At 65.7% G+C, this 57671-nt stretch carries 39 protein-coding genes and 1 tRNA gene (2 of these 40 running past the window's edge); 28 read left to right on the forward strand and 12 right to left on the reverse strand.

What is annotated here, in order from left to right; translation table 11 throughout:
- Both J2805_RS19815 and J2805_RS19820 read right to left on the reverse strand, forming a co-directional pair.
- Nucleotides 1-832 carry the 5' portion of an AMP-dependent synthetase/ligase gene (locus J2805_RS19815; protein ID WP_309979305.1) on the reverse strand. It extends 998 nt beyond the left edge of the window, so the window shows 832 of its 1830 coding nt (coding positions 1-832); its start codon is at nucleotides 830-832; its stop codon lies beyond the left edge, outside the window.
- A 93-nt stretch (nucleotides 833-925) separates the two neighbouring features.
- Nucleotides 926-2632 carry a dolichyl-phosphate-mannose--protein mannosyltransferase gene (locus J2805_RS19820; RefSeq protein ID WP_309979307.1) on the reverse strand — a complete coding sequence of 569 codons (1707 nt, stop codon included), beginning with the start codon at nucleotides 2630-2632 and terminating at the stop codon, nucleotides 926-928.
- A 222-nt stretch (nucleotides 2633-2854) separates the two neighbouring features.
- Here J2805_RS19820 and rsmI point away from each other — a divergent pair, with 222 nt between their 5' ends.
- Nucleotides 2855-3676, forward strand: a complete 822-nt coding sequence (gene rsmI, locus J2805_RS19825; protein ID WP_309979400.1) for a 16S rRNA (cytidine(1402)-2'-O)-methyltransferase — start codon at nucleotides 2855-2857, stop codon at nucleotides 3674-3676.
- A 155-nt stretch (nucleotides 3677-3831) separates the two neighbouring features.
- On the forward strand, nucleotides 3832-5331 hold the full coding sequence (locus J2805_RS19830; protein WP_309979309.1) for an NAD-dependent succinate-semialdehyde dehydrogenase: 1500 nt from the start codon (nucleotides 3832-3834) through the stop codon (nucleotides 5329-5331).
- Between the two features lie 15 nt (nucleotides 5332-5346).
- Here the strand turns inward: J2805_RS19830 and J2805_RS19835 are convergent, their stop codons facing one another.
- Genes J2805_RS19835 through J2805_RS19845 form a run of 3 tightly spaced genes read right to left on the reverse strand, consistent with a single transcriptional unit; the run spans nucleotide 5347 to nucleotide 10390 of the window.
- Nucleotides 5347-7875 (reverse strand): transglutaminase TgpA family protein, encoded by a 2529-nt coding sequence (locus J2805_RS19835; RefSeq protein ID WP_309979311.1) that lies wholly within the window; start codon nucleotides 7873-7875, stop codon nucleotides 5347-5349.
- Nucleotides 7872-9263: a DUF58 domain-containing protein gene (locus J2805_RS19840; RefSeq protein WP_309979313.1), complete on the reverse strand. Its 1392-nt coding sequence runs from the start codon at nucleotides 9261-9263 to the stop codon at nucleotides 7872-7874. The genes J2805_RS19835 and J2805_RS19840 overlap by 4 nt, the downstream gene beginning before the upstream one ends.
- Nucleotides 9264-9277: 14 nt before the next feature.
- On the reverse strand, nucleotides 9278-10390 hold the full coding sequence (locus J2805_RS19845) for an AAA family ATPase (RefSeq protein ID WP_309979315.1): 1113 nt from the start codon (nucleotides 10388-10390) through the stop codon (nucleotides 9278-9280).
- 177 nt (nucleotides 10391-10567) lie between these two features.
- Here J2805_RS19845 and J2805_RS19850 point away from each other — a divergent pair, with 177 nt between their 5' ends.
- From J2805_RS19850 to J2805_RS19870, 5 genes are all read left to right on the forward strand, one after another.
- Nucleotides 10568-11455 carry a TatD family hydrolase gene (locus tag J2805_RS19850; RefSeq protein WP_309979318.1) on the forward strand — a complete coding sequence of 296 codons (888 nt, stop codon included), beginning with the start codon at nucleotides 10568-10570 and terminating at the stop codon, nucleotides 11453-11455.
- Between the two features lie 271 nt (nucleotides 11456-11726).
- Nucleotides 11727-12905: a ubiquitin-like domain-containing protein gene (locus J2805_RS19855; protein WP_309979320.1), complete on the forward strand. Its 1179-nt coding sequence runs from the start codon at nucleotides 11727-11729 to the stop codon at nucleotides 12903-12905.
- A 183-nt stretch (nucleotides 12906-13088) separates the two neighbouring features.
- Complete coding sequence (rsmA, locus tag J2805_RS19860) at nucleotides 13089-13976, forward strand: 16S rRNA (adenine(1518)-N(6)/adenine(1519)-N(6))-dimethyltransferase RsmA (RefSeq protein ID WP_309979322.1); 888 nt, start codon at nucleotides 13089-13091, stop codon at nucleotides 13974-13976.
- Nucleotides 13977-14058: 82 nt separating this feature from the next.
- On the forward strand, nucleotides 14059-15021 hold the full coding sequence (locus J2805_RS19865) for a 4-(cytidine 5'-diphospho)-2-C-methyl-D-erythritol kinase (protein WP_309979324.1): 963 nt from the start codon (nucleotides 14059-14061) through the stop codon (nucleotides 15019-15021).
- A 40-nt stretch (nucleotides 15022-15061) separates the two neighbouring features.
- The gene (locus J2805_RS19870; protein WP_309979326.1) at nucleotides 15062-16888 is read left to right on the forward strand and encodes an ABC-F family ATP-binding cassette domain-containing protein; all 1827 of its coding nucleotides are present in this window, start codon (nucleotides 15062-15064) and stop codon (nucleotides 16886-16888) included.
- A gap of 433 nt (nucleotides 16889-17321) precedes the next feature.
- Here the strand turns inward: J2805_RS19870 and J2805_RS19875 are convergent, their stop codons facing one another.
- Complete coding sequence (locus tag J2805_RS19875; RefSeq protein ID WP_309979402.1) at nucleotides 17322-17921, reverse strand: TetR/AcrR family transcriptional regulator; 600 nt, start codon at nucleotides 17919-17921, stop codon at nucleotides 17322-17324.
- 201 nt (nucleotides 17922-18122) lie between these two features.
- Between J2805_RS19875 and J2805_RS19880 the strand changes: the two genes are divergently transcribed.
- The 13 genes from J2805_RS19880 (at nucleotide 18123) to J2805_RS19940 (ending at nucleotide 39771) form a co-directional block, all read left to right on the forward strand.
- Nucleotides 18123-18194, forward strand: a tRNA-Gln gene (locus J2805_RS19880).
- A gap of 92 nt (nucleotides 18195-18286) precedes the next feature.
- Nucleotides 18287-19816, forward strand: a complete 1530-nt coding sequence (gene glmU, locus J2805_RS19885; protein ID WP_309979327.1) for a bifunctional UDP-N-acetylglucosamine diphosphorylase/glucosamine-1-phosphate N-acetyltransferase GlmU — start codon at nucleotides 18287-18289, stop codon at nucleotides 19814-19816.
- Nucleotides 19813-20793, forward strand: coding sequence for a ribose-phosphate diphosphokinase (locus J2805_RS19890; RefSeq protein ID WP_309979329.1), 981 nt, complete (start codon nucleotides 19813-19815; stop codon nucleotides 20791-20793). The genes glmU and J2805_RS19890 overlap by 4 nt, the downstream gene beginning before the upstream one ends.
- Nucleotides 20794-21031: 238 nt before the next feature.
- Nucleotides 21032-21622, forward strand: a complete 591-nt coding sequence (locus J2805_RS19895) for a 50S ribosomal protein L25/general stress protein Ctc (RefSeq protein ID WP_309979331.1) — start codon at nucleotides 21032-21034, stop codon at nucleotides 21620-21622.
- A gap of 91 nt (nucleotides 21623-21713) precedes the next feature.
- Complete coding sequence (gene pth, locus J2805_RS19900; RefSeq protein ID WP_309979334.1) at nucleotides 21714-22298, forward strand: aminoacyl-tRNA hydrolase; 585 nt, start codon at nucleotides 21714-21716, stop codon at nucleotides 22296-22298.
- A 235-nt stretch (nucleotides 22299-22533) separates the two neighbouring features.
- Nucleotides 22534-25266 carry a helix-turn-helix transcriptional regulator gene (locus tag J2805_RS19905; RefSeq protein ID WP_309979336.1) on the forward strand — a complete coding sequence of 911 codons (2733 nt, stop codon included), beginning with the start codon at nucleotides 22534-22536 and terminating at the stop codon, nucleotides 25264-25266.
- A 76-nt stretch (nucleotides 25267-25342) separates the two neighbouring features.
- A complete protein-coding gene (locus J2805_RS19910) occupies nucleotides 25343-28024 on the forward strand; it encodes a helix-turn-helix transcriptional regulator (protein ID WP_309979338.1) in 2682 nt (893 codons plus the stop codon).
- 276 nt (nucleotides 28025-28300) lie between these two features.
- The gene (locus J2805_RS19915; protein WP_309979340.1) at nucleotides 28301-31024 is read left to right on the forward strand and encodes a helix-turn-helix transcriptional regulator; all 2724 of its coding nucleotides are present in this window, start codon (nucleotides 28301-28303) and stop codon (nucleotides 31022-31024) included.
- 2 nt (nucleotides 31025-31026) lie between these two features.
- Entirely contained in the window at nucleotides 31027-33726 is a 2700-nt protein-coding gene (locus J2805_RS19920; protein WP_309979342.1) for a helix-turn-helix transcriptional regulator, read from the forward strand.
- Nucleotides 33727-34290: 564 nt separating this feature from the next.
- On the forward strand, nucleotides 34291-35721 hold the full coding sequence (locus J2805_RS19925) for a nucleotide sugar dehydrogenase (RefSeq protein ID WP_309979344.1): 1431 nt from the start codon (nucleotides 34291-34293) through the stop codon (nucleotides 35719-35721).
- Between the two features lie 40 nt (nucleotides 35722-35761).
- Nucleotides 35762-36769, forward strand: coding sequence for a dTDP-glucose 4,6-dehydratase (locus tag J2805_RS19930; protein ID WP_309979346.1), 1008 nt, complete (start codon nucleotides 35762-35764; stop codon nucleotides 36767-36769).
- Nucleotides 36770-36849: 80 nt separating this feature from the next.
- Nucleotides 36850-38820: an S-layer homology domain-containing protein gene (locus J2805_RS19935; protein WP_309979348.1), complete on the forward strand. Its 1971-nt coding sequence runs from the start codon at nucleotides 36850-36852 to the stop codon at nucleotides 38818-38820.
- A gap of 234 nt (nucleotides 38821-39054) precedes the next feature.
- Complete coding sequence (locus J2805_RS19940; RefSeq protein ID WP_309979350.1) at nucleotides 39055-39771, forward strand: hypothetical protein; 717 nt, start codon at nucleotides 39055-39057, stop codon at nucleotides 39769-39771.
- 10 nt (nucleotides 39772-39781) lie between these two features.
- Here J2805_RS19940 and J2805_RS19945 read toward each other — a convergent pair whose 3' ends face one another.
- Nucleotides 39782-40960 (reverse strand): chitinase, encoded by a 1179-nt coding sequence (locus tag J2805_RS19945; protein WP_309979352.1) that lies wholly within the window; start codon nucleotides 40958-40960, stop codon nucleotides 39782-39784.
- A gap of 795 nt (nucleotides 40961-41755) precedes the next feature.
- On the opposite strand from J2805_RS19945, the gene J2805_RS19950 reads away from it, so the two are divergent.
- The 3 genes from J2805_RS19950 (at nucleotide 41756) to J2805_RS19960 (ending at nucleotide 46404) form a co-directional block, all read left to right on the forward strand.
- Nucleotides 41756-43000: a polysaccharide deacetylase family protein gene (locus J2805_RS19950; RefSeq protein ID WP_309979354.1), complete on the forward strand. Its 1245-nt coding sequence runs from the start codon at nucleotides 41756-41758 to the stop codon at nucleotides 42998-43000.
- A gap of 63 nt (nucleotides 43001-43063) precedes the next feature.
- Nucleotides 43064-44962 (forward strand): polysaccharide deacetylase family protein, encoded by a 1899-nt coding sequence (locus tag J2805_RS19955; RefSeq protein ID WP_309979356.1) that lies wholly within the window; start codon nucleotides 43064-43066, stop codon nucleotides 44960-44962.
- Nucleotides 44959-46404: a glycosyltransferase family 2 protein gene (locus J2805_RS19960; protein WP_309979357.1), complete on the forward strand. Its 1446-nt coding sequence runs from the start codon at nucleotides 44959-44961 to the stop codon at nucleotides 46402-46404. The genes J2805_RS19955 and J2805_RS19960 overlap by 4 nt, the downstream gene beginning before the upstream one ends.
- A gap of 121 nt (nucleotides 46405-46525) precedes the next feature.
- Here J2805_RS19960 and J2805_RS19965 read toward each other — a convergent pair whose 3' ends face one another.
- Nucleotides 46526-47575 carry a hypothetical protein gene (locus J2805_RS19965; protein WP_309979359.1) on the reverse strand — a complete coding sequence of 350 codons (1050 nt, stop codon included), beginning with the start codon at nucleotides 47573-47575 and terminating at the stop codon, nucleotides 46526-46528.
- Nucleotides 47576-47980: 405 nt separating this feature from the next.
- Here J2805_RS19965 and J2805_RS19970 point away from each other — a divergent pair, with 405 nt between their 5' ends.
- The 3 genes from J2805_RS19970 (at nucleotide 47981) to sufU (ending at nucleotide 52559) form a co-directional block, all read left to right on the forward strand.
- Nucleotides 47981-50620, forward strand: a complete 2640-nt coding sequence (locus J2805_RS19970; RefSeq protein WP_309979360.1) for a helix-turn-helix transcriptional regulator — start codon at nucleotides 47981-47983, stop codon at nucleotides 50618-50620.
- A gap of 125 nt (nucleotides 50621-50745) precedes the next feature.
- Nucleotides 50746-52077, forward strand: coding sequence for a SufS family cysteine desulfurase (locus J2805_RS19975; RefSeq protein WP_309979362.1), 1332 nt, complete (start codon nucleotides 50746-50748; stop codon nucleotides 52075-52077).
- A gap of 14 nt (nucleotides 52078-52091) precedes the next feature.
- The gene (sufU, locus tag J2805_RS19980; protein WP_309979404.1) at nucleotides 52092-52559 is read left to right on the forward strand and encodes a Fe-S cluster assembly sulfur transfer protein SufU; all 468 of its coding nucleotides are present in this window, start codon (nucleotides 52092-52094) and stop codon (nucleotides 52557-52559) included.
- Between the two features lie 13 nt (nucleotides 52560-52572).
- Here the strand turns inward: sufU and J2805_RS19985 are convergent, their stop codons facing one another.
- Nucleotides 52573-52797 carry a helix-turn-helix domain-containing protein gene (locus J2805_RS19985; protein WP_309979365.1) on the reverse strand — a complete coding sequence of 75 codons (225 nt, stop codon included), beginning with the start codon at nucleotides 52795-52797 and terminating at the stop codon, nucleotides 52573-52575.
- A gap of 197 nt (nucleotides 52798-52994) precedes the next feature.
- On the opposite strand from J2805_RS19985, the gene J2805_RS19990 reads away from it, so the two are divergent.
- On the forward strand, nucleotides 52995-53132 hold the full coding sequence (locus tag J2805_RS19990) for a hypothetical protein (RefSeq protein ID WP_309979366.1): 138 nt from the start codon (nucleotides 52995-52997) through the stop codon (nucleotides 53130-53132).
- A gap of 380 nt (nucleotides 53133-53512) precedes the next feature.
- Here the strand turns inward: J2805_RS19990 and J2805_RS19995 are convergent, their stop codons facing one another.
- From J2805_RS19995 to J2805_RS20005, 3 genes are read right to left on the reverse strand one after another with little or no spacing between them, the layout of a single operon-like run.
- A complete protein-coding gene (locus J2805_RS19995; RefSeq protein ID WP_309979369.1) occupies nucleotides 53513-53734 on the reverse strand; it encodes an SCO4848 family membrane protein in 222 nt (73 codons plus the stop codon).
- A 4-nt stretch (nucleotides 53735-53738) separates the two neighbouring features.
- On the reverse strand, nucleotides 53739-54236 hold the full coding sequence (locus J2805_RS20000) for a DUF2505 domain-containing protein (RefSeq protein ID WP_309979370.1): 498 nt from the start codon (nucleotides 54234-54236) through the stop codon (nucleotides 53739-53741).
- Nucleotides 54237-54288: 52 nt separating this feature from the next.
- On the reverse strand, nucleotides 54289-55785 hold the full coding sequence (locus J2805_RS20005) for an SDR family oxidoreductase (RefSeq protein ID WP_309979372.1): 1497 nt from the start codon (nucleotides 55783-55785) through the stop codon (nucleotides 54289-54291).
- A 157-nt stretch (nucleotides 55786-55942) separates the two neighbouring features.
- Here J2805_RS20005 and J2805_RS20010 point away from each other — a divergent pair.
- The coding region annotated (locus J2805_RS20010) for a peroxidase family protein (RefSeq protein WP_309979374.1) crosses the window boundary (this coding region is incomplete at its 3' end): on the forward strand, nucleotides 55943-57671 show 1729 of its 4520 nt. Its footprint extends 2791 nt past the window's final position.

Consider the following 57671-nt stretch of genomic DNA (forward strand, 5'->3'; position numbering starts at 1 on the left):
AGGTGGGTTTGAAGGTGGCCAGGTCCTCCAGCAGCTGGGCGGCACTGGAGGTGTGCCCCAGCGTTACCCCGGCGCTGAGGCACACCACCTGGACGGCGCGGGCCAGGACATGGGCGAGGGGGAGGAACATCAGCGTTCGGGCCCCCTCCTGGCGCAAAAGCTCCGGCAGGAATTCCACGATGTTGGCGGCCACCAACGCAAAGTTGCCGTGTGTTATCTCGCAGCCCTTGGGCTTGCCCGTGGTTCCGGAGGTGTACACCAGCGAGGCGACGTCGGCCAGGCCCGCTGTGCCGCGGTGCCGCTCCAGCTCTGCGTCGGTGACCCCGGCGCCGGCTGCGGCGAGGCTCGCCAGGTTGGGTGCGCCGCCGTCGTCGTCCATCCGCACGACTGTCAGCACAGCGTTGCCCAGCAGTTCGGAGTGGGCCAGGACCCCGCCAACCAGTTCCTCCTTGGCCCGGTCCTCGACGAACACCCGCCGGGCGCCGGAGTCATGCAGGATCCACTCGACCTGGCTTGCCGAGGAGGTCTCATAAACCGGAACGGTCACGCCGCCGGCAAACCAGATGGCGACGTCCACCAGGGTCCATTCGTACCGGGTACCGGACATTACGGCCACGGTGTCGCCCGGGGCCAGGCCGCCGGCGATCAGTCCCTTGGCGAGCGCCCTGACCTTTTCCAGGAACTGCCGGGCGGGGACGTCAACCCAGCCGTTGGGGCCCTTGCGGGAGTACACGGCATGGAAAGGGTCCTTGGCGTGCTGCGCCAGCAGGAGGTCAGTGACGTTGCTGTCCTGATCCAGCTCCACGAGCAGTTCAGTGCTTGCTTCTCTCACAGCCAGTCTCCGTTCCGGATCCGTCATTCGATTTCCCGGTACCCGTTCCATCGCCGGCGGTTCCATCGCCCGCGGCACCCTTGCAATCCTGCCCTAGATCCATGACGGCATCCACATCCGGAACCGCCAGTCCTGGTAGGGAATGATCTCCGCGGTCCAGATGGGATAGAAAAACGCGGACAGCAGCACGGCGCCGGCAACAAACAGCGCCACCAGGTAGAGTCCGGAACGACGGCGCCACAGCGGGTCCTGCCGGCGTCCTAGCGCCAGGCCCAGGCAGTATGTCAGGGCAAGTATCAGGAACGGTTCAAAGGACACGGCGTAGAAAGTGAACATGGTGCGTTCCGGGTACAGGAACCACGGGAGGTAGCCCGCACCGACCCCGGCCAGGATGGCACCGGCACGCCAGTCGCGGCGGCCCGCCCACCAGAAGAGCAGGATCACCAGCGAAACCGTGGCGCCCCACCAGATCAGGGGGTTGCCCACCGAGAGGATGGCCGAGGTGCAGCTGGCGACGTCGCAGCCCGGGCTTCCCTGCTTGGGGGACTCATAAAAGAAGGATGTGGGGCGGCCCATCACCAGCCAGCTCCAGGCACTGGCCTCGTAGGGGTGGTCGGAGCTGAGTCCCTGATGGAACTTGTAGGCTTCCAGGTGGTAGTGGGCCAGGGACCGCAGCGGCCCCGGGATCCAGCCCCACTGGGCGGAGGGGTTGGCGTCGGCCCAATGGCGGAAGTACGCATCCTTCGACTGGAACCAGCCGGCCCACGTGGATACGTAAACCAGTGCGGCAACTGGGACGATGCTCAGGAAAGCAGGGATACCGTCCTTGATGATGCCGCCGCTGATCCAGCCCCGGATCCCGGCGATCCGGCGCGCGCTCAGGTCCCAGAAGACGGTCATCAGCCCGAAGCCGGCCATGAAGAACAGCGCGGACCATTTGGTGCCGACAGCAAGGCCCAGGCAGACCCCGGCCGCGAGGCGCCACCAGCGGACGCCCAGCCACGGTCCGGAAACCAGCTGAAGCACCAGGGGCCTGCCGTCCGGGGAAGCGGCGGACTGGCGGCCCAGCCGCGCGGCGAGCCGGCGCCTGCCGTCGTCCCGGTCCATCAGGAGCGCACCGAAAGCGGCGAGGATCCAGAACATCAGGAAGATGTCCAGCAGCGAGGTCCTGGACATCACGAGGTGGTGGCCGTCCACTGCCAGCAGGAGGCCGGCCACGGCACCCAGCGTCAGCGAATGGAAAAGTTTTTGCGCAATCAGGGTGATGAGGAGGATGGACAGCGTGCCGGTCAGCGCTGCGCCGAACCGCCAGCCCAGGGGGTTCTCCGGGCCGAATAGCCACATGCCCGCTGCGATCATCCATTTGCCCACGGGCGGGTGCACCACGTACTCGGGGGAGGAGAGGAGCACTTCGGGATTTCCTGCCACGAAGGATTCGTTGGCCTTGTCCGGCCAGCTGCGCTCGTAGCCGCTGACCAGGAACGAATAGCCGTCCTTGACGTAATAGGTCTCGTCAAACACCAGGCTCCGGGGAGCTTCCAGGCGGACAAAACGAAGGAAGCCGCCGATGGCCGCCGTGATGGCGGGAATGAGCCAGAACCACAGCCTCAGTGACGGCGGATAATCCCGCCAACTGCGGATGCTGCCGAGCAGCCGTTCCTGCAGGGCGCCTTCCGTGAACGCCTCCTGCGGCCGGCGGATCCACCGGTGCCGCTCAAGGTTTCGTCCCAAGGTCCCGGACGCCGGCTGCGCCGGGCTGGCTGAGTCGGCCTTGACAGGAGGTACGGAGGTCTGCGTCACGTGCCCATGCTACCTTTTGGCGCTGGGAGGGCCTGCCAGCAGTAGGCTGGTCGTGTGGACCAACAACTAAGCACTCCCCGCCCCGGCAGCTCCGATGACGTCAGCATTTCCGGAGAGGAAACAGGGCCGACGCCGGAACTCGCGGCGGGAGCCGGGGAGGACGAGGCTTGGGCGCCGGCCGGGGAACAGGCGGCCCGCTCCGCTGAGGGCCAGCCCGGCAGGATCGTGCTCGCGGCGACGCCCATCGGCAACGTCGGCGATGCGTCCCCGCGGCTGGTTGAGCTGCTCACCACTGCCGACATTGTGGCCGCCGAGGACACCCGTCGCCTGCACCGCCTGGTGCAGAACCTGGGGGTCACCGTGGGCGGGCGGGTCATCAGCTACCACGAGCACAACGAAGCGGTGAAGACCGCCGAGCTCCTGGACCAGGTGCGGGCCGGCAAGACCATCGTGATGGTGACCGACGCCGGAATGCCTGCTGTGTCGGATCCTGGTTTCCGGCTCGTTGAAGGCGCTGTGGCGGCCGGGCTGACGGTTACGGCGGTGCCGGGCCCGTCCGCGGTCCTGACGGCGCTCGCCCTTTCCGGCCTCCCCACGGACCGGTTCTGTTTTGAAGGGTTCCTTCCCCGCAAGGCGGGTGAACGCGCTGCCCGCCTGTCGGACCTCGACGCCGAACGCCGGACCATGGTCTTCTTCGAGGCACCCCACCGGCTTGAACCGATGCTTCGTGCACTGCGCGAGCGTTTCGGTCCGGACCGCCCGGCCGCTGTATGCCGTGAGCTGACCAAGACGTATGAAGAGGTGATCCGCGGCTCGCTGCGCGAACTTCTCCTGTGGGCGGAAGGCAACGAGGTGCGCGGTGAGATAGCCGTGGTGGTGGGCGGTGCCCCGGAGCGGGAGCCCGGCAAGCCGGAGGACCATGTGGCCGCCGTCAACGGCCTGATTGCACAGGGAATCAGGCTGAAGGAGGCCGTGGCTGCCGTGGCCGAGGACGCCAAGGTCAGCAAGCGGGAGCTCTACTCCGCAGTCCTCGCCGCGCGCTAAAAACCGGGGCGGAGCCTTGTGCAGCTGCACAGCAGGACCCGAACTGCGTAGTGCGCGCATGCATAGACGCTCCGGAGCGCACGGCAGTACCGTGGCATTAAAGCAGCCCAGAGCTGAACCCATCCCAAACCCCAACTGCTGACGAGGGAGTCATCGTGACTGTAACTGCACAGCCCACCGTTACTGCGGAGCGCGAGAGCGAGCTGCTGGCCTCCGTTCCCACCGGACTGCTGATCAATGGCGAATGGCGTCCGGCCGCGTCCGGTAAGACGTTCGACGTCGAGGATCCGGCCACCGGCAAGGTCCTGCTGAGCATCGCTGACGCGGGTCCCGAGGACGGCAGGGCGGCGCTGGACGCGGCCGCTGCCGCGCAGGATTCCTGGGCGCAGGTCCCGGCCCGTGAACGCGGCGAGATCCTGCGCCGTGCCTTCGAGATGGTCACCGAGCGGGCCGAGGACTTCGCGCTGCTGATGACCCTGGAAATGGGCAAGCCGCTGGCCGAGGCCCGCGGCGAGGTGACCTACGGTGCCGAGTTCCTGCGCTGGTTCTCCGAGGAAGCCGTCCGCGCCTTCGGCCGCTATTCGGTCTCCCCGGACGGGAAGTCCCGCCTTCTGGTCACAAAGAAGCCGGTAGGTCCCTGCCTGCTGATCACCCCGTGGAACTTCCCGCTGGCGATGGCCACCCGGAAGATCGCCCCAGCCGTGGCCGCCGGCTGCACCATGGTGCTCAAGTCCGCCAACCTGACCCCGCTGACCTCCCAGCTGTTCGCGGCCGTGATGCAGGAAGCAGGCCTGCCCGCCGGTGTCCTGAACGTCATCCCGACCTCCACCGCCGGTGCCACCACGGGCCCGCTGATCAAGGACTCCCGGCTGCGGAAGCTCTCCTTCACCGGCTCCACCGAGGTGGGCCGCCGGCTGCTCTCGGATGCGTCCGAAACCGTGCTGCGGACCTCCATGGAACTCGGCGGGAACGCCCCGTTCGTGGTGTTCGAGGACGCCGACATTGACGCCGCGGTGGCCGGGGCGATGCTGGCCAAGCTGCGGAACATGGGTGAGGCCTGCACCGCGGCGAACCGGTTCATCGTGCACGAGTCCGTCGCGGACGAGTTCGCGGAGAAATTTGCCGCGAAGATGGCGGACATGACCACCGCCCGCGGCACCGAAGCGCACTCCAAGGTGGGTCCGCTGATCGACGCGAAGAGCCGGGACAAGGTCCACGAGCTCGTCACCGACGCCGTGGCCTCCGGGGCCGTGGCCGTGGCCGGCGGCGGACCGGTGGACGGACCGGGCTACTTCTACCAGCCCACCATCCTTAAGGGCGTCACCGAAGGCACCCGGATCCTGTCCGAGGAAATCTTCGGCCCTGTCGCCCCGATCATCACCTTCGACACCGAAGACGAGGCCATCCGGCTCGCGAACAACACCGAATACGGCCTGGTCGCCTACGTCTTCACCCGCGACCTGAACCGCGGCATCCGGATGGGCGAACGCCTGGAGACTGGCATGCTCGGCCTCAACGCCGGCGTCGTCTCCAACGCAGCCGCCCCGTTCGGCGGCGTCAAGCAGTCCGGCCTGGGCCGCGAAGGCGGCCTGGAGGGCATCGAGGAATACCTCTACACGCAGTACATCGGCATCGCCGACCCCTACGCAGGGTAGCGGGATCCACGCAGGCTAGCCCTGCCGCAGACGCCGCAGGCCGTCGCGCACCGTCCGCCAGGACCGCGCGGCGGCCTGCCCCAGCTTGGCGGCGGTACGTGCGACTGCCCGGAAGGGCGCGGAGGCCATGTGTCCCCAGCGATTCATCACCGACGGCGGTAGCCACTCCGCCCGGAGCCGTTGGACCAGCCGTGAGTGCCGGCGCAGGGATGCCTGGACCCGGGCAATCCTGTCGGCGGCCGAAGCCACGAAAGCCCCGGCGGCGACAGGGTGCTCGGCCGTCGCGGCGCTTTCAGGACTACCGGCAGGCCGGCCGTACTGCTGGCGTTCAAAATCAGCGGTGAGCGACGCAGCCGCCCGCGCACCGGCTTCGTCCGCTCCATCCGGACCGCCCAGTGCACCCGATTCGCGAAGCCTGCCGGAGAAGTGCCGCGGAGTTTCGCTGACGCCGGGAGCAAAGCCGTAGTCGGTGGCCAGGTCCCGCAATTCGGCCCAGGCAGCAGTGGCGGTGTCTCCACCGGCGGACGGTGATCCCCTGAGCCGTCGGGACCGCAGCCCGGTCCGCACCATTCGGGGCGAGGCGGCGAGCAGGGCAAGGAGCAGGATGCCGGCGAATCCGTACAGCGGCAGTCTCTGCGCCCGCCCGGCTTCACCGGAAGAATCCAGGCCGGGCAACGGAGCGGGCGTGGCCCCGGGCGTTGCTCCCGGGGTGGCGGCATTGGAGGGGATGAGGTCGTCGTTGTTTTCGTTGGTGCTGGCACCGCCGGCGGTGGAGGCCTGCGACGCGTAGTCCGGCACCACGCCACGGGACGGTGTGGGTTCGAACGCCACCCAGCCGAGGCCCTGGAAGTAGAGCTCGGGCCATGCGTGGGCATCCCGGGAATCGACTTCGTATTCAGACAGGGCACCCTGCCCGGGAACCGAAACGGTGGCACCGGTGGACCGCCCGGGCGCATAGCCCACGGCGATTCGGCTCGGAATTCCTTCCAGCCTGGCCATGACAGCCATGGCCGAGGCGAAATGGATACAGTAGCCGCTCTTTTCCGTCAGGAAGTCCGCGAGGACGGAGAGACCGTTGCCGTCGTAGCCGCCCTGGACGGGGGACTGCAGGGAATAGGTGAACTCGACCGAGCGCAGGTAGTTCTGGATGGCCATGGCCTTGGCGTACGCCGTCCGGCTTCCCTCGGTCACAGTGTCCGCCGTGGTGCGTACGATGTCCGGCACGTTGTTGGGCGGCCGGATGAATTCCTCCGAGATCCCGCGCACCGGCTCCGAGGACTGGGCCAGCAGCTCGGGGGTGAGCCTCGGGACAGTCGACTGCACCACGTACTGCTGATTGCGCGAGTTGGTGTCCACGCCCTTGATGCTCAGTGTGGCCGGATCCCAGCTCCACCGTCCGTCCAGGCCGTTGACCGCGTCGGGAGCGTATGGCACCGGCAGGTACGGGCTGGTGAAGCGGCCCGTGTTGATGGCCGTGACCTGCCGGACCTGCTCGTCAGCGAGGATTTCGTAGCCGGCGTCCATCCGGCCGACTCCCACCCGACGGGAGGCGTCACGGTCATCCGGTGACCAGGAATCTCCGTCGAACCGGTCCACGGTGACCGAGCGCAGGTACTGCGGGCGGCTGGCGCTGGAGGCGTAGGTGATGCGCCCGTCACCGGAGGGACTCCGCAGGCTGTTGCCCAGGCTGATCATGGGGTTGAGTCCGGTGGCGGAACCCCACGGATTCAGCCGGGAACCCTGCGGGAAGGTGCCCTGGTCGAAGCCGGGAACGGCGAGCGGGAGGAGGAGCGTGATCACCAGTGCCATCCCGCCGGTGAGGGCGGCCCGGCGGAACTGTCCCGGATTGCGTGCGGTGTCTGCCGTGGTCCGGTTGTCCGGGGCGAACCATTGGCTGCACGCCAGGATCATCAGGTATCCGGCGGCGGCAGCGACAAACCCCAACAGCCCGACGCTCTGGGGCTTGACCATGGCCGGCACCACCAGGATCGCCAGAAGGCCCAGCCCGCTGGTCGCGGGCAGCCCCAGCGGCACGGCGAGGGCGTCAACGAGGATGACCACCAGTCCCAGGACTGCGCAGGTGACGAGCACGATGCCCGCGTTGGGCGCCACTGGGGAGCTTTCGGCCAGCACAGTCTCACTTGCCCGCCGCAGGTACCGGCCCAGCTGCCCCATGGTGTCCCCGGACGGAATGAAGCCGGCAATGCTGTCCCTGCGGAAGAACGTGAAGGTCAGGATGAAGACGAGGGACGCAAAGCCGCCCAGCGCCACCAGGAAAGGTTGGGCGCGCAGCGACCGCAGGACGGCCATGGCCAGGGCCACCACGCAGACGGTGGTCAGCACCGGCATATACCAGGCCCAGCCGCGGAGCACCCCGTTGAGGCCCAGGGCTGCGCCGGCGACTGACACAGCGACGGCTGCGGCCATCACCCACGGTTGTGCGCCGACCCGGCGTGGCTGTGCCGCCGGGGCCGGTGACGGCGCCAGGACTTCAGGACTGCGGCCCGCCTCGGGGCCGGAGTGCCGCTGGGGAGTGAGGGTCATCGGCTGACCCCCGTGGCGCGGCGGACGTCCGCGGCGGCCGTGGCGGCTGCCGCGTCGCGCTGATCAAAATAGGACCAGGCCGCCGGTACCGACGTGCCCGGGGAAACGGCCACGGCCCGCCAGCCGCCGGACCTCAGCGTCTCGAGGGCGGCCTGGCAATCGCTGGGGTGGTCGGTGACGACAATGGCAAACGCGTTGGCGCCGAACCCCGCGGCTGCGGAAAGGGAGCGTGCCTCTGCGGCCTGCAGGTGCCCGAGGATGGCCATAATGGGACCTCGCTGCCGGTGCGCGGAGAGCTTGTCCAGAAGCCGGTCGTCGAAGGGATGGAGCCCCGACTCGGGCGCCGGACCATGGTGGGCGCCGGACAGCTGGATCGCGGCCAGGCTCTCCGCAATGGACTGCAGGCCGCCGGACCCGGTGTACTCCTCAGCCTCGGGTTCGGGTGCCGAAGGCGAGTGCAGGAACGCCGGTTCCCCCGAGGGATCGAGGAACCGCAGGGCATAGTTGCGTTCCGCCAGATGGGCGCTGACGGAAATGGCCGCCGTTACGGCCCATTCAAACGTCTCGCTGGTCACCAGGTCATGGCCGTCCTCACCGGAGGTGGCGGAAAAAGCTGCCCCCGGTCCGCGGGCAAACGCCGCCCACCGCTGGTCCAGGATGACGGTGGCTTCCGGAGTGGTGACCGACTCCTCCTGGCGCACCATCAGGGCACCGTGCCTGGCGGTCGCAGCCCAGTGCACGCGGCGCATGGGATCTCCGTGGCGGTATTCGCGGGTCATGACGTCGTCGTCGCTTGGATTCGCCCGGATCCGCGTCGCCGTGACGCCGTCGTTGCCGCGTGCCCCGGCGAGCCCGGTCGCGGGAAGCTCGACGGCGGCAGGCGTCACGGTCAGCGTGTCGCCGTCGTCGATTGCGTGCCGGTGCAGCGAGAGCCCGAAAGGGTCCGTAAACTCGGCCGTCACCGGGCCGATAACGAACTGTCCCCGTTTGCCGGAACGCAGGTGATATTCATAGCGGCTGGTTCCGCCGACGGCTGAGCGCGCAGGGAACCGGAAAGCAGGCGAGTCGCCGAACCGCGGCGGAAGGTGTTCCTCCATGACCACCTGTCCGGTGGCTATCCCGGTCCGGGCAACGGCGAGCCGGACGGTGGTGGAGGAGGACGTTTCCACGCTCGCGGGGTTGAACTCCCGGTACACCTTGAACCTGGGTTTGAGCACTCGGATCCCGGCGAGTGAGACCAGCGGCAGGACGATCAGGAGGATGCCTAGCGTCAGCAGGTCCCGGCGGCCCATCACCTGGGCTGCGAGGAGCGACACCACGCCGGCGGCCAGCAGACCCCACCCGCGCGTGCTGAAGAGGTGTCCGGGAAGCCTGTCCGTCAGGGCCATCGGGGTGCCTTCGTTCAGCGGGTGTGCCGCAGGTCCGGGCTGCGCTGGCCGCCGGCCCGGTACGGCGCGGACAGTTCCTGCGGCACCGGCAGCTTGGCCAGGATGCTGCGGATGACGCTGTGCGGGCTTTCCCCCGTGCTTGCGGCTTTTCGGTCCAGGATGATCCTGTGGGCCAGCACGGATTCGGCGACGCCCACGACGTCGTCGGGGAGGACGAAGTCCCGGCCCTCCAGCGCGGCGGTGGCCTTCGCCGCCCGCAGCAGCTGGAGCATGGACCGCGGGCTGGCGCCGAGGCGGAGCATGGCGCTTTCGCGCGTGGCACGGCCAATGGACACCGTGTATTCCTTGACGGCCTGCGACACGTAGACCCGCTGGACGGTGGCGATCATGGCCGCCACGTCGGCCGAGGTAACGACGGCGGTCACCTTGGTCAGCGGGGACGTCGCCTGGTGCGTCTCCAGCATTTCGATCTCGGAGTCCTTGTCCGGATAGCCCATGGAGATCCGGGCCATGAACCGGTCACGCTGCGCTTCAGGCAGCGGGTACGTCCCTTCCATCTCGATGGGGTTCTGGGTGGCCACCACCATAAAGGGCTCATCGAGCTTGTACGAGTCCCCGTCCACGGTGACCTGGTGTTCCTCCATGCATTCCAACAGCGCCGACTGGGTTTTTGCCGAGGCACGGTTGATCTCGTCCCCGATGACGATGTTGGCGAACACAGCGCCGGGCCTGAATTCGAACAGCCGCGACGCCTGGTTATAGATGGAGACGCCGGTGACATCGGAGGGCAGGAGGTCCGGAGTGAACTGGATCCTGCTGACTGAACAGTCGATGGTGCGGGCGAGGGTTTTTGCCAGCAGCGTTTTCCCCACGCCGGGAACATCCTCGAGCAGCAGGTGCCCTTGGGCGAGGAGGACCGTGAGGGCAAGCTTCGCGGCTTCCGCCTTGCCGTCGATCACGGTGTTGATAGCGGACAGGATGCGCTCGCTGGCGTTATGGAAGGCCTCGGCCTCCATGGCCGGCGGCTTGAGTCCGTTGAGTTGGTTTCCAACAGTTGCCGCCCCGCCAGGGAAGCTCTGCCCTTCCGGGAGTGCTTCGTCTACTGTGGTGCGTCTGTGGGAGTCCATCGGCAGCCTTTCAGCCCTGGGGGAAGCCTGGAACGGGTCGGCAAGGAACTGCCGGCGCCCGCCGTCGGGCGTTCGCCCGTATGCCTACCAGACTACTAACACAACTGCCGGACCTGACAGAGAGTTCCGGTATTTCCCGGCGGGGGCCGCGGGTACCCGGGAGGCTAGGGTAGAAGGATGAGCACCCCGTTGACGCCAGCCCCTTTTCGTGCGCCCGGAAGCGACGGCTCCGGCCGGCACGGCTATCCGCCCGCACCGGAGCCGCTGCCCGTCCCGGTCATGGACAACCACACCCACCTGGACTTTCCCAGTGCCGATGTGACGGTGGACATCGCCGCGGCCCTGGACGTGGCCGCCTCGGTGGGCGTCCAGGGCGCGGTGCAGGTGGGCTGCGACCTCGAGTCATCCCGGTTCACCGTGCAGGCGGTTGACCTGGATCCGCGGCTGCTTGGCGCCGTGGCGATCCACCCCAACGACGCTCCGGATTATGCGCAGCGCGGCGAACTGGAGGATGCGCTCGCCGAGATCGAAGCCCTGGCGTCGCATCCCAGGATCCGCGCCATCGGTGAAACCGGCCTCGATTTCTTCCGCACGGAGGGGGAGGGACTCAAGCACCAGCGGTACTCGTTCCGCCGCCATATCGACATCGCAAAACGGCTCGGCCTGACTTTGCAGATCCACGACCGCGACGCCCACGACGACGTTGTCCAGGTCCTGCGCGAGGAAGGTGCCCCGGACCGCGTAGTGTTCCACTGCTTCTCCGGCGACGAGGCACTGGCCAGGACCTGCAACAACGAAGGCTGGTACATGTCCTTCGCCGGCACCGTGACGTTCAAGAACGCTGCCAACCTGCGCGGTGCTCTCGCCATTGCAGATCCCGCCCGTGTCCTGGTTGAGACGGATGCGCCTTTCCTGACCCCGCATCCCTTCCGTGGCCGCCCCAATGCCAGTTACCTGATCCCGCACACCGTCCGGACCATGGCTGAATTGACAAGCACCGAACTGTCCGGCCTGTGTGCGCAAATCGCCGAAAATTCCCTGCGGGCATACGGATCCTGGGACTGAACCCGGTCCCGTTCAGGTAACCGTCAGGAATACCAGGTATGCATCTAATCTTGGTTGCTTTATAACGCTTCGGTTACAGTGGATAACTATTAGCCGGGGTCGGGGAAGGCCTTCGGATAATTTCACTCAGTTCCGGGCGCGCCCAAGCGGCGGGTCCATGCAGTCCTGAGTATGGCGGCGCACACGTCTGCTGCAAACAGCCGGACCATGTCCGGAGTTGCCCTGAGGGTGTTTGCGTCGGTGGGTGATGTGCGTTTTTCCCCGTGCCCGGATGGTCCTAGAGTTACGGGCAATCGTGGTCAAGTTCTTCACTTCGGACGGCAAATTCAGTTTCGTTAAGGTCGGCGCCCAGCTGGTTGTGCTCTCCGCACTCGTGCTGGGCCTCGTGGCCTTCGTAGGTAACAACAAGACAGTCACCCTGAACGTGGACGGGAAAGTCAGTTCCGTCCAGACCTTCGGCGGGACCGTAGGCGACGTAGTCAAGAGTGCCAAAGTGGAGCTGCAGGCCGCAGACCGGGTATCCCCGTCGGCGGACGCACGCGTGGAGGACGGCTCGGTCATCAACGTCAACCTGGCCAAGGCCGTGAAGATCAGCCTCGACGGCGCAGAGAAGACGATCAGCACCACCTCGGCCAACGTCGAAGGACTCGTCACCGAACTGGGTGTCGCCAGCGCCTCGGAAGTATCCGTGCCCAAGGACGCCCAGCTGGCCGTCTCCGGATCCTTCGTGGCCATCTCCACGCCCAAGACCGTCAGCATTCTCGCGGACGGCAAGGCTTCCAAGACCACCACCACCGCAGCCACCGTGGCCGACGTCCTCGCGGACGCGGGAATAACCGTCGGCGCCGGCGACCGGCTCTCCCAGCCCCGCAACGCCCACGTCGTGAACGACATGGCCATCAAGGTATCCCGGGTTGATTCCTCGAAGACTGCCGCCACCACCGAAGAGGTTCCCTTCGAGACGCTGAGTTCCGAAAGCGCCGAACTCTTCGTAGGTGAAAAGAAGGTCACCCAGGCCGGTGTTCCCGGCAAGGTGGACAAGAACTTCAAGCTGGTGCTCGTGGACGGCCGCGAAGCTTCCCGGACCTTGGTCTCCGAGACCGTTTCCGTCCAGCCGGTGACTGAAAAGGTCACGGTCGGTACCAAGGAAAAGCCGAAGGCCGAAGCTGCCGGCGCGAACACCGGAGCAGCAGCTCCCGCCATGATGAACGAAGCCATGTGGGACAAGATCGCGCAGTGCGAATCCACCGGCAACTGGTCCATCAACTCCGGCAACGGCTACTACGGCGGGCTGCAGTTCGACATCCAGACCTGGATCGGTGCCGGCGGCGGCGCGTACGCACCCAACGCCAGCCTCGCCACCAAGGCGCAGCAGATCGACATCGCCAACCGCGTCTACGCACAGCGCGGCCTCCAGCCCTGGGGCTGCGGCTGGGCAGCGACCAGCTGACGGAATTGCCGGCACCAGGCCGGTAACCGCCACCCTGCACGACGGAACAATCCGCCGCGGCAGCTGACCACCGCCACGGGGGAACCGAAGGCCGGGTCCGGAAAAACGGACCCGGCCTTCGCCGTCCCCTGAGACGTGCTTCACCCGCGCCGTCGCCGCAGGCCAACGGGATAGGATACCTAGGTGACTGAACCGACCCCCGCCGCCTCCGGCACCGCGCCCGCACCTCTGCTGGGCGCCTCCGATGTCCGCCGGCTCGCCGAGGAGATCGGAGTCCGTCCCACGAAGACCCTGGGCCAGAACTTCGTTATTGACGGCAACACCATCCGCCGGATCGTGGCCGCAGCGGATATCCACTCCGATGAGACCGTCCTTGAGGTCGGTCCGGGACTGGGGTCGCTCACCCTCGGACTGCTGGACGCTGCCAAGGCTGTTGTCGCCGTCGAGATTGACCCCGTCCTCGCGAAGAAGCTGCCGGGCACGGTGCAGCAGTGGCGGCCGGACGCCGCCAAGGACTTCCACCTGGTGCTGGCGGACGCCATGAAGGTGACCGAACTGCCCGTTGAGCCGACAGCGCTGGTGGCGAACCTCCCGTACAACGTGGCGGTGCCGGTGGTGCTGCACCTCCTTCAGTACTTCCCGAGCCTCCGGCACGGCCTGGTCATGGTCCAGGACGAGGTGGCCGACCGGCTGGCTGCCGGCCCCGGCTCCAAAACTTACGGCGTGCCGTCAGTGAAAGCCGCCTGGTACAGCAGCATGCGCAAGGCCGGCGTGATCGGCATGAACGTATTCTGGCCGGCGCCCAAGATCCACTCGGGGCTTGTAGCGTTCACGCGCCGCGAGCAGCCCGTGACCACAGCCACCCGGGAGCAGGTCTTCGCCGTGATCGACGCCGCTTTTGCCCAGCGGCGCAAAACCCTGCGGGCCGCCCTCGCCGGATGGGCCGGCAGCGCGGCGGAGGCGGAACGCTGCCTGCTGGCTGCCGGCGTGGATCCCACCGCCCGGGGCGAAGTGATCGATATCGCAGCGTTCGCAAGGATCGCCGAAGCCCGCCAGGCCCAGCAAGGTTGAGGCCGGACGCCGCCTTGGCAATGCGCAACCGCGTCAGCGTGCATGCTTGGAGCCTGACGCCGCCATGCCATAGCTTGGACTCATGAACGCAGTGAGAGGGCGCTTTGCCGCGAGGACGGTCCGGGTCAAGGCTCCCGGCAAAATCAACGTCTCGCTGGATGTGGGCCCGCTGCGTCAGGACGGCTACCATTCCGTTGCCAGCGTCTACCTGGCCGTATCCCTCTACGAGGAAGTTGCCGCCACCAGTACAGCCGCGGAGGGAATCACCGTCAGCATCAGCCCGGCCAGCACGCTGGACCTGGAAGACGTGGACATTCCGCTCGACGAACGGAACCTCGCCTACAAGGCCGCCGCCATCATGGCCGACGTGTCCGAGCACTCCACCGGCGTCCACCTGGAGATCACCAAACGTGTCCCGGTGGCCGGCGGCATGGGCGGCGGCTCAGCCGACGCGGCCGCCACCCTGCTCGCCTGCGACGCCCTGTGGAACAGCGGGCTGTCCCGGGATGAGCTTGCCCACCTCGCCGCAGAACTCGGAGCGGACGTCCCGTTTTCCCTCCTCGGCGGCACCGCCGTCGGCCTGGGGGTGGGCGACGAATTGTCGCCCGCGCTGGCCAAAGCGCAAATGGACTGGGTGCTGGTCACCGCTGACTACGGGCTTTCGACGCCGGACGTCTTCCGGACCCTGGACAGGCTTCGCCTCGCCGAAGGGGTGGCCGCAGAGGAGCCCACCGCCGTCGACCCGAAAATCCTGCAGGCGCTGCGCAGCGGCGACCCGGATGCCCTGAGCCGTGTCCTGGTCAACGACCTCCAGCGCGCATCCATTGAGCTGGCGCCCGGACTCCGCGATACCCTTGGGCTTGGTGAATCGTGCGGAGCCATCGCCGGACTCATTTCCGGCTCCGGCCCCACGGTTGCCCTGCTCACGCACAGTCCGGCGGCAGCGGCCGGCCTCGCTGAAGACCTCAGCCATCACGGCCTGAACGCCCTGGCCGTCCACGGACCGGTGCACGGGGCGCGCATCATCTCCGATACGCTCCTTTAGTATCTTTTGAACGAATTTCCACCGAAGAAAGCAGTTCCCAGTGGCTCACCTGCTCGGCGGCGAGAACCTCACGGTCTCGTATGCAACCCGCACCGTCCTCGACGGCGTTACCCTCGGCCTTGAAGAGGGTGACCGGATCGGCATGGTGGGCCGCAACGGCGACGGCAAGTCCACGCTCATGCGGCTGCTGGCGATGCGATCCACCCCGGATTCGGGTCGTGTGACCAAGCGCAGCGAAGTCAACATCGGATACCTGGACCAGAGCGACGTGCTTGACGGCGACCTGACGGTCGGCGCCGCCATCGTCGGCGACCAGGCTGACTACGAGTGGGCCCGCAACCCGCAGATCCGCGAGGTCATGGGCGGGCTGGTGTCCGACGTCGACTGGCACGCCAATGTGCACGCGCTCTCCGGCGGCCAGAAACGGCGCGTCGCCCTGGCGAAGCTGCTGATCGAAGACCACGACGTGATCATGCTCGATGAACCCACCAACCACCTCGACGTCGAAGGCGTCGCCTGGCTGTCCCGCCACCTGAAGACCCGCTGGCGGGCCAACCAGGGCGCGTTCCTGGTGGTCACCCACGACCGCTGGTTCCTCGATGAAGTCTGCAACAAGACCTGGGAAATCCACGACGGAATCATGGACCCGTTCGAAGGCGGCTACGCGGCCTACGTCCTGGCCCGCGCCGAACGTGACCGCGCGGCTGCAGTGACGGAAGGCAAGCGCCAGCAGCTCGTCAAGAAGGAACTCGCCTGGCTGCGCCGCGGCGCCCCCGCCCGCACCGCAAAGCCCAAGTTCCGCATCGAGGCAGCCAACGCCCTGATCGCCGACGTTCCTGAGCCGCGCGACTCGATGGCGCTGAGCAAGATGGCCACGGCCCGCCTCGGCAAGGATGTGCTGGACCTTGAGCACGTGTCCCTGGACTTCCTCGGCGGCGATGCCGGACAGAAGCTCTTCGACAACATCACCCTGCGCCTCGACCCGGGGGAGCGGCTGGGGCTTGTCGGCGTCAACGGCGCGGGCAAAACCACTCTGCTGAAGCTCCTCAACGGCGAAATCCAGCCCTCCGCCGGCAAGGTCAAGCGCGGCAAGACGGTTGTCACCGCCGTGCTGACCCAGGAAGTCAAGGAGCTCGACGACGTCAAGGACCTGCGCGTCATCGAAGTGATCGAGCGCGAAAAGCGATCCTTCAACGTTGGCGGCAAGGAATTCAGTGCCGGCCAGATGGTGGAACAGCTTGGCTTCACCAACGAGAAGCAGTGGACTCCGGTCAAGGACCTCTCCGGTGGCGAACGCCGCCGCCTGCAGCTTCTGCGCCTGCTCGTGGGCGAACCGAACGTGCTGATGCTCGACGAACCCACTAACGACCTGGACACCGACACACTGGCCGCCGTCGAAGACGTCCTGGACGGCTGGCCGGGCACTCTCGTTGTGGTCAGCCACGACCGTTACCTGCTGGAGCGCGTCACCGACCACCAGATGGCACTGTTGGGCGACGGCAAAATCCGCGCCCTGCCGCGCGGTGTGGACCAGTATCTTGAACTGCGTGAAGGAGCCCTGGCCGGCTCCACCATCACCGGCGGCGGCAACCCCGTCACCGGCCCGAGCGGGAGTTCCGCACCGGCCGTCGCGGGACCCTCCGAAGCGGAGAAGCGCGACGCCCGCAAGGCGAAAAACCGGATCGACCGCCAGCTGGGCAAACTGACGCAGCAGGAAGACAAGATCCACGCCCAAATGGTCAAGAGCACCGCCGACAACGACTTCGACACCATGGCCGACCTCAACAAGAAGCTGAAGACCCTGGCCGAGGAACGCGAAGCCCTGGAACTCGAATGGTTGGAAGCCCTCGAAGTCCTCGGCGAGTGACGTGCGTGCGTTGGCGGTCAGCGGCGTTTCGCCGTCGCTTAGCGCGTAGGTCCCTTCCCAACACTCGCAAGCTCGCGTCGGGTCCCTCGGGACGACGCTTACGCCGCGTAGAGGCCATTCCGGTCGCTGGGCGACCTCCACGCCCTGACGCGTCGCGATGCGCTCCTTCGCGAAACACCGCCGACCGCCGGCGTCGCCGACCTCACCGATGGATTGCCGCAGGGAAGGAAGGATGAGGTCCAAGCTCACTCTGAGCTAGAACACTCCTCCTACCTCAACCGCGAGACCGGCACAACCTACGCGCCATCTGTAACGGTGACCTGCCAAAACGTCGTCGGCCCGCAATGGAAGCCGGCTGACGACGAACCAGGCTTATGCGACCGGAACACTGGCAATAGCGGGGCGAAGGGCTCCTGCGCCGCGAAGGGGACCACTAAGCGTCGGACTTCAGCTCAGGCTCTTTTTGCAGGCCGGTGAGGCCGTTCCAGGCGAGGTTCACCAGGTGGGCGGCTACGGCGCGCTTGTCCGGGGTCCGGCTGTCCTGCCACCACTGGCCGGTCATCGCCACCATGCCCACCAGCATCTGGGCGTACATGGCGCCGTCGGCCGCACCGAAGCCGCGGCGAGCGAATTCGTCCGAAAGGATGTGTTCCACCCGCGCAGTGACGTGGGAGAGCAGCGTGGAGAAGGCTCCTTCGGGCTGGGACGGCGGGGCATCGCGCATGAGGATCCGGAAGCCGTCGGTGCGGTCCTCGATGTACGTCAGCAGTGCCAGTGCGGCGCGCTCCACCTGCACCCGTGGCTTCGCCTCATCCGTGAGGGCGCCATTGATGGCCGCCAGGAGGATCCTGAACTCGAATTCCACCACCTGGGTGTAGAGGCCCTCCTTGGACCCGAAGTGCTCGTAAATCACGGGCTTGGACACGCCGGCGGCGGCTGCAATCTCTTCGATCGTGGTGCCGTCAAGGCCCCTGGTGGCGAAGAGGCCGCGTCCGATGTCGATCAGCTGTGAGCGGCGCTGCGCCGCGGTCATTCGGGCCCGGGGCACGTATCCGGGAGCCCTGACGGGCCTGCCTGGATGGTTCGCGGCACCCTCGGGTGCACCGTTGATCTTGCTCACCGTCCAATCATGCCTTAATGGGAATGTCCTGGGAGGAGAGCACCGAGTCGCAAGAGCGCCGACCTTCGTGGCAGAATTGGTTCTCGTGCCGCCGGGCTTCAGGTCCGGGCACGGTCCGCTCTGGTGTAATGGCAGCACCCCGGCCTTTGGAGCCGTGGAGTATAGGTTCGAATCCTATGGGCGGAACTGCCGCTGTGAACGGGTCCTTTGCCCGGGACGGGCCGGCAAGGTGTGAAAGTGCGCGCAACTGAGATCCACCAAGCAAGGAGAGCCTGTACGTGAGCCCCGAGACAACAACCGGCCCCGCTGCCGTCATCGTCCTAGCTGCAGGTGCGGGTACCCGGATGAAGTCGCGGACCCCCAAGATCCTTCACGAAATCGGCGGACTGTCGCTGGTGGGACATGCCCTGCGTGCCGCCCGCACCATCGATCCCCGCCAGCTTGCCCTGGTGGTCAGGCACGAGCGCGACCTCGTGGCCGCGCACGTCTCCGGGCTCGACCCCGCAGCGCTGATCGTTGACCAGGACGAGGTCCCCGGCACCGGCCGCGCCGTGCAGGCAGCCCTTGAAGCCCTCGACGCCGGCGGTCCCCTCGAGGGCACGGTAGTGGTGACCTATGGCGACGTCCCGTTGCTTTCGGCTGAGCTGCTCGCCGAGCTGGTGCTGATCCACGAACATGAACGCAACGCCGTCACCGTCCTGACCGCGGTCCTGGACGACGCCGCCGGTTACGGCCGCATCCTGCGTGCGGCAGACGGCACCGTCACGGGGATCCGGGAGCACAAGGATGCCTCCGACGAGGAACGTGAGATCCGCGAGATCAATTCGGGGATCTACGCGTTTGACGCCGCAGTGCTCCGCGACGCGCTGGGTCATGTCACCACGGACAACGCGCAGGGGGAGATGTACCTCACCGACGTCCTTGGGCTGGCCCGATCGGCCGGCGGACGGGTTGCCGCGGTTGTCACCAACGACCGCTGGCAGGTTGAGGGCGCGAACGACCGCGTCCAGCTTTCCGCGCTGGGCGCCGAGCACAACCGCCGCACCGTCGAGGCCTGGATGCGGGCCGGCGTCACGGTGGTGGACCCCGCAACCACCTGGATCGACGCCACGGTGACCCTGGCCGAGGACGTCCGCATCCTGCCCAACACCCAGCTGCACGGCCGCACGACCGTGGCGAGGGACGCCGTCGTCGGCCCCGACACCACGCTGACGGATGTCATCGTTGGCGAGGGCGCCAAGGTGACCCGGACGCACGGTTCCGGTTCCACGATCGGTGCGAACGCCAGCGTCGGGCCATTCACCTATCTCCGCCCCGGCACGGTACTGGGGGAGACCGGCAAGATCGGCGCCTTCTACGAGACGAAGAACGTCACGATCGGCCGCGGATCCAAGCTGTCGCACCTCGGATACGCCGGTGATGCCGAAATTGGCGAGGACACCAACATCGGCTGCGGCAACATCACGGCCAATTACGACGGCGAGCACAAGCACCGCACCGTCATCGGCTCCGGTGTCCGCACCGGGTCCAACACTGTCTTCGTGGCTCCGGTCCTAGTGGGCGACGGCGCTTATAGCGGCGCCGGTGCCGTGATCCGGCAGGACGTTCCCGCAGGCGCACTGGCCATCTCGGTGGCCAAGCAGCGCAACGCCGAAGGCTGGGTCGTCTCGCACCGACCCGGCTCCATCTCAGCAGTACTGGCCGAAGCCGCGGGGGCAACGGCGCCGGTCAGCGAAACAGCCGCGGCACAGCCGCCCCTGGATTCCTCAAGCACCCCGGCACCTACAGAAGAAGGCAAGCAATCATGACCGAAATTACGGCACGCGGCGAGAAGAAACTGGTTCTCGCCGCCGGGCGGGCACACCCGGAGCTTGCGCGGGAGATCGCCAAGGAGCTGGGCACTGAACTGCTGCCGGTGGATGCCTACGACTTTGCCAACGGGGAAATCTACGTGCGTGCCGGCGAGAGCGTCCGCGGCACCGATGCCTTTGTCATCCAGGCGCACCCGGCACCGCTGAACAACCACCTCATGGAGCAGCTGATCATGATTGATTCGCTGAAGCGGGCATCCGCCAAGCGCATCACCGTGGTTTCGCCCTTCTACCCCTACTCCCGCCAGGACAAGAAGGGCCGCGGCCGCGAGCCGATTTCCGCCCGCCTGGTGGCCGATCTCTACAAGACCGCCGGCGCCGACCGCATCATGAGCGTGGACCTGCACACCTCGCAAATCCAGGGCTTCTTTGATGGCCCGGTGGACCACCTCATGGCCATCCCGCTGCTGGCTGACTACATCCGCACACGCGTCGCGGCGGACAACATCACCGTTGTCTCGCCGGACACCGGCCGCGTCCGCGTTGCCGAGCAGTGGGCCGAGCGCCTCGGCGGCGCGCCGCTCGCGTTCGTCCACAAGAGCCGCGACCTCACCGTGCCGAACCAGGCCGTCTCCAAGACCGTCGTGGGCCAGATCGAAGGCCGCACCTGCGTCCTTATCGACGACATGATCGACACCGGCGGAACCATCTCCGGCGCCGTCCAGGTGCTCAAGAACGCCGGTGCCAAGGATGTCATCATCGCGGCAACGCACGCTGTCTTCTCCGATCCGGCGGCCCGCCGGCTGGCCGAGTCGGGCGCCCGCGAAGTGGTGGTCACTGACACGCTGCCCATCCCGGCCGACAAGCGCTTCCCGCAACTGACCGTGCTGTCCATCGCACCGCTGATTGCGCGCGCCATCCGTGAAGTGTTCGACGACGGATCCGTCACCAGCCTCTTCGACGGCAACGCCTGACCCCCGTACCGGCCGCATCCGCACTACCTGACCCTGCCGGCGTCGGGCCCGTTTTCAGGAACCGGGCCCGACGCTGGTAAGCTGGTCCACGATACCTTGGCGAGGGAGAGCAGTCTCCGTTATCGACTGGGTCTGAATCTCCCTTCTTGAAGGGCCGGCCACAGGCCGCCCGGCGTTGAAGGTCGCAAACAGACCTCCGCCCTTGCTGAACACCCTTTTGGATTTCAAGGAGATTTACATGGCTGAGCAGAAGCTCGCAGCAGAAGTACGCACCGAATTCGGCAAGGGTTTCGCCCGCCGCGCCCGTATGGCCAACCTGATCCCCGCCGTCATCTACGGTCACGGCGCAGAGCCGATCCACATCACCCTCCCGGCCAAGGCCACCACGCTGGCTGTTCGCGCTGCCAACGCCCTGCTGACCCTGGACATCAACGGCGAAAAGCACCTCGCGCTCGTCAAGGACATCCAGCGCAACCCGATCAAGCAGATCATCGAGCACATTGACCTCCTGACCGTCCGCACGGGCGAGAAGGTCACCGTGGACGTTCCCGTCCACGTGACCGGCGAACTGGCCCCGGGCAACGCCTACAACCAGGAAATGACCGTCGTGTCCCTCGAAGCCGAGGCAACGCACCTGCCTACCTCCGTCGAGGTCAGCATCGAAGGCCGTTCCGCCGGCGAGCACATCCACGCTTCCGACCTGGTCCTGCCGAAGGGCTCCATCCTGCTGGCCGATCCCGAGTCCCTGGTAGTCAACATCTCCGAGGCCACCGAGGTCAGCGAGGAAGAGGCTTCCGAAGGCGCTACCTCCGAGGCCGCAGCCGAGTAATTCCGGCAGCCGTTTTTCGTGGCCGGGTCCCTGGCGGGGCCCGGCCACTGCCGTTTTAATAGCCTTCCTCTATTAACCCTAGGATTGACGCATGACTGACACCTGGCTGATCGTAGGCCTTGGCAACCCCGGCACCGAATACAGCAACAACCGGCACAACGTCGGCCAGATGGTGTTGGACGAACTGGCGCGCCGGATAGGGGCCGGCTTCAAGGTGCACAAGGCACGCGCACACGTGCTGGAGGGCCGGCTTGGCATTGGCGGACCCCGCGTGGTGCTGGCCAAGCCGATGAGCTATATGAACGTCTCCGGTGGTCCGGTGTCCGCACTGGCGAAGTTTTACGATATTGATCCGGAACACGTTGTGGCCGTCCACGACGAGATCGACATTCCCTTTAATACTGTCAAACTCAAGATTGGCGGGGGCGAAGGGGGACACAACGGCCTGCGCGACATTTCGAAGGCCCTGGCCACCAAGGACTACCTCCGGGTCCGTGTCGGCGTGGGACGCCCGCCGGGCAGGATGGACACTGCGGACTTCGTCCTGAAGGATTTCGCCGCCGCCGAGAAAAAAGAGCTCCCGTTCCTCCTGGATGACGCCGCGGATGCCGTGGAGACCGTAGTCAGGGACGGCCTGCCGGCAGCACAGCAGAAATACCACACTGCAGTTCAGTAACTTTGCCACGCAGCCGGTTCTAAAAGCGGTAATGTGCGGGAGGGGGACACGCTGTGGTTACCACTGGCAATTGGTTAACAAGGTCAATTCAGTCGCCTAATTGTTTAGTCATATCTGCTATGGTAATTTTCACATTCAAGGTCTTGTTGCCTCGTTTGGCGGCATCGGAAAACCAAAAACCCGACGGCTCAGCCAAGTCGCATCAGCTGGAGCCACGAAGGTAGCGTGATCGATCGTGCTTGCATCACACGGCTCTGAACATGGGGGGCTGCTGGAGACTGAACGCCGGGGCATGGGCGCCTCAGAGCGTCGTAAGTGGTCGTCCCTTGTCAGGCAGGATGTCCAGGCCACCGTTGTTTCCATCCTCGAGGACAGCGACCTTCACGGCGTCGTCGTAGTCGGTGCCCAGGGAGTCGGCAAGTCCACCTTCGCGCGTGCGGTCGAAGCCAAGCTGGTGGGAAAGACGCACGTTATCCACCTCCACGGGACAACAACTGATCCGGCTATTCCCTTTGGCCAGTTGGCGTTTCTCGTCGCCCGGCTGCCGGGCCACGCGCTCGAATCACCGGGCGAAATTGTCCACGGCATTTCCCGGCTGATCCGCGAAGACGCCGCAGGACGCCCCGTCCTCGTAGTGCTCGAGGACCTGCCGGCGATCGACAGCATGAGCACGGCAGTCCTCATGCACCTCATCCTCAGCGGCGCCGCGAAGCTCATAGTCACCGTCCGGAACGTCACGGACATGCCCGAAGACCTGATCCGGCTCCTCCGCAACAATTCCCTGGAGGAAATCCGGCTTGAGGTTTTCTCCCGCCCCGAAGTGAGCAAATTACTTGCCGGAGTATTGGGACGTCCGGTGACGGCCACAGCTGCCAGCTCGCTCTACGCAGCGAGCGGCGGAAATCCGCTGGTGCTGCAGGCGATCGTTATTGAGCAACTGCGTTCAGGCAACCTCCATCTGGCAGGAAAGGTCTGGGCTCTCCGGGGGGAAATCAATCTTGCGGAGGCCGACGCCCTGGTGGACCTGGTCAGGTCGAGGCTGGCCCGGGAATCACCCAAAGTCCGGGAAGGGCTGGAGTGGCTGGCCCTGATTCGACGGGTACCGTTATTTGTCCTCCTCGACGTCCTGGATCCCGCTGTCGTCGCCGACCTCGAAAAGGCCGGCTACCTGCAGGTTGGTGAGACCGGACGGCGCTGGGTCAGCCTGAAAGACGACTACGTCGGCGAAGTCATCCGCGGCTGGATGGACCTTCCGCGGCGCAAGGAACTGCACCAGTTGGTGGCGAGGGTCGTGGGGGCAACCCCGGCGGAGATGGATGTCGAGGAACTCCTCGGGTACGTGGCATGGACGCTTGATTGCGGCGAACCTGTGGAGCCGGCCTTCGCGCTGGCTGCGGCAGCTGCCGCAAACCGGCTTTTTGATCCGATGTTCGCGTTGGAGGCCTTGGCCCAGATCCGCGTTGAAGACCCGCACTGGGCCGAAGCGGCACAGCAGCGGGCCGCCGCCTACATGACGCTGGCCGAGCATGAATCCGCCGTTACCGTCCTGGAGGAAGTGACCCCGGAGCAGCTTTCCGAGCTGCCGGCCGCCGCCTACGCGAACTACATCCTGGATTTCTGCAGTTCCCTGCTCTGGGTCCACGGCGGGTACAGCCGGATCGGCGGCATCCTGGCCGCCGCTCAGCACGAGCTGGCCCGGCGGGAGAGGGCATCGATCGGCAATGAGACACCGGCCGACTTTGCCCGCGCACACGAACTGATCAGGCTCGCCGAATTCGAACAGATGGTCCACCAGGGGGACTACGACGCCGTTGCCGAAGACCTGGAGCGGGCCTACAAGGAAGACGGCGATCCGCTCTACGTCCTGAACTGCGGCTGCCTGCTGACCATGGCCTGGGCGGTCCTGGGCAGGGAAGCGGACGCAATTGCCCTCGCTGCCGAGATCCAACAAAAAATGGAACACTCCAACGTAGTGCCCGGCATGCTGAGCTGGCGGGCGGAAGGCCTGTTCGCCGCCCTTCTTTGCAGCGGCCAGTGGGAGGACTGTGTCAGGATACTCACCGAGGCCCTGGACCAGAAGCCGAAAATCATGCAGTACCTCGGCGGGGCGGCCGAACTCGCGCTGGGTGTGGCCTACACCTACGCCGGCAGGGCTGACCTTGCCATCGACACGTTGCTTGGTGCCCAGGCGCAGCTGGATATCAGGCGGAGCTACTATGGGCCGGCCCTGGCCTGCTCGGCGCTTGCGTTCGCCTACGCCCAGGCCGGTGACATCCAGGAATCGCGTAATTTCCTTGATCTGGCGGCGCAGGAGGAGCAGCACGTCGCATGGTTCACGTCGTGGATGGCCGACTTCTGCGTCCGCATGGCCAAGCGGTGGCTCAAGGACCCGGGAGCCAAGCAGAAGCTGATCGAGTCAGCCCACGAGGACATTTCCAAGGGGCGGACAACCACTGCCTCCATCAGCCTGTTCGGTGCTACGGTGCATGGAACGGAGGAGGAACTTGTCCTGTTGATCGAAATTTCCTCCCGTCGGCAAGGAAAAATGGCCAGCGTCAACCGGCTGGTCGGGGAGGGGTGCAGAAAGAAGGACTCCAAGGTCCTGCTTCAGGCGGCGTCCCTGGCCCAGGAACTCCACCTCGATGCAGTGGAGTCCCGGTGCGTGGTGCTTGCGCTGGACATTGCCAGGGAAAAGGGAGATTCCCAGTCCGCCCGGGCGGCCCAGCACCGCCTGGACCGGCTCGTGGAGACCCTGCCGGTATTGCCGCTGATGCCTCATACGGTGGGACCGGAACTGACTGAACGGGAACGGCAGGTTGCCAGGATGGCCAGCCAGGGGTTGAGCAACAAGGAAGTTGCCAACCGGCTGCAGCTTTCCATCCGAACGGTGGAAGGCCATCTCTACCAAATCTTCACGAAAATGGGGATTTCATCGAGGAGTGAGCTTGAAGGAACCGCTCAAGTCTGACGGGAAAGTTTCGGTGCGGCCGCGCGCCGGAACCCAGCGTCAGAATGCTGATGAGCCCTGGATAGACCGGGGGGACATGCTGTCCTCAGTTCAGGACGCCCTTGCGGCGGACGACTGCTGGGCAGTTTTTGTCGTAGGCGACGCCGGGCTGGGAGCGTCCTCGCTGCTGGCGCAACTGAACAGCGCAGGAAAAGGCCGGACGGCGATCATGACCGTCCACGGGAGTCCCTCGCTGGCCCCGGTGCCCTACGGGGCGCTGTCCCCCTACCTGGCTGACCTCTCGGTGGAGGACGTCACCTCAAAGGTGGCCGTCCTGCGGGCGCTGTGGACGCACCTCGAAGGCGCCAGGAAGAATCCGGGCCCCGCCTTGCTGCTGGTTGATGATGCCCATGATCTGGACACCGCCACAGCCGAGATGATCTCCGAACTGGTCCAGGCCGGATGGGCCAAACTCGTGGCCACCTGCATCCCGCGGCCCGGCATACCCCAGCCCCTGCTCCGGCTCTGGCACGAGGGCACTGCCGAACGGTTTGATATTGCCCCCCTGACGCAGGAGCAGGGACACAGTCTCTGCGAGGCGCTGCTCGGTGGCAAAGTCCTCAACAGCACGTCGCGTGAATTCTGGCAGGAAGCCGGCGGCAATACGCTGCTGCTCAAGACCCTTGTCCGCGAGGCCCAGCGGTCCGGCGACCTGATCCAGCGGAACGGGGTCTGGCTCAACGCCGGGTCATCGCATGTCCGCACCCTGGAACTTACCGCCGTCGTCAAGGTCCAGCTTATGCGCATCTCCGCAGACGGCCGGGAGGCGCTGAACCTCATCGCCCTCGCGGAACCGGTGGACAGGACCCTCGTAGGAGAAATCGCGGGTGAACCGGCCGTCAAGGAACTGCTGGACCAGCGGCTGGTGGTCCAGTCCGTGGACAGCGAACCAACTTTGCGGCTGGTCAGCCCCGTCTACGGGGAAGTGCTGCGCAGGATCGTTCCGGCGGCCCGGAGCCTCCAGCTGCACCGCGAGCTTGTGTCCCGGATGGAAGTCTCCGCGGACAAACCGGAGTCACTGCTCCGCATGGTTTCCTGGTCCTTGGACTGCGGCGCGGAAGTGCCGGGCCGGCTGCTGATTCGGGCCGCTGTGCTTGCCTGCAAGCTCTTCCAGAGTGAGACGGCCCTTCGCATCGCCTGGGCCGTCCAGGACCCTGAGCTGCAGCAGACTGCCCGGGCTGTGATGGCCCGGTCGCATTACAACCTTGGACACTACGACGAAGCCGCGGCCCTCCTGAACGTGAACGTGGACGCAGGCAGCGGACTCACGCACATGGTAGTCAACAGCCTCCTGAGATCCGCCACGCGGACGGCGCTCGGACACCCCGCCTCGGACATTGCGGACGACGCCCGCAGGCTCCGTCAGTGGGGCGAAGAGGAGGCCGCGGCCAATCCCGCGGACGCACCGGGGATCCTCGCAGCCACGGAACGCCGGGCAACTTTGGTGGAACTGATGGCGCTCTCACTGTCGGGCGACTACCGGGGGATGGGCCCCCTGCTGGAGGCACTGCTGGCGGCCGGCAGCTCGGCGGGGGAGCCCGACGGCGCCCTCACCAGGTCAATGGCGCTTGCCCTCCAGGCCGAGCGGCTGTGCGCGCTGGGGTACCCGCTGCAGGGGCGCCAGCTCGCCATGGATGCCTACGGCCAGGCGCAGGCTCCGGACAACGACATCTTCTTCCTCCCGGAATTCATCGTGGTCCGGCTCATCGCTTGCGACCTCGCCGGCGGGGACTGGGCCGAGGCGCAGCAGCTCCTGGCGGGCTATGCGGATACCTCATTCGGCTCCGCCATGGTCTCGTTCAGCGGTGCAGCCTACGTGGTGATGGGCTATATCGCAGTCCGGCAGGGAAAACTTGCCGAAGCCCTGGAGCTCCTGACCACAGGACTCGAAGCCCTCCGCGACAGCGATCCCCAGCAGATGTTCCGGCTCTGCGCGGCCATGGCCTATTACGTGGCGGCAACCCAGGGCAGCCAAGCGGAGGCCGGCAGGTTGAGGCAGGAATACGAGGCCTGGGGCGAGCGCGGCATGCACCTGGTGACGGCCTTTGCCCGCGATTTCCTGGCAGCCGGTGACGAGCACCTCCGCGGCGACGGCAGCGGAATCGCCGCCCTCACCAAGAGTGCGGAGGAAGCAGCCAAACAGGATGCGCGCTACCTGGAGCTGAACGCCCTGGCCATGGCGCTGGCGCTCGGCGACACCACCAGGCTCGAACGGCTGGCTGCAGTCGCCGGCTCAGTAGAGGGCCCTTGGGCCGGAGCACTGGCTGAGTATTGTGCCGCGCTCGCCGACGGGAGCGCGGAACTTTACCTCCGTGCGGGGGACGCTCTTTACGCGGCTTCCGTCTTCCAGCTGGCATCCGACGCCTATTCGGCCGCCCTGGCGTCATTGGACCGCAGCCGGAACCGGGAGCTGGCGGCCATGGCCCGCGCCGGCATTGCCCGGTGCAACGAAGAGCTGGGGCACGCGGGCAGTGAGGCCCAGCCGGACACGGTGGCACCTGTCCTGACCAAGCGCGAGCGAAACATTGTGGGGCTGGCAGCAACCGGACTCAGCGACCGCATGATCGCGGACAAGCTCCAGATCTCCGTCCGCACGGTGGAGGGCCACCTGTACCGGTGCTATCTGAAGCTCGGCATCGCCGGACGTGACGAGTTGGCGGCGGCTGCCGGAATCATCGAGGATGCGCCGGCTCGGGCCAACAGGCCACCCGGGAAGTAAGTACCTGGCCGCCGCGTACTACTCGCTGGTGATCGCGCACCGGCGCTGCCACGGAGACTTGTTAACTATTTTGCCGCCCGGGAGGCCCTGAAATGGCGGTTTCGTGGCGGCCTGGTGGTTCCCTGCGTATCCCGATAGAGCGATCGGGGGTACCTGCCTTGCAGGTACAGGTATGAGTAAAGGGCAAATTCGAGTACTCACTACTGGTGTTCGCGGGCGTCCCAGCTGGTTAATTTGGGTTACCAGGAATCGCTTATAAATACAGAGGTCTCACTCATGTTGACAGCCGATAACGTGGCCAGGACACACGCCACCAGATCCGCCGGAATGGCAAGGGGCGCCGCATGGCCTTTGATTGGCCGGAAACAGGCTGTCAGCGACATCACCCGTGCCTTGGCCGAGTCCACAGGGGGAGTCCTGGTGACCGGATCCTCCGGTACCGGAAAGACCTTCCTCACCACCCACGCCCTCAAACAGTTCCGCGATGATTCCCTGGTCGTAACGCTCCGATGCAGCGCAGCCCTCTCCCGTTCCCCCTACGGCGCACTCAATATGTTGTTAAGCGACCTGGAGCCGGGGTACCTGAACCACCCCGTACTGGTCCTGTCCGGACTCATGCGGCTCCTGCGTGAACGCGCCGCCGGGAAGACCGTCTACCTCTTTGTCGACAATGCCGGCGAAGCTGACGAACTGACAGCCGTCACAATCGCCCAGCTGGCACGTAACCGCGCCGTTCGACTGGTCCTCACGTGCTCTGACCCGCTGCGGCTCTCGGCTGAGATCTCAGGACTCTGCGACGGCGGGTTCCTCACCCGCGTAAACCTCGAACCGCTGTCCTTCCGCGAGGCTGTCAGCTGGCTGGAGGAAGGGCTCAATGCCAAGGTCTCGCACTCCGCCGTCCAATCGCTGTGGGCAGCCAGCGACGGAAACCCGCACTACCTGAAGATGCTGGCGATGGAACTTGCCGATTCAGGTTCCCTGGTTGTCCGGGACGGGGTCTGGGTGCTGACTGCGGAGCAGCATGTACACGGACGGGCGATCACTGACCTGATTGCCACCCGGCTGGGACGCATGGGCAAGGCTGACCGGCGGATCCTGGAGATCCTGTCGCTGGCTGAGACGCTCCCTCTGGATACTCTGCTCACGCTTGTTGATGCCGACGACGTGGACGCCCTCGAAGAACGCGGGGTCCTGGCGGTCGAGGATTCCCTTCCCCGCCGCGTCAGGATCCAGAGCCAGCTCGTCGCCGATGTGGTGCGGGAGAACGTCCCGCCGGGCCGGAGCAACGAGCTCCGTGAAATGGTGCTCTCGGCTGCGGCGCCTTCCCTTCGGACGCCGGCAACGGAACTGCCGTTCGCCGTTTGGGCGCTCGATTGCGGTGCAGCGTTGTCGACGGATGAATCCCTCTCCGCTGCACGCCTGGCCAATCGGCGCCTGGATGCCCCCCTGGCGCTGCGGTTTGTCCGGACCATCAAGGAGCATGAGGGGCTGGCCGCAGCGGTCACCGAAGAGGTTACGGCGCTGATGACGCTGGGCGAGGTGGAGGAGGCCCTGGCAGTTGTCCGCCGACATCGCGAGGTGTCTCGGGGGGACCCCGCGCTCGCGGAATGGATAGGGCTTCTCCTGGCGGAGAGCTCTGTGTTCCTCGCCAGTCCCGACGCCTGGCAAGAGGCCCCGGATTCCCTGGCCCGGGCACGAAAAGTACTGTATGAGGACTCAACAGGTCCGGCCGCCGAACTGTCGGTGCCGGACCTCAGGCGCATCCGGGAACAGCTGACACTGGCCGAAGCCGAAGCGGCCGGCTATTCCGGAACGTACCGGGATATGGCCGCGAGCCTTGCCGAAGCCCTGGACAGCGTTGAATTCCACAGCGCGGAATTCCGTCTTCAGGCGGGAAGCTGGCTCTGTGAAGCCTGGGCTGTGACGGGTCGGCAGTCCGATGCCGCCGACCTCGCCGAACAGCTGAAGCTGCAGTGCCTGCGGCCGGAGATTCCGGTGGCCATCGCCCAGTCAGTGATCTCGCGGCTGCGCTTCGCCTACCTGGTGGCCGGCCGATGGGACGAAGCGACCGAGACGCTGCCGACCGAGGACTGGCTCCCGTCGTCCGTCGTTTATCGGCGGTTCAGCGCCACCGAAGTGCCCGAGGCGATCTGCGCCTGCATGCAGGGCCGCGGCCGGGACGGACTGGACCTGCTGGTTCCCGGCATCAGCCAGCTGCGGATCCAGGACAGCGAAGGCATCCTCACGCTGGCCTGTGCGGCGGCCGCCTATGCCTCGGCCCTGCAGGGGGAGCGCGAACAGGCACTTGGCTACCTGGCAGAGACGGAATCCTCTTCCCGCCGGAAAACCTGGAAGGTCTCCAGGGCGGAGGGCTACTTCACGGCGCTGGCGCGGGCGGAGCTGGATGGTGCGCGGACCGGGATTGAACAGCTGCTGCGCCTGGCAGACGACGATCGCTCCACGGGCACGGTGGGGCACGAGCTGCTGTGCCTGAGCTCGGCCGTCAGGCTGGGAGAATCCGCTGCCGCGCCGCGGCTGCTGGATGCTGCATTAAACAGCCAGGGGCCCTTTGCCGAACTGTGCGCGCAGTACGCGCGGGGTGTTATGGCCGGCGGAGCTGATGAACTCATGGCCGCCGCCAACCTCGCAGCCCGGCTGCACAACGACAGGTTTGCCCTGGACATCGCCGAGTCGGTCCTGAACCTCGACCAGGCGCGGCTCGAGCGGAGCCTGATCCGGCAGGCCAAGCACCTGGCGGAAACCTGCCGCCGGAGGTTGCGGACGCCGCAGGACGGCAACCACGACCGGCTGACGCTCACCGCACGTGAACTCCAGATAGCCCAGCTGGCTGCCGCCGGAGCGAGCAACAAGAGCATCGCGGCCCAGCTGCACGTTTCGGTACGGACGGTTGAGGGCCACCTTTACCAGATCTACGGCAAGCTGAAAATCGAAGAGCGCTTGGAGCTTCCGGTAGCCCTTGGCAGTACAGGAGATGACTAGCCATGACTGAAACCACCCTCACGGCAGAGCGGCTGATCGGGCGCTTCGGCATGGTTGCCTCGGTTGTTGATTGCCTGGTCGACACGAACGGCCCGGGCGCCCTGATCCTGGGCGACGCCGGCATCGGCAAGACGGCGCTCACCAACGAAGTGCTCTTTGAGCTTGGCAGCCGCGTCCGTCCTTTCCATGTCTATGCCGGGCCGTCGCTCTCCGAGGTTCCCTACGCGGCCCTGGCTCCTTTGCTGACCGCTTTGACACCCGGCCAGACGGACCAGCCCCGCGCCGTGCTCAAGGCACTCGTGACGGAACTCAATCCGGAGGGCCAAAGGGACCAATCGCAGGCTGTGCTGGTGGTCGAAGATGCGCACCACCTGGATGACAGCAGCGCCGCCGTGATCGCGCAACTGGCAGCGGCGGAAGCCGCCAGGGTGGTGCTGCTGTGCAGGCCGCACCCGTCGCCGCCACCCGAAGTGCTGTCCATGTGGTCGGAAGGGCTGGTGGACCGTTTCGAGCTGCAGCCGCTGACCAAGGACGAGGTCGATGAGCTCTGCACCCGGACCCTGGGATCGCCGCTCGTGCCCAGCGCCAGTGCGGTCCTTTTCAGGTCGTCCGGCGGCAACCCGATGTTCCTGCTGGAGTTGATAGCCCATGCCAAGAGCCGCGGCCACCTGCTGCGGCGCAATGACACCTGGGTGCTTTTGGGCGAGCCGGGAGCGGCCACCGTCCGGCTGATGGACCTGGTCAGGAACCAGATCATGCAGTTGAACCCTGACCAGCGGCAGGCCCTGGAATCAGTGGCCCTTGCCGAAGCGATCCCCTTGAGCGTCCTCCAGCGCGCCAGCGACAGCCGTGCCGTCGACGAACTCAAGGAGCTGCAGTTCATCGCGATTTCGGCGGATCCGGCGAGGCACGTCCGGCTGGCTCAACCATTGATCGGTGAGGTGATCAGGCAGCTGGTACCAACCGCCCGCAGCGTGACCATTCGACGGCGGATCGTGGACCTTCTGGACTCGCGGCCGGAGACACTGGACGGCAGGCTGCGGCATGTCACCTGGGCGCTGGAGTCCGGGGCGACCGTTCCCGACGCCGACATCCTGGAGGCAGCGCAGCTGGCAAACCGGCTGTTCATACCCGACTACGTGGAACGGGTGGTGGGCGCCATCAGGGAGCCGTCCCTGAAGCTCGCGGCACAGGTCGAACTGGCCCGCGCCAAGCTGTACGGCCGGGATCCGCTGGGAGCCGGCCTGTGCCTGGAAGGCGTGGTGGAACAGGCGACGGACCTGCGCACCGTCCGGCAGGCTTCCATGCTGGCGGCCCAACTGGCAGCCGGCCAGCGAAACGGGCCGGAGGCTGTGCTGCGGGCCGCTGATGCGTGGGCGGAAGCCGTCTCCCGGCTGGAAGAGGCCCATCCCGAGTTCGATGCCAAGGAACTTGAGACGGCGCGGCTGGGCAGCAGGCTGCTGGCCCTGGAGGGCTATCAGGCGGCCGGACGCCACGTGGAAGCAGAACCGGAACTGCAGGAGATCTGGGAGTCCACGGACGACGACGAGTCCCGGCTGCTGGCCGGCACGTTGCTGGCAGAGTCGCTGGCCCTTACCGGACGTGCCGTTTCGGCACTCCAGGTGGTGATGGTGGTCGAGGACATCCTCGCCGCCAGCGGCGACCGGCGCCTTGAGTACGCCGAGTTCGTGATGCGGCGCTACCTGCTGGCGCTGCTCCATGCCGGGGAACTCGATGTCCTGGATGCCTACCTGCAGAACCACATCGCCCAGGCCTCCAACTCCCTGATCTACTTTGGCGGGATGCTTCACCTCGCGGCTGGAAACGCGGACCTGCGGCGGGGCACCATCGGCGCCGCCTTGCCCAAACTGAGCCAGGCAGCCGAAGTGCTGCGCCTCTCCGATGCCGGCGGCGACCTGCCCGATGCACTCGCGGCCACGGCCTATTCAGCGTCCATCCTCAACCGGGCGGACACAGCCAAAGCTCATGCCGACGCCTACGACGCGCTGCTTTCGGACCATCGCCATGCCTCGCTGCTGGGGCGGGCCTACGCCGTGGCGGCACGGGCCGAACAAGTCGGTGTCCAGGCTGCGGTGTCCAAGCTAATTGCACTGGCCGATGCCGCCGCTGCCTCCGGCTTCCTCAGCTATGAAGTGGAGATCCTCTCCCTGGTGCTCCGGCTCGGCGATTTGTCCGTGGTGCCGCGCCTTGCCGCAACGGCGGAAGGGTGCGAAGGCCGCAGTGCGGAATTCGTGGCCGCGTATTGCCGGGCGCTTGCCGCCAAGGACGTCAACCGGCTGGTGGAAATGAGCGACGCCGCGGCGCGGGACGGACTGGATCTGGCCGCTGCGGAATGCGCCGCCCACGCCCTGCGGATCCTGGAGACGCGGGGGGACAAACCCCGTCAGTTCGAGGCCCAGAAGCTCGTCAAGCAGCGCAATGCCGCCCTCAACAAGACCGGGTCCTCGGCCGCTGAGATGCCGCCGGACCTGCACAAGCTGACGCGGCGCGAACAGGAAATCGCAGCCCTCGTCCAGGCCGGGGCGAGTAACCGCGAGATCGCGCTTCAGCTCGGGCTTTCACTCCGGACTGTGGAAGGGCATTTGTACCGGATGTTCGCCAAACTTGGCATCAGCCATCGGGAAGACCTGGCAATGGTTGCCTACGGTGCCCGCCACGCCGGATTGCCCGGTACCGCGTAGTTACGCCACTTCCAGGCCCGACGGCAGGGACCCGGGAGCCGGGTCCCTGCCGTCCGGCTTCCGGCTGTCCGGTTGCACTCTGACCGGCTGCCGCCACGAAAACAGGACCGCGTCCGCTGCCCGTTGAGTCTGCCCGTGCGCCGAAAGACGGAGCCATCACTCATTTCGCGCTGCCTCCGAACGAGTACCGATGCGAGTAGTGGGGGCGGGCCGGGCGCGTACCACCCAGTTCCGGTCGGGGATGCACCCGCAAAGACGGGTAGAGCCCACTCGCGCCCCGGCAGGTGGTTGGTTAATACGCTGTAGCTTGTTGGGCCGCAGGCAAATATTGGGGAAAGAAGTGGGTCTCTAAATGCACCAATCAGCTGACACTTGGCTTTCGGAATTTCATGTGGCAATCCACCTGGAACGAACCTTCAGGGCGACCAGCACCCCGCTGATTGCGGGCACCCCATTCGAGCCGGCGACGATCCGGGCAGCGTCTTCTGAGACCGGGATCTGCCAGTCTTCGTCGCCGGCTTTCACACACAAGGGACAACACGAATACCGGGAGGTCGGTTTAGCATGACACCGAACACCAAGCTAAAAACCCATAAGGCACCGCTGACCAGGGCAGCCCTTCCACCGCTGCTCGAGGATTCCCGGGAATGGCAGGGAAACGGAGCCGGAACCGCCGAAGGGGCGGAAGCCGTTGAGTCGCCGGTCCAGGCAAACGAATCGGAAGCCCAGGATCTCACGTTTACGTTCGATGTCGCGATTGTCGGACTGGGCTACGTCGGCCTGCCAACAGCGCTTGCCATCAACGCTTCAGGACGGCGCGTCCTGGGCCTGGACGTGTCCGAGAACAGGCTGGCGGTAATCCGGTCCCAGCAGGCAGACCTGCTCGACTCGGACAAGGTCCGCCTCAGCAACGCCCTCGAGGATCCGTCGTTCATGATCAGCACGGACCTCTCGCTGCTGGCCCGGGCCGCAGCAGTGGTTGTGTGTGTTCCCACCCCGGTGGATCCCTACCTGGTGCCGGATCTCGGGATTCTCCGGGCAGCCTGCGCTTCGGTGGTTGAGTTCGCCGTGCCGGGCCAGCTGCTGATGCTCACGTCCACTACGTATGTGGGCTCCACCCGGGACCTTTTGGCCGTTCCGCTGGCTGCCAAGGGCCTGATCCCCGGGCGGGACGTCTTCGTGGCTTTCTCGCCGGAGCGCATCAACCCCGGAGTGGACGCCTTCTCACACGAGGACGTGCCGAGGGTGGTCGGTGGAGTCACGCCGGCTTGCGGTGAAGCCGCAGAGGCGCTGCTGCAGGCCAGCACCAAGCTGGTGCACGTCGTGCCCTCCGCAGATGTGGCCGAGATGACCAAGCTCGTCGAAAACACCTTCCGGGCCGTGAACATCGCCCTGGCCAACGAGTTCGCGGACATTTGCCACGGGCTGGGCATGGAGGTCATGGACGTAATCGATGCGGCCTCGACCAAGCCCTACGGCTTTATGCCTTTCACTCCCGGGCCGGGCGTCGGCGGGCACTGCATTCCCTGCGACCCGCACTACCTGCTTTGGCAACTGCGGAAAGCCAGGGTCACGGCTCCCGTCATCGAACACGCCATGGCCGGCATCGCCGGAAGGCCCCACCAGGTGGTGGAAAAGGCCCGCCGCATCCTGTCGGACCGGAACCACGGAATCTCCGGCGCCCGCGTGCTGGTCCTTGGTGTGGCCTACAAACCCGATGTGGAGGACCTCCGCGAATCTCCGGCGCTGGAAATCATCGCCGCGATGATCGCCGGCGGCGCAGATGTGGCGTACCACGATCCGTGGTGCCCCACCGCTCCGGATGGCCAGGGCGGTGCACTCGAGTCCCTCGAGGATCCGTCGGTCTGGGATGCAGACCTGGTGATCCTGCACACCCGGCACGCCGCAATGGACATCGACTGGCTGCGCGATGCGCCGGCCGTCCTTGACACCACCTACCGGCTGCCCGCCGGCACAAACGTCACGAGGTTGTGATTCCAGCGGCGTCGCTGGTCTTCAAAAGAAAGTAGGAGAAGTGAAAACAGCAATCACCGGCGGAGCCGGCTTCATCGGGAGCCATCTCGTGGAGCACCTCCTCGCGGCCGGCGACAAAGTAACGGTGTTGGACGACCTCTCTACCGGGCGCCTGGAAAATCTCCGGACTGTGATTGGCCACCGGGATTTTCATTTCGTCGAGGGCAGCATCCTCGACCGCGCGGCGGTGGACCGGGTGGTGGCCGGCGCTGACCGGGTCTTCCACCTGGCTGCCGCCGTCGGCGTCAACCTGATTGTGGAGCACCCGCTGGAAAGCCTGCGGACGAACATCCACGGCACGGAAGTGGTGCTGGATGCCGTGCTGGAATCGGGCGCGACGCTGCTGCTGGCATCCACCAGCGAGATCTACGGCAAGAACACCTCGGATAGTTTGTCGGAGGAATCAGACAGGATCCTCGGCTCGGCCCTCAAATCGCGGTGGACGTATGCCGCCGCCAAAGGAATAGACGAGGCGTTCGCACACGCGTACTGGCGCCAGTTCGGGCTTCCGGTGGCCATCGTACGGCTGTTCAACACGGTGGGCCCCAGGCAAACGGGACGGTACGGAATGGTGGTGCCGCGCCTGGTCAGGCAGGCGCTCGCCGGCGAGCCGCTGACGGTTTACGGCGACGGACACCAGACACGGTGTTTCTCCTATGTGGGCGACATCGTCCCTGCCATTACCAGGATCTCCGAGGAGGAGTCCGCGTACGGCAATGCCTACAACCTGGGCGGCAGCTACGAGATTTCGATCCTCACGCTCGCCCAGAGGATTGTCGAACTGCTTGGCAGCGAGAGCCCCATCACGCTGGTGCCCTATGAGCAGGCCTACGCGGAGGGTTACGAGGACATGCGCCGCCGTGTACCCAACAACAGCAAAGCGAAGGATCTGGTGGGTTTTGATCCCAAGACCACCCTGGACCAGATCATCCAGAACGTGGCGGCCGACCACCGCCCGGTGAAAGCGCCCGATCCGCTCGGGTGGAAAGTCACGATGGCGGCCAACTAGCCGTCCGTGAGGTGCCGCGCCGGACGGGGGGCGGCAACCGTCAAAAGTTATGTGCACCTTCGACGAAAGAGTTGAGTTCCATGACGCTACTGCAACGCAACACTGCGGTCTCAGAGCCCCGGCACAGGGCTGAGCGACCGCCTGGCCGGCGGAAGGCCCGCTGGCTGGCAGCTTCAACCACGGTGGCCTTGGCCGCCTCCCTGTTGGGGCTCACAGCCCCCGCCGCCAACGCTGTTGGCGAAACTGTCGTGACGCTGACGTTCGACGACGCCAACGCCGACCAGATTCCTGCCGCAGCCAAGATCAATTCGTTGGGGATGCCCGGCACATTCTTCCTGCCCTCCGGCTATATGAACCGGCCGAATTACATGACCACAGCTCAGGCCCAGGCGCTTCAGGCGGCAGGCAACGAGATTGGCGGCCACAGCGTCACCCACGCTGACCTTGCGGCAGTAGGACCGGATGAGCTGGCACGCCAGGTCTGCGGCGACCGCGCCACTCTGTCCGGATACGGGCTGGACGTTCAGAACTTCGCCTACCCGTTTGCTTCGGCAAACGCGAGCGCCGAAGCCGCTGTGGCAGCGTGCAACTACAACAGTGCGCGTGGCCTGGGCGATATCCGCAGCAAAGTTGCCGGCTCGGAGACCTTTCCGTTTGCCGAGTCGTTGACTCCCGCTAATCCTTACTACACCGGAGCTCCAGACCAGCTCGATGAGACCTGGACCCTGGCGGATATCCAGTCCCTGGTGACCCAGGCCCAAGCCAACGGCGGCGGCTGGGTGCAGCTCACCTTCCACCACATTGGGACCGGCATCGACCCCGTCTCTGGCGTGAAGGACCCCCTCACCGTCAGCACGGAGGTCTTCAACCAGTTTGCCGACTGGCTGGCCAATCAGGAGGCCACAAACACCACCAACCCGGTGCAGGTGAAGACGGTCAAGGAAGTCATCAACAAGCCCACCAAAGCTGTGATCGCCGGTCCTCCGGCCCCGGCACCCCGGACCGCCGGCAACCTCATCAAGAACCCCAGTCTCGAGACGCCCGGATTGAACGGGTCACTCCTTCCGCGCTGCTGGCAGGGCGGCGGCTACGGAACCAACACCCGCACGTTCTCGAACGTGTCACCGGGCCACGGCGGCACAGCCACAGCCGCGCAGCAGCTTGTGGTGTCCGGTTACGCCACAGGAGACGGCAAGTTGCTGCCCCAACTGGACACAGGGGAGTGCGCCCCGAGTGCCACCCCCGGCCACGTGTACGAGGTCAAAGCCTGGTACAAGGCGGTGGGCGGAGTGACGCAGTTCGATGCGCACTACCGGACGGCTCAGGGTGCCTGGGTCTACTGGACCTCCAGCCCTTGGTTCGCTGCCTCGGACAATTGGGTGCAGGCCAAGTGGGATACGCCTGCCGTTCCTGCGGACGCGACGGCCATCAGCATCGGGCTAAACCTGTTTGCCAACGGCACCCTAACCACCGACAACTATGAGTTGTACGACAAAGTGGGGGTCAAGACGTTTACGGACATACCCTCGACGTTCCTCTTCTACAACGAGATCAGCTGGATGGCCAACAACCTGATCACTACCGGATACGCCGATGGCACGTTCAAGCCCGGGGTCACGCTGGACCGTGGCATGATGGCGGCCTTCCTCTACCGCTTTGCCGGAAGCCCGGCTGTACCGGCGGGCCCGCAGAGGTTCCCGGACGTTCCCACCACCCATGATTTCTACAACGAAATCCAGTGGCTGGCGTCCCAAAACATCACGCGGGGATTCGCGGACGGGGGCTACCACCCCTATGAGCAGGTCAACCGTGATCAAATGGCGGCGTTCCTTTACCGCATGAACGGCAGTCCGGCGGTGAGCGCAACGGCGCCCGTCTTCCCCGATGTGCCTGCCGGTAACGGCTTCTACAACGAAGTGCGCTGGCTGGCCGACATGGGAATCACGTTCGGCTTCGCAGATGGCACCTTCAGGCCGGGAGCATCCATCAACCGTGACCAGGTGGCGGCGTTCATCTACCGGTACAACCTGAACTTCCCCAAGGGCATGTAGGCCCGCCCTAAAGGCAAGTTCACGGCAACTCAGTTACCAGCCAGGCACGGGCGGTCGTGCATCCGGAGGAAGTCCCCCGGATGCACGGCCGCCCTCGCCGCTGTCCGGTCCGCGCCGCTCTCCCGCAACACCGTCCAGTCCGCTTACCGTTCTCCAAGCAGGCATATTCATTGATTCGGGGGATCAGAAATGAAACATCGAGGCTCCGTTCTCAGCCGCCGCCTGGGCGGAATTATGTCAGCAGTCCTGCTGCTGGCGGCGGGTGCTACGGCCTGCACGCCGCCGAAGCCGGAACCACAAGGCAGATACCCGTGGCATACAGACATTGTGGCCACCACCTTCTGGGTGGGGGAGGTCTTTGACCCCAACGCAGCGGACGGCAGCCAGGTGTTCTCCACCTACGACTCGCAGTGGATGAGGAGCTACGGCGGCTGTGATGGCAAGGTCACGGCCGGCAAGTGCGAGACCGAGGCGCGATCTGATTCAAACGGTTACGCACCCAGCAGCTTCAAGCCCAAGGAGAACCCCTTCTACCTGGACCTTCCCTACGACGACGTCAATAATCCGGCAGCCTTCCGCGAACGGGCAGACGTTATTCCCTGGGCCAACGACGAAGGGTACAGAGGACAGGCCACCAACCGCTCCTTCAGCTACATGAAGAACCGTTGGGTCAAAATCCGCAAGGACGGCAAGGAGTGCTACGGCCAGATTCAGGATGCGGGCCCGGGCCAGTACCAGGATAAGGAGTACGTCTTCGGATCAAACGACGCGCGGCCCGCCAACAAGAAGTTCAACGGCGCCGGCATGGACGTTTCGCCGGCACTCAACGGCTGCCTGGGCTTCAGTGACCTGGACGGCCAATCGGACAAAGTGGACTGGCAGTTCGTCGATTTTCAGGATGTTCCGCCCGGTCCCTGGCTGGACGTGGTCACCACCAGCCAGGTGAAGTAGCTGCGAGCGCTCAGCCCATCCTGCCCGGGAGCCCGGATCCCAAAAGATCGGAGAAACGCGCCGTGCCCTGGTCCACACCGCTGCAGGTGAATGTTGCGTCCTGCCCCTGCTCACTGGACGGACAGGGGGCGTCGCGGTTGAGCGACCACATTGAGAGGCGCTGGACCCCCAGTTCCACCGCGTAGTCTTTCAGGCCCCGGGCTGCGTCCAGTTCGAAGATCTCGCCCGGCAGGTCGTTGCGCCCGATCATGGGCGTCAGCCCGATCTTCTTCCAGATCTGTTCGCGGCTAAGATTGATGCCCGCCCGCTGGTAGACGATACCCAACTGATCGTGGGTGGCGTCGGCCGCTGCCTTGGCTGCCTCCAGCATCCCTTGTGAGCTGCTGCGGCTGGCACCGTAGTTCATGGTCATGATGTTGACCCCGGACAGCCGGACGCCCGCCTGGAGCATCTGCTCCACGGCGGCTATTCCCGCGTCCGTAAGGCCGCGTGGAGAAGCCGGCAGGGTCAACCAGACGGCGAGCTTCTGACCCGACGCATTGCGGTCCCCTTGCAGGGCCGCCACTGCCCTGGCCCGGCGCTCGCCGCCGGCCTGGTCAAGGAGATCCGCGCCCTCCAGGTCGAAGTCCATGAATGAAGGCTCGTAACGTTCAACAACGTCCCGGTAGGCAGTGCGGAGCTTGCCCTCGTCCTCGCAGGCGGTGGCTAATTCACGGTTTCGGGAACCCCCGAAGGAAACCGAGGCTGCCCCACCCTGCGACCGAAGCACGGAAAGCCGTTTGTCCAGGCCAAGGGCCGTTCCAGCCTTTTCAAGGCCGTAGGCTGCACCCCAGCTGGGCACGCAGGAGTCCTCGGGGGAAGCAACCAGAAACGCCAGCACCACGTCCCTGGTGGCCGGCCCGGAGGACTCTTCGAAGGCGTATGCCGGCGAAACCGTAACGTCCACGTATCCGGCGAACCACGTCGGCTGTGCCGCCCCGGTGGCAAGGCCGGACCGCCATGTCCAGAAAAAGATGACGCAGGCCAGGATGGTGGCCACGGCAACGGCCGTCATAAGGGGCGTCGAGGGCTGCCGCAGCCCCAGGTTCCTCCGCCGCACCCCGCGCCGGGATCCGCCGGGAACCGGTGCCGGCGCGGTCTCCGCGTCGGCCGCGGCAGCCGGCTCCGAGCCGCGGTTCAATGCTGTCATCAGGTCCCACGCCCCCCTCCAGTGAACTTAGACACCATTTCACCACGACCTGCCTGGTGGCGGTGTCTGGCCGCAAGCCAATACGGGTGTCGTCAGGTGTACATCGAGTACCAATCCGGGTAGTGGACGAGTGGCAGCGGGTCTGACCGGCACCTGGTGTACCGAAAGACGGGTAGGCGCCACTCGTGCCGCCGATCGCTCCTCTTAATAGGCTTTGGATGTCGGATAGATACAGAGTTCCGGGGGAGAATCGGGTCTCAAAATGGGAATGGACGCAGTATTGCGGGCGAAAGCACGCAACCATGCCCCTCAACGGCAGTTCGTGACGGTCATGGCGGCAGCATTGCCCCGGCCGGCGGAATCCGCTGTTGCTTTCTCTCCCAATCCTGCCGACACCGCTGCCGTGAGGCAGCCAGCCCTGGCGCACAGGCCCGGGGCCCATGAACGGGGGTCGGTGGCGAACAAGCCTTTGAGACCAAGGCTTCCCCCCAGTCGTCACCGACCCCTTCGAGGTGTCAATTCATGAATCACTGCGGCCTGGGGGGATCCTCTTGCGGCCGGGCAATACGGATGTAAGAGGGGATATCTGTCATGAGGCAACGGCTGGAACCATTGGAGGACCAGGGCCATCCGCTCCGGTCCGGATTGACCAGGCAGCGAAAGCGGACCACGCTCTGGGCAGTCTCATGGCTGGGTGCTCTTGCCCTCCTGACGGGGTCGGCCGCCCTTGCGCCGAACCAAGGCGCGGCGCCGGACGGAAATGCACCCGGGCCCCTGAAGAATTTTTCGGCACCCGTGGATACCAGCCTGGCGCTGACCACCGTGACGCTGACGTTCGACGGCGGCCGGGCAAGCCAGCTGGCCGCGGCCCAAACCCTGCGAACCCACGGATTGCGGGGGACCTTCTTCGTCAACTCAGGATTTATGGGGGCGAAGGACTACATGACGGTCGAGGACCTCCATACATTGGCCGCCGACGGAAACGAGATCGGCGGCCACACTGTGACCCTTGCGGACCTCACGTCACTGGACCCCGATGAGGCCAAGCGGCAGGTCTGCAATGACCGGACCAATCTGACTGATTGGGGCTTCAAGGTCACATCGTTCTCCTACCCGTTTGCAGCGAAGTCGCCTGAGGCCGAGGCCATGGTGGCCGACTGCGGGTACAACAGCGCGCGCAGTCAGGGCGATATCCGCAGCCGGCTGGGGTGCACGGATTGCGCAGTGTCTGAAACAGTCCGTCCGGCGGATCCGTTCAGTACCAGGTCGACGCCTGAAATCGGCTCTGCATGGACCATCAATGACCTGCAGCAGGCAGTTATGCAGGCTGAAACGGGCGGCGGCTGGCTGCAGCTGAGCTTCTTCGACATCGATGACAGCGGCGGTCCGCGGTCCGTCAGCCCGGCACTGTTCAGCGACTTCGTAGCGTGGCTGGCCACCCGTACCGATGAGGGCACCACGGCCATCCGCACCGTCCACGACGTCATCGGGGGAGGGGCCAAGGCTCCCGTTGCCGGCCCGGCTGCTCCGGCGGCACCGCCGGGCGTCAACGCGCTGCGCAATCCCGGCCTGGAAACAGCGGGGAAATACGGACTCCCGGAGTGCTGGCAGGTGGCCACCTACGGCGAGAATTCACACGTCCTGAGCACCATGACCCCCGGACGCAGCGGGGACATCGCCCGCCGGCTGGATGTTACCGGCTATGTATCCGGTGACGCGAAACTGTTGCCGGTCCTGGACCTGGGAGCCTGCGCGCCGAGCGTCGTTCCCGGCCACAGCTATACGCTGCGGGCCTGGTACACGTCCACGGCATCCACGCAGTTCGAGTTGTATTACCGCAACAAGGTTGGCACCTGGACTTACTGGACAGCCAGCCCATGGTTTCCCGCCAGCTCTGCCTACCGGCAGGCTGAGTGGAATACACCACCGGTGCCGGCAGACGCCGTCGGCATCAGCTTTGGATTGAATCTGTTCAGCGACGGGGAGCTGGCAACAGATGACTACGAGATGTTAGACACGGGGGCGCCGGTCGCCCCGTAAGGCCCCGCCCGTTGCCAGCGCAGAGGCTCCACGGGCTCGAAAAGAAGAATCGAGTCGATTCCCATGAGGTTGAATACTTCCGGGCGAATAGCAGGCCGGACTGACGTGGATGCCGTGCGGCGCAGGGTGCGAATATGGGCGCGGTCGGCCGTGACGGCGATGGGCATCGTGGCCCTGGCCGTCTCGGGCCTGACCGTGCTGGCGGTCCCGGCCCAGGCGGCGGCGCCCACCGTGGTGTCGTTGACGTTCGACGACGGAAACGCCGACCAGATGACCGCTGCCCAGATCATGAACAACTACGGTGTCGACGGGACGTTTTACATCACCTCGGGCGTCATCAACAGCGCCAATTACCTGACCGTGGCCAACCTCCAGGGCCTGGCCGCGAGCGGCCATGAAATCGGCGGCCACACCGTAACCCACCCGGACCTGGTCACCCTGCCGTCCGATGAAGCCACGCGGCAGGTGTGCAACGACCGGGTCAACCTGACCAACTGGGGGTTTGCCGTCACGAGCTTTGCCTATCCGTTTGCGTCGTCGAATGCCGCCGTCGAGGGCGTTGCGAGGAATTGCGGATACAACAGTGCGCGCGGCCTGGGCGACATTCAGACCCGGTTCAGCTGTGCCGGATGCCCGTTGGCCGAGACCATCCCGCCGGGTAACGCCTACAACACGGCGGCCCCGGACCAGGTGGACAGCACATGGACACTGGCGGACCTCCAGCGCTCCGTCACCCAGGCTGAGTCCGTGGGCGGGTGGATCCAACTGACATTCCACCACATTGCGGCGTCCAGCGCGGATCCGCTCAATGTCACGCCCACGGTCTTCCAGCAGTTCGTGGCCTGGCTGAAGGCCCGGCCTGCCACCACCACGGTAAAGACCGTAAACCAGGTCATCGGCGGAACGGTCAAACCTGTCGTGTCAGGGCCGGCCGTACCGCCGCAGCCCACAAGCGGCAACCTGGTGAAGAATCCCAGCCTGGAAACGCTGGTGAACGGAGTGCCCCAGTGCTGGCAGGCAGGTGGTTACGGCACAAATTCGCCGACCTTCACCACAGTCAGCCCAGGCCGAACAGGATCCAGGGCGGAGCGCCTGGTGGTGACCGGCTACGTCAACGGTGATGCCAAATGGCTGCCGTCCCTTGACCTCGGCGGATGCTCACCGACCGCCACAGCCGGGCATTCGTACCGGCTCGGGGCATGGTACAAATCCACCACCAACACCCAGTTCGCCCTCTACTACCGGACCGGCGTCGGATCCTGGGTGTACTGGACCTCCAGCCCATGGTTCGGGCCTGCCACGACATTCCAGAAAGCAAGCTGGACTACGCCGGCCCTGCCCGCGGGAGCCAGCGGCATCAGCTTCGGGCTCAACCTCTTCAGCAACGGAACGCTCATTACCGACGACTACGAAATGATCGACGTCGCCTCGTCCACGCCGACCGCGCCGCCGCCGGCGCCGTCGGGTACGAACCTGGTGCAAAACGCCAGCCTTGAAACGGCGGGCGCCGGGTCGGTGCCGCAGTGCTGGCAAACCGCCGGGTACGGTTCGAATACCGCGTCCTTCAGCACCGTGGCCACGGCCAGGACCGGGACCAAGGCCGAACGCCTCGTGGTGAGCAACTACGTGAACGGCGACGCCAAACTCCTCCCGACCCTGGACTCCGGATCGTGCGCACCGGCCGCCGTCGCCGGCCGTACCTATTCGCTTCGCGCCTGGTACACCTCGACGACGGTCACCCAGTTCGCCGTCTACTACCGGAACTCGGCCGGAACCTGGGTCTACTGGACGTCCAGCCCGTGGTTTGCTGCCGCAGGCTCCTATACGCAGGCGAGCTTCACCACCCCGGCGTTACCCGCCGGCGCAACCGCGATCAGCTTCGGGCTGAGCCTCTTCAGGAACGGCACCCTGACGACGGATGACTATGCCATGTACGACTCGATTGGAGCGCCGTCACTGTGATAGCCGTCTACGTTGTCCTTGTCCTCGGAATCAGCACGGTCTTCTGGTCGTTTGTTGGGCTGTTGCGCCTGGCCAATGAGCAATACATTCGCAGGGTGGCGCTGGGACCCCCGCTGAGCGGGCGCGCGCTTAGGCTCCTCCAGCGGTGGCCGCTGGCCAACCGGATTGGCTCCGGCGTCCACGGCGCCCACACACTGCCGGCTCCGCGGGCACACCGGGGACAGATCCAGCGGGAGCACGGCCGCCACCGGGCCAGGGACCCCAAGATCTTGCCGGCGAATGTTGCGGTACTGATAGCCGCCCACAACGAGGCCCTGGTCATCAGCGAGACCATCCGGGCCGCCGCGCTGCTGGTGCCGCTCCGGAACATCCACGTCATCTCGGACATGTCCACGGACGACACTGCCGCCATTGCCCGGGCGGCCGGCGTCAAGGTCCTGGAGCTCGAACCGAACAGGGGGAAAGCCGGCGCGCTCGCCGCCGGGATCGCCCACTTCGAACTGTGCAGGAAATTTAAGGTGGTGATGATGCTTGACGCGGATACCCGGCCAACCCCGGACTATCTGGAAACCGGCCTGCCGCTCTTCCTTGATCCCTCCGTGGTTGCCGTCGCGGGCCGGGCGAAGTCGATCATGACGCCGCCGGCTCCTACCGTGCTCGGCCGGTTCCTGGTGGCCTACCGGGAACGGCTCTACATTGTGGTGCAGCTGCTGCTCAAATACGGCCAGGCGGCCAGGGGCGCAAACGTTGTTTCGATCGTGCCCGGCTTCGCCAGCATGTACCGGACCAATGCACTCGCGAAAATCAAGGTGCTGGCACCTGGCCTGGTCATCGAGGACTTCAACATGACGTTTGAGATCCACGCCAAGAAGCTGGGGCGGATCGCCTTCCACCCGTCAGCCGCCGTGGCATATACACAGGATCCGGACAACCTGCAGGACTACACCCGGCAGGTCCGCCGGTGGATCCTGGGCTTTTGGCAGACGGTGCGCCGGCACCGGCTGCAGGCCGGAAAGTTCTGGTTCGTGCTGGTGTTCTACATCGTCGAACTCGTCATTAGCTGCATGTTCTTCGTGCTGCTGATTCCGGTCTTCCTGCTGTCGCTCGTGGCGGCGATGCAGGTGCAGGCGTTCGGTGAGAACGGCGAATCCTTCCTGTATCTGTCCGGACTCATGCGTCCCCAGGACGTCCTCCTGGGTGTCTTCCTCCCGGACCTCGTGCTGACAATCATTGCGGCCCTGGCACTGCGCCGGCCAGGCATCCTGCTGATGGCGCCGTTCTTTCCGTTTATGCGGATCCTCGACTCGGTCATTTGCCTGATGGTGCTTCCCCGGGCTTTCTCGGCGGCGTCATCGGGGGTGTGGGTCAGCCCGGTACGGCGCGTCCAGGGTGAGGCGCTCGAACTTGAAGAAGCGACGGCGGGTGCGGGAGTCACCCGCTAAGGCCGAAAAGCCGGCACCGTAAAACCCGGCGCCGTCGTCGGATCCCAAAAAGGCGCCCCTACCGCCGGACCCTGTGGTCCTGTGCGGAAGGGGCGCCTCTGCGTTCAGTGCGGTGCCGGGGTTACCAGTTCACACCGGAAGTGGTTTCGACGTTCAGCCACGGTCCGGCCGGGACGTCGGCGCGGTCAACAAACCGCCAGGAGACGTGATCTCCGCTGCCGTCCAGCTCGGCAAAGCCGAGGCAACCGTTCAGCGCGGGAGAGACGTCCATTCCCGCGCCTTGGGTGCCGTCGGCGGAGAAGTCGGTGTTGGCCGGGCGGGCGTCGGCTGCTCCGAAGACATAGTTCGCGTCGTGGTATTCGGAACCGCTCGAAGGACCTGCATCTTCGATCTGTCCGTAGCAGACGTTGCCGTTCGGTCCGGTCATCTGCACCCAGCGGTTCTTCATGTATGAGTAGCTGCCGTCCGCACAGTGGTCAACGCCGGTGGCGGCGTTGTCCGCAGCGGCCCAGGGGATGACCTGGCAGCGCTGCTGGAACGCGACGCTGTCATTGACATCGTCGTAGGGCAGGTCGAGGTAGAACGGGTTTTCCAGCGGCGTGGGCTGGTTCTTGGGGAAGTACCCGTTGGAGGCATCCCGTGCTTCGGTAGCGCAGGTGAACGAGCTGCCGGAACCGGAGCTCACGCCGTCACAGCCGCCGTAAATGCTGCCGGGGCAGCCTGAAGCCGAATCGGGAGTGGTGCCGGCATTGATCCCGGTGTGCTGGAAAGCCCACTGTCCGTTGTACGTTGAACAGACCTGGGAACCGTCCGCGAGGTTGGCGTTAAAGATTTCGCCCACCCAGAAAGTGGTGCTCACGACGTTGGTGTGCAGCGGGTACTTGGCGGCAGCCGGTGCCGCCGCAGGGGCAGCAGCTGCCACGGCAACGGTGGCAGGAGCTGCAGGAGCTGCTTCCGGCGCGGTGACCGCAGCGGGTGCAGGTTCCTCCGCGGGGGCCGCAGCCGGGGCCGAACTGGGTGAGGGTGATGCCTTCAGCGTTGCCGGCGCCGCTTCTGCGCTGGCCGATGAAGGACTGCTGGAGGCCGACGGGCTGGGCGCCGGTTGGGCGGCGCAGCCGGCGGTCAATACTCCGACAAGGAGGATCAACACAGCCATGATTGGGGTGGTCATGTGTTTCATTTTTTTTATGGGATACATATCTGTTGGGGACATTAACAGGGTTGGCAGGTGCCCTTCGAGGGCACGCCAAGTACGGGTCATGACCGCCAGATTGGCGCAGCCGTGGCCGCGCCCAAAATTCGTTGCTGTTATGGAAAACAGCTGCGCCGCTTACTCCCCAGAAGCAGCCAGCGGGACCGTCAGGAGACCCGTGGAGACCGTTAATACGCGCTCCACTTTACACGGACGCCTGTGAGTAGCCTGAACGGGCCAGCGGGAGGCGGTCCGGGATATTCGAGTAGTCACTACTCACGCCAGGGGAAACAGTAGCTAGGTAGCGTAGGACTTGCTAATGCCGGCAGGGGGTTGGGGGCGGTCCGGAAACTTCACGCTCCGCGGCAAGGAATCGACGCAACCATGGACGTTTGGGCAGCAAATTCACCTTTCCCCCAAGTCATTCGCGTGGCCGAATTGCGGGCGGCAATCGACGAACTCTCCGGCTCGGGGAGCTCTGGCGTAATCGTGACGGGGGCTGCCGGGTCGGGCCGGACCAGGCTCCTTACGGCCGCGGCCGAGGCGCTTTCCGGGCAGCTGACCGTTATTGCCCACAACATTCCCGAGTCCTGCCGCCGGATGAAGTTCGGCATCGGCTGTGTGCTGGCGCCCGCCATGCCCGCCGGGTTCAAGGTGTCGCCGCTGACCATTGTCAGGGCTTGCCGTGATGCCCTGCGGAGCCAGGACCCCGGAGCAACCGGGATCCTGATGGTGCTGGACAATGTGGACCACCTGGACAGCGCGTCGCTGTGGGTACTGAACCAGCTTCTCTCGGAACCGGACGTCAAGATGCTGGCAAGCCACCGTTCCGACCGGCAGCTGCCGATGGAACTGATGGAATCGGTGGTGGCCCGGCAGTTGTCCGTCGTGACGCTGGAGGAACTGACGCTGGAGCAGCTCCGGATCTTCCTTGAGCACCGCTTGCCCGCCCGGCCCTGCCGCAGCCTGGTGCGCGACATCCACGCCGCCTCCGGCGCCAACGCGTTAACGGCCAGCTGGCTCGTCGAAGAAGCTTTGGCGGGCGGCCGGATTGTGGAACATGACGGCAGCTGTGCCATGGTCCGTCCACCGCTGCCCGGGGAAACGCGGCAGTTTGACCTGGCCCGACGGCGGATTGAGGCCCTTCCGCCGGTCCAGCGCCAGGTGGTTGAATTCCTGGCAGCAGCTGATCCGGCTCCACTGTCCGTCCTTGCCAGGGCGGTGCCGCCTGAGGCGCTGGCTGCATTGGAACAGCGCCATGTGATCCGCCTTCAGATCAGGAGCGACGGCGGGGCGGACGTCACCCTGAACCACGAGGTGGAGGCCAGCGCCGCCCGGCATTTTCCCGGGGAGGTGAAGCCGCTGGTGATGCAGGACAAAGCTTTGGCCGGGTCCGGCCCTTCGGGGGAAGAATCGCTGTGGGATCTCCTGCGTCGGGTGGAGGGCGCCCTGGATGCCGGGACGGCTGTCCCTGACCTGGATCTCCTGGCTGTGGCCACCACTGCAAACAACCTTTATGACAGCGGGCGGGCGCTGCGCGCTGCCGAAGCCGTCAGGGCGCCCGAGCTCCAGCTGATGGCACAGACGGAGGCGGCGCGGGCGATGTTCCATTCCCGCGAGTACGGCAGGAGCGCGGAGTTGCTCGGGAGCCTGGTGGAAACGACGCCGGCGGTGCTCAGTATTGAGTTCGCCCGCGCGGTGGCATTGCTTCTGCAGGCCTTGATACCGACGGACCCCGGCCGCGATGCGCTTAACTCGGTGCTCGACAGGGCGAGGCGGCGCCTGAGCCTGGCGGCCGCCGCATCGGTTGGCGATACGGCCGCCGACACTTACCAGAACGCCGTCCAGGACGAGTTGGATGTCCTGCAGCTGTTTCTGGAGTCACGGGAAGGGAACTTTCCCAGCCCGGGCGGAGAGCTCTTCCAGCGGCTCTGCCCCGAAGGGTTCTGCGAAGCCGGACCCGCTAATCCGGACGACGCGCCGGGAACCCACGCCGGCATCCTGCTTCTGGCGCTGGCCTCGCAGGGACTGTCCGTGCGGGGTAAGTCCGCTGACGCCATCGCACTTTCCACCCGGGCGCTCAACGCCGTGGAACGCCTGCCGCGGTGCAGCGTCGATTTCCATTCCACGGTGCTCACCATCCATGCAACCAACCTGGCGAGGCTTGGGCAGTCTCCGGCCGCCCTGGCCGCGGATGAACGTGCCGGCACCAGGTGGATGGGCTACCCGGGAGCGCCGCTCCAACTTTTCCGGGCCATGATGTTCTGCCGGCGCGCCGCCACTGGCCTTCCGGCCGCCCGCCTGCCCGGTACGGGCGGAAGCGCAGCCGGTGACCCGGATGACCTGCTGGCTCTCACCCTCGGAGCGCAGGCCACTGCCGAGTGGCTGGCCTGGGACCTGGCACAGGTGCCCGGCCACGCGGCTGCGCTGATCAGCGACCGGCCTGCCGACGGGGACGTGGCGGCAAAGCTGGCGGAAACCTACGCGTCCGTGGCACGCCCGGCCGTTACCGGGGCCGCAGGTCCGCCCCCGAGGACGCTCCGGAAGCCTGCCAGTGCGCCCGGCGGCAGCAGCCGGGGCCGCCGGGCACTTGAACTTCTGAACCTCGGAGTGACGGCACGGCCTGAGAACCCGGGCATGGAGCAGGCAGCCGACGGGGCCCCCGAATGGCGATGGTCGAGTGACGGAAACAGCGGGCCTGTGGCGCGTGAGCCCCTTCCCGGTGAAATGGCGCGTGAGCCCCTTCCCGGTGAAATGGCGTCCGGACGGAGCGCGGCCCGGACATCGGGCGGGCCGGCGAAGAACCCGCTGGCTGTGGCCGATCCCGCCAAGCTTTCCCAGCGGGAGCGTGAAGTGGCCGTGCTTGTTGTCTCCGGCATGGGAAGCGCACTCGTCGCGGCGGAACTGGGGATTGCGGTGAACACGGTGAATGCCCACCTGCAGAGGATCTACGGCAAGCTTGGGGTTTCCCGGCGCCAGGAACTCGCCGAACTGTGGAAGAGCCTGGACAGGGCAGGGCAGTGATTCCGGACGCGGAACCCGCGCCGGTCAATAGTGGGACAATTGAGGAGAAGCACCGCGGACCCAAGCGGTGTGCCTGGCCGCGGCACTGAGCTGAGGGCAGGTTTTGCCTATCAAGGAGCTCCAGTTTGGTCATGGTATCCACTCCCGCCACCGCAGATACCCAGGTCGCGCTCAGTGAAGTCGAGGTCCTGCGTATCCGCAACGACTTCCCGGTCCTTGATCAGGAAGTCAACGGCAGGCCCCTCGTGTACCTGGATTCCGGCGCCACGTCGCAGAACCCCAGGAGCGTGCTCGAAGCCGAGCAGGAGTTTTACGAACTGAGGAATGCGGCCGTACACCGCGGCGCCCACCATCTGGCCGTCCAGGCCACCGATGCGTTCGAGGACGCGCGCGCAACCGTGGCCGGCTTTGTGGGCGTTGCGGAGGACGAACTCGTCTGGACCGCCAATGCCACCGCCGGGCTGAACCTCCTTGCCTACGCCTTCTCCAATGCCAGCGTCGGAACCGTTGCGGGTGAGGCCGACCGGTTCGCCCTCGGCCCGGGGGACGAAGTGGTCGTGACGGAGATGGAACACCACGCGAACCTGATTCCGTGGCAGGAGCTCTGCCGGCGCACCGGCGCCACACTGAAGTTCATCCCCATCGACGACGACGGGGCGTTGCGGCTTGATGAGGCGTCCCGCCTTGTCACCGGGCGCACCAGGATCCTTGCCTTCACGCACGCGTCGAATGTGCTTGGAACCATCAACCCGGTGTCCGAGCTCGTGCGGCTGGCACGGGAAGTGGGCGCCCTGGTGGTACTGGACGCCTGCCAGTCCGCACCGCACCTGTCCCTGGACTTCAAGGCCCTCGATGTCGATTTCGCCGTTTTCTCCGGCCACAAGATGCTGGCTCCCACGGGTATCGGCGGCGTCTACGGCAGGCGGGAACTCCTGAACGCCATGCCTCCGTTCCTCACCGGTGGCTCCATGATCACCACCGTGACCATGGAAAAAGCGGAGTACCTCCCCGCGCCGCAGCGGTTTGAGGCAGGCACGCAGCCCATCTCGCAGGCGGTGGCGCTTGCGGCCGCTGCGAACTACCTGCGCGAAACCGGCATGGAACGCATCGCCGGCTGGGAAGCCTTCCTGGGCCAGCGGCTGGTCCGCGGGCTGAGCGCCATCGACGGCGTCCGCGTTGTGGGGCCGGCGGCAGGCGTTGAACGGCTGGGCCTGGCAGCCTTTGACGTTGCGGGTGTGCACGCCCACGACGTCGGACAGTACCTGGACAGCATGGGTATCGCCGTGCGCGTGGGGCATCACTGTGCGCAGCCGCTGCACCGGCGGCTGGGCCTGACTGCCACCACCCGGGCGAGCACTTACCTGTACAACACCACCGACGAAGTGGACCTTCTGCTCGAGGCTGTGGCGCAGGTGCGGCCGTACTTCGGTGTAACAGGCGCGGGGGTGTCCAAGTGAGCGCGTTGGATGCGATGTACCAGCAACTGATCCTGGAGCATGCAAAGGCCCGCAGCGGTTCGGACCTGACACCTGCCGAAGCCGCGGCCATGCCGGACCAGGCGGGCGTGGGTCAATGCCATCAGCTCAATCCGGTCTGCGGTGATGAAATAACGCTCCGCCTTGAGCTGGAGGCGGCCGGTATGCAGCCGACGGTGAAAGGCGTCCACTGGCACGGAGAAGGCTGCGCCATCTCAATGGCCTCGGCCTCCATACTGAGCGAACTGTCCGAAGGCGCATCGCCGGCGGAGCTGGAAGAAATGATCGGCCACTTCCGGGAGCTCATGCGATCACGCGGCCGGATGGAGCCGGACGAAGAAATCCTGGGCGATGCGGCGGCCCTGGCTGGCGTCGCAAAGTATCCGGCCCGGGTCAAGTGCGCCATGCTGGCGTGGGTGGCTGCCGAGGATGCCCTGCGGCAGGCCGTATCCACCAGCCGCTAGGCGCGGCCGGCCGTTAGGTGCGGCCGGCGTCCGGCTGCTCGTCATCCGACAGCGTCGAGTGGTGCTGCACGTAGTCCTCGATGGCATGCTCGGGGACCCGGTAGGACCTGCCGAACCGGACCGCCGGCAGGTCGTGCGCCTTGACGAGCCGGTACACGGTCATCCGCGAGAGTCGCATGACTTCTGCGACCTCGGAAACTGTGAGGAAACGGGTATTGGAAAAACCTTCAGCGGCCACTGTTCTCAGCTCTCCTGGGACGTAGTTCAATCCTGAGGACGTACTTGAATCCTGAGACAAACGTCGCTGAGCCGATCGCCGATCTTACTGCTACTTTATGGCATGGTGAGCTTGATGTGAAGAGCGCACTGCAATGGGGAAAAAGACAAGTAGTGACTACTCTAGTGGCGTTCGGGGCGTCCCAGTAGCCTCTAAATATGGCCGATATCCAGGACGACAGTGAATGGCGTCAAACGCAGCACAGGATTCGCAGGGCGGAAATTGTGTGCGTTTTGGCGCTGGTGGTACTCACAGTGCTCACCCTCATTGCCGGCTTCTCGGATTTTGTCCGGTAGCTCCGCAGGACCGGGTATCAGCAGCAGTACAAACAAAAACTCCGGCAGGTGGGGACCAGCCGGAGCTTTGATTGTGTAGTGAAATAAAAGATTAGTGGGGAAATGCAAGAATTACCCACGCGATAAGCCCCAATAGGGTTAGGGCGAAATATAACGACCAGTTTTTATGGTCGTTTTTACGGTGGCTGCCGTGCCAAACCCGTTCCATATCGTTCGCATCCATAGCAAGAATCTATTGCTTATCACGATCAGATAACAGCGTGGCGCCCACCTCAATTAAGCCCCGGCATACTCCATTTTGGATGCCGAGTACTCGAGTGCCCGGAGGCCAGGCGGGCTGGCCGTCCCGGCTGGCCGATATCGGCCAGCCGGGCAGGCAGCTACGCGACCAGGCCGGCGATGCCGATCGCAGCCGTGGCGGCACCCAGCACCATGGAGACGGACACCAGGACCACGTGCACCGTCAGGAACTTCGTGGCCTTGCCTGCCGCGTCACGGGCCCGCGGATCCTTCATGACGCGGCGCAGGAACTGGGGCCAGACCACCAGCGACCAGACGCCGGCAATGATCAGGACCCAGGCAAGTGCTACCGGGAGCTGCACGGGACTAGTGGCTTTCCAGCCAGGCCTGCGCCTGCTGCGACTGGATGTTCAGTGCCTTGCCCACCATGGGCTCGGCAGCATCGGCGATCTTGCCGCCAAGGAACGGCACGGAGGACGTCACGCTGCCTTCAAGCTCAACGCGGGTGCTGCCGCCGTCGGCGATAAGCCGCTGCACAGCGCTCACGTCCAGCGGGGCGCCGGCAATCTTCAGGCTGATGCTGCTCTGCCGCGAGCCGTCCGCAGCGGGCGCTTCCCACGTCTCAAGCTGGGTTACGGTGAGGCTGTCGCCGACGAACTTGCGGGCAATCTCCGGCAGCCGGGTGGTGGGCAGGGTGCGCACCGACGTGGTGCTGAAAACGCCGGCAACGTCGCCGTCGACCTTGAACGATTCAAGGGTTCCGCCGACCAGTTCACTGGTGTGGCGTTGGAAATCTTCATTGGCGAACACCGCCGCTACGCGATCGACGCTGTGCGGCAGGGTGGTGGAAGCACTCAGTGCCATTGTTCCTCCATTGGGTTGGGGGTATGGGCCATGGTTTTTTGCCTCACACATCCTACGGTGTGAGCCCCGCTGACTCCGATTCGGCGGCCTCCAGCTTTTGCGCTGCGGCGGTGATGTTGTGCGACATCGCGGGAAAGATGACGCTGTGGAACGGGAGCACGGCAAGCCAGTACAGCCGGCCGCTGAGGCCTTTCGGGAAGAAGATGGCGCGCTGCCTGTACCGGCTGCCGGCGCCGTCAGGCTCCACCGACAGCTCCAGCCAGGCACGGCCCGGGGCGCGCATCTCGGCCCGCAGCCTCAGCAGGCGGCCGCGGTCGATCCGCTCGGCACGCCACCAGTCCACCACCTCGCCCTCGGCAAGCAGGTGCGGGTGCCTGCGGCCGCGGAGCAGCCCGGCTCCTCCGGTCAGTTTGTCCAGCCAGCCTCGGACCCGCCACGCCAGCGGCAGCGAGTACCAGCCGTTCCGGCCGCCGATGCCCTCGATGATGGTCCACACGTACTTGGGGTCCACCGGGCTGGAATAGCTCCGCTCATCGACATACACACGGTGTCCGGACCAGTCGGGGTCGCTCGGCAGCGGGTCCGCGTCCACACCGGCGCTGGCCCAGGTGGTTTCCACCTGGGCGTCGCGTTCCTTGCCCAGGGCAAGGGCCACGGCGCGCCTGTACGGAGTCAGGCCGCCTTCAGGGACCGGGATGTACTGGTCGATGTCGTGCTCCCTGGACACGGCGTCGTGTTGCAGCGACTGGACCAGCGGCAGGGACATGGACAGCGGGATCGGGGTGGTCAGGGCTACCCACAAGCCAGCGAGTTTGGGCGCGGGAACGGGCAGCGCCAGGACCACGCGGTGCGGCAGTCCCGCCTCGGCAGCGTACTCCTGCATCATTCCCGCGTAGGAGAGCACCTGCCGGCAGCCGATGTCGAAAGTGCGGTTGATGGGCCCTTCCAGGGATGCGGCGGCGACTAGGTAGTGCAGCACGTCGCGGACCGCGATGGCCTCGATCCGGTTCCGCACCCAGCTCGGCGCCGGCATGAGGGGGAGGGTCTCCGAGAGGTGCCGGATCATCTCAAAGGACGCCGACCCGGATCCGATCACGACGCCGGCCTGGAATACCACCGCGTCCACCGGACCCGTGAGGAAGACCTTGCCGACGGCTTCGCGGGACCGCATATGGGTCGAGAGTTCCGCGCCTTCCGGGTGCAGGCCGCCGAGATAGACGATTCTCGCCACGCCGGCGTCGGCTGCGGCCTTGGCCGCGGTCTCCGCCATCGCCTTCTCCTTGGCCTCGAATCCGGCGCCCGCCGCCATCGAGTGGACCAGATAGTAGAGCACGTCGACGCCGTCCAGCGCTGCCCGGAGCACGTCGCCGTCGTCCAGGCTGCCGCTGACCACCTCGACCTGTTCCAGCCACGGCACGCCGGCGATTTTGGCCGGCGTCCGGACAACCACTTTCACGGTATGCCCGGCCTCAAGGAGCCGGGGGACCAGCCGGCCGCCGATATAGCCGGTGGCGCCGGTGACAAGCACGGTCTTGGGGGTGCCGTTCATGTGGATCTCCTCGGAACGTTGCTGGACAGCGTCAATGCAAAGCCAGCTTAGCAATCCAAGTTTTTCCAAAGGCCACTGATCAAAGCTGGGGCCATCCAGTGAACCGAGCAACCACGTTGAGGGGGGAGCCGGTATGAACTCGATGGAGGAAAAGATCATGGCTAAACATCGCAAGACCCGAAAGGGGGACGGCATGGCCCATCCACAGGGCTCAGCGGCCGGTGTGACCCGCAAAGTCACAGCCGGCGCGCTGGCCCTGCTGATTGGGGCCGGGGTTGTCCCGTCCGTGCTGGCGCCGGCGGTTTCCGCGGCTCCGACAGGCCAGGGGTTCACGCTCAACGCCGGTGATATGCGGTTCATTCTCAAGCAGATCAAGATCGCTGAAAACCACGCAACGAAGGAAGACGCGCAGGGGAACGACGTTCCCGGCCAGGCGCTGCTGGGCAACGGGCCGAACCAGATTGCCAGCCCCCTGCTGCCGTATGGCCTGCGGACCGTGGACGGAACGGACAACAACCTCGTGGCCGGCCAGGAGCACTACGGCTCGGCCAGCCGGGAATTTCCGCGCCTCTCGGACCCGGAATGGCGCACTTCGTCAGGCGGACAGAACTACGAGTCCGTCAACACCAACGTCACCGACAACGGGCCGCGGTTCGTCAGCAATGTGATTGTTGACCAGACCGTGACGAACCCTGCCGCGGTGGCTGCTGCCGGCAAAGCCCACCGCACGGTAAACGACAGTCCCACCGCTGTTCCGTGCGTCAGCGACGGTGTCCCGGAGAACTGCGTGCCGGCCGGCGAAACCCTCGACATTCCCAACGTCACCACCGATTTTGGTCTGTCCCCGCCGTACAACGGCATGTTTGCGCTCTTTGGCCAGTTCTTCGACCACGGCATCGATTTCACCAAGAAGACCAAGAACTACGTCATGATGCCGCTGTCGCCGGACGATCCGCTGTATGTCCCCGGCGGCCGCACCAACTTCATGCTGCTCAACCGGGCCGAAAACCAGCCCGGTCCCGACGGCGTCCTGGGCACTGCCGACGATGTGCAAAACGGCACCAACACGGACTCGCCATGGGTGGACCAGAGCCAGACCTACTCCTCGCATTCGTCCCATCAGGTCTTCCTGCGCGACTACACGCTGAACGCGAACGGCGACCCCGTGTCCACGGGCGAGCTGATCGAAGGCGCTCCCGGCGGCATGGCCACATGGGCGGACATCAAGGAACAGGCCCGGACGATGCTCGGACTCGAGCTGTCCGACGTTGACGTGGCGGACATCCCCAAGCTGGCCACCGACCAGTACGGACGGTTCCTGCGGGGGCCGAACGGTCTCCCACAGTACGAGACGGCAACCGGCCGTGTGGAGGGAAACCTCGCCGCCCCAGTGGCGCCGCCCGCCAACGTGGAGCGCATCGGCATCGCGTTCCTGGATGACATCGCCCACACCGCGGCACCGTTCAACTCGCAGACCGGCGCCCCGCTGCAGCCGGACGGCGACGGCGACGTCAACGACGTCAACGTGCCGCGGCCGGCCGGCCAGTACGACGACGAGATGCTGGACAAGCACTTTGTCGCCGGCGACGGCCGCGTCAACGAAAACATCGGCCTGACTGCCATCCACCAGGTGTTCCATTCCGAGCACAACCGGCTGGTGGGCTACATGGAAGAGCTTGTCACGTCGCTCAACCTCGACCTCAATGAGTGGAAGCTCCCCAACGGCGAATGGAACGGTGAACGGCTGTTCCAGGCTGCCCGCTATGTGACGGAGATGGAATACCAGCACATCGTGTTCGAGGACTTCGCCCGCAAGATCCAGCCCGGTATCAACCCGTTCAATGTCTTCACGCAGTCGGACACCGGCATCGATCCGGCAATCCATG

Source organism: Arthrobacter oryzae, from assembly GCF_031454875.1.
GTDB classification, from domain to species: domain Bacteria; phylum Actinomycetota; class Actinomycetes; order Actinomycetales; family Micrococcaceae; genus Arthrobacter; species Arthrobacter oryzae_D.

What these genes read in the sequence shown, in the direction of transcription:
- J2805_RS19965 (WP_309979359.1), bottom strand. Translation starts at nt 47,575, where the DNA reads ATGACCACCCCAATCATGGCTGTGTTGATCCTCCTTGTCGGAGTATTG.
- J2805_RS19855 (WP_309979320.1), top strand. Translation starts at nt 11,727, where the DNA reads ATGGTCCTAGAGTTACGGGCAATCGTGGTCAAGTTCTTCACTTCGGAC.
- J2805_RS19915 (WP_309979340.1), top strand. Translation starts at nt 28,301, where the DNA reads ATGTTGACAGCCGATAACGTGGCCAGGACACACGCCACCAGATCCGCC.
- J2805_RS19865 (WP_309979324.1), top strand. Translation starts at nt 14,059, where the DNA reads ATGAACGCAGTGAGAGGGCGCTTTGCCGCGAGGACGGTCCGGGTCAAG.
- J2805_RS19935 (WP_309979348.1), top strand. Translation starts at nt 36,850, where the DNA reads ATGACGCTACTGCAACGCAACACTGCGGTCTCAGAGCCCCGGCACAGG.
- J2805_RS19875 (WP_309979402.1), bottom strand. Translation starts at nt 17,921, where the DNA reads ATGACCGCGGCGCAGCGCCGCTCACAGCTGATCGACATCGGACGCGGC.
- J2805_RS19850 (WP_309979318.1), top strand. Translation starts at nt 10,568, where the DNA reads ATGAGCACCCCGTTGACGCCAGCCCCTTTTCGTGCGCCCGGAAGCGAC.
- J2805_RS19970 (WP_309979360.1), top strand. Translation starts at nt 47,981, where the DNA reads ATGGACGTTTGGGCAGCAAATTCACCTTTCCCCCAAGTCATTCGCGTG.
- J2805_RS19990 (WP_309979366.1), top strand. Translation starts at nt 52,995, where the DNA reads ATGGCCGATATCCAGGACGACAGTGAATGGCGTCAAACGCAGCACAGG.
- J2805_RS19890 (WP_309979329.1), top strand. Translation starts at nt 19,813, where the DNA reads ATGACCGAAATTACGGCACGCGGCGAGAAGAAACTGGTTCTCGCCGCC.
- sufU (WP_309979404.1), top strand. Translation starts at nt 52,092, where the DNA reads ATGTACCAGCAACTGATCCTGGAGCATGCAAAGGCCCGCAGCGGTTCG.
- J2805_RS19925 (WP_309979344.1), top strand. Translation starts at nt 34,291, where the DNA reads ATGACACCGAACACCAAGCTAAAAACCCATAAGGCACCGCTGACCAGG.
- J2805_RS19945 (WP_309979352.1), bottom strand. Translation starts at nt 40,960, where the DNA reads ATGACAGCATTGAACCGCGGCTCGGAGCCGGCTGCCGCGGCCGACGCG.
- J2805_RS19845 (WP_309979315.1), bottom strand. Translation starts at nt 10,390, where the DNA reads ATGGACTCCCACAGACGCACCACAGTAGACGAAGCACTCCCGGAAGGG.
- J2805_RS19940 (WP_309979350.1), top strand. Translation starts at nt 39,055, where the DNA reads ATGTCAGCAGTCCTGCTGCTGGCGGCGGGTGCTACGGCCTGCACGCCG.
- J2805_RS19895 (WP_309979331.1), top strand. Translation starts at nt 21,032, where the DNA reads ATGGCTGAGCAGAAGCTCGCAGCAGAAGTACGCACCGAATTCGGCAAG.
- J2805_RS19955 (WP_309979356.1), top strand. Translation starts at nt 43,064, where the DNA reads ATGAGGTTGAATACTTCCGGGCGAATAGCAGGCCGGACTGACGTGGAT.
- J2805_RS20000 (WP_309979370.1), bottom strand. Translation starts at nt 54,236, where the DNA reads ATGGCACTGAGTGCTTCCACCACCCTGCCGCACAGCGTCGATCGCGTA.
- J2805_RS19910 (WP_309979338.1), top strand. Translation starts at nt 25,343, where the DNA reads ATGCTGTCCTCAGTTCAGGACGCCCTTGCGGCGGACGACTGCTGGGCA.
- J2805_RS19920 (WP_309979342.1), top strand. Translation starts at nt 31,027, where the DNA reads ATGACTGAAACCACCCTCACGGCAGAGCGGCTGATCGGGCGCTTCGGC.
- J2805_RS19840 (WP_309979313.1), bottom strand. Translation starts at nt 9,263, where the DNA reads ATGGCCCTGACGGACAGGCTTCCCGGACACCTCTTCAGCACGCGCGGG.
- pth (WP_309979334.1), top strand. Translation starts at nt 21,714, where the DNA reads ATGACTGACACCTGGCTGATCGTAGGCCTTGGCAACCCCGGCACCGAA.
- J2805_RS20005 (WP_309979372.1), bottom strand. Translation starts at nt 55,785, where the DNA reads ATGAACGGCACCCCCAAGACCGTGCTTGTCACCGGCGCCACCGGCTAT.
- J2805_RS19835 (WP_309979311.1), bottom strand. Translation starts at nt 7,875, where the DNA reads ATGACCCTCACTCCCCAGCGGCACTCCGGCCCCGAGGCGGGCCGCAGT.